At 52.4% G+C, this 57,671-nt stretch carries 48 protein-coding genes and 1 tRNA gene (2 of these 49 cut by a window edge); 25 read left to right on the top strand and 24 right to left on the bottom strand.

Going from position 1 to position 57,671, the window contains the following annotated elements:
* The 3 genes from ppk2 (F3F93_RS08900) to ppk2 (F3F93_RS08890) form a co-directional block, all read right to left on the bottom strand.
* Positions 1-800, bottom strand: the 5' portion of a protein-coding gene (gene ppk2, locus F3F93_RS08900; protein ID WP_176958820.1) for a polyphosphate kinase 2. The gene continues 112 nt to the left of window position 1, outside the view; 800 of the gene's 912 nt are visible here — the first part of the coding sequence; it begins with the start codon at positions 798-800; its stop codon lies off the left edge, out of view.
* 167 nt (positions 801-967) lie between these two features.
* A complete protein-coding gene (ppk2, locus tag F3F93_RS08895) occupies positions 968-1,915 on the bottom strand; it encodes a polyphosphate kinase 2 (RefSeq protein ID WP_176958819.1) in 948 nt (315 codons plus the stop codon).
* A gap of 197 nt (positions 1,916-2,112) precedes the next feature.
* Positions 2,113-3,027 carry a polyphosphate kinase 2 gene (ppk2, locus tag F3F93_RS08890; RefSeq protein WP_241697068.1) on the bottom strand — a complete coding sequence of 305 codons (915 nt, stop codon included), beginning with the start codon at positions 3,025-3,027 and terminating at the stop codon, positions 2,113-2,115.
* Between the two features lie 142 nt (positions 3,028-3,169).
* Here ppk2 (F3F93_RS08890) and F3F93_RS08885 point away from each other — a divergent pair, with 142 nt between their 5' ends.
* The gene (locus F3F93_RS08885) at positions 3,170-4,723 is read left to right on the top strand and encodes a Ppx/GppA phosphatase family protein (protein WP_176958818.1); all 1,554 of its coding nucleotides are present in this window, start codon (positions 3,170-3,172) and stop codon (positions 4,721-4,723) included.
* A 3-nt stretch (positions 4,724-4,726) separates the two neighbouring features.
* On the opposite strand, the gene ppk1 is transcribed toward F3F93_RS08885, so the two are convergent.
* Complete coding sequence (ppk1, locus tag F3F93_RS08880) at positions 4,727-6,814, bottom strand: polyphosphate kinase 1 (protein ID WP_176958817.1); 2,088 nt, start codon at positions 6,812-6,814, stop codon at positions 4,727-4,729.
* Positions 6,815-6,949: 135 nt separating this feature from the next.
* Here ppk1 and F3F93_RS08875 point away from each other — a divergent pair, with 135 nt between their 5' ends.
* From F3F93_RS08875 to F3F93_RS08790, 18 genes are all read left to right on the top strand, one after another.
* Positions 6,950-7,396, top strand: coding sequence for a hypothetical protein (locus F3F93_RS08875; protein WP_176958816.1), 447 nt, complete (start codon positions 6,950-6,952; stop codon positions 7,394-7,396).
* A gap of 384 nt (positions 7,397-7,780) precedes the next feature.
* Entirely contained in the window at positions 7,781-9,193 is a 1,413-nt protein-coding gene (gene xseA, locus F3F93_RS08870; protein WP_347239237.1) for an exodeoxyribonuclease VII large subunit, read from the top strand.
* Positions 9,190-9,996, top strand: a complete 807-nt coding sequence (locus F3F93_RS08865; protein WP_176958815.1) for a M23 family metallopeptidase — start codon at positions 9,190-9,192, stop codon at positions 9,994-9,996. Before xseA ends, F3F93_RS08865 begins: the two co-directional genes overlap by 4 nt.
* Before the next feature lie 73 nt (positions 9,997-10,069).
* Positions 10,070-10,453: a response regulator gene (locus tag F3F93_RS08860; protein ID WP_176958814.1), complete on the top strand. Its 384-nt coding sequence runs from the start codon at positions 10,070-10,072 to the stop codon at positions 10,451-10,453.
* A gap of 17 nt (positions 10,454-10,470) precedes the next feature.
* Complete coding sequence (locus F3F93_RS08855; RefSeq protein ID WP_176958813.1) at positions 10,471-11,046, top strand: SPOR domain-containing protein; 576 nt, start codon at positions 10,471-10,473, stop codon at positions 11,044-11,046.
* Positions 11,043-12,650: a gamma-glutamyltransferase gene (locus tag F3F93_RS08850; protein WP_176958812.1), complete on the top strand. Its 1,608-nt coding sequence runs from the start codon at positions 11,043-11,045 to the stop codon at positions 12,648-12,650. The genes F3F93_RS08855 and F3F93_RS08850 overlap by 4 nt, the downstream gene beginning before the upstream one ends.
* Positions 12,647-13,144: a 2-amino-4-hydroxy-6-hydroxymethyldihydropteridine diphosphokinase gene (folK, locus tag F3F93_RS08845; RefSeq protein WP_176958811.1), complete on the top strand. Its 498-nt coding sequence runs from the start codon at positions 12,647-12,649 to the stop codon at positions 13,142-13,144. The genes F3F93_RS08850 and folK overlap by 4 nt, the downstream gene beginning before the upstream one ends.
* Complete coding sequence (locus F3F93_RS08840) at positions 13,138-13,809, top strand: deoxynucleoside kinase (RefSeq protein ID WP_176958810.1); 672 nt, start codon at positions 13,138-13,140, stop codon at positions 13,807-13,809. Before folK ends, F3F93_RS08840 begins: the two co-directional genes overlap by 7 nt.
* A gap of 302 nt (positions 13,810-14,111) precedes the next feature.
* Positions 14,112-14,900, top strand: coding sequence for a 3-methyl-2-oxobutanoate hydroxymethyltransferase (panB, locus tag F3F93_RS08835; RefSeq protein WP_176958809.1), 789 nt, complete (start codon positions 14,112-14,114; stop codon positions 14,898-14,900).
* Complete coding sequence (gene panC, locus F3F93_RS08830) at positions 14,897-15,757, top strand: pantoate--beta-alanine ligase (protein ID WP_176958808.1); 861 nt, start codon at positions 14,897-14,899, stop codon at positions 15,755-15,757. The genes panB and panC overlap by 4 nt, the downstream gene beginning before the upstream one ends.
* Complete coding sequence (panD, locus tag F3F93_RS08825) at positions 15,754-16,131, top strand: aspartate 1-decarboxylase (protein ID WP_176958807.1); 378 nt, start codon at positions 15,754-15,756, stop codon at positions 16,129-16,131. The genes panC and panD overlap by 4 nt, the downstream gene beginning before the upstream one ends.
* A gap of 13 nt (positions 16,132-16,144) precedes the next feature.
* On the top strand, positions 16,145-17,761 hold the full coding sequence (locus F3F93_RS08820; protein ID WP_176958806.1) for an FAD-dependent oxidoreductase: 1,617 nt from the start codon (positions 16,145-16,147) through the stop codon (positions 17,759-17,761).
* Positions 17,762-17,787: 26 nt separating this feature from the next.
* The gene (locus F3F93_RS08815; RefSeq protein ID WP_176958805.1) at positions 17,788-18,177 is read left to right on the top strand and encodes a 3D domain-containing protein; all 390 of its coding nucleotides are present in this window, start codon (positions 17,788-17,790) and stop codon (positions 18,175-18,177) included.
* Positions 18,178-18,301: 124 nt separating this feature from the next.
* The gene (locus F3F93_RS08810; RefSeq protein ID WP_176958804.1) at positions 18,302-19,318 is read left to right on the top strand and encodes a hypothetical protein; all 1,017 of its coding nucleotides are present in this window, start codon (positions 18,302-18,304) and stop codon (positions 19,316-19,318) included.
* 122 nt (positions 19,319-19,440) lie between these two features.
* Entirely contained in the window at positions 19,441-19,902 is a 462-nt protein-coding gene (locus F3F93_RS08805; RefSeq protein WP_176958803.1) for a helix-hairpin-helix domain-containing protein, read from the top strand.
* 306 nt (positions 19,903-20,208) lie between these two features.
* Complete coding sequence (locus F3F93_RS08800; RefSeq protein WP_176958802.1) at positions 20,209-20,724, top strand: DNA-deoxyinosine glycosylase; 516 nt, start codon at positions 20,209-20,211, stop codon at positions 20,722-20,724.
* Between the two features lie 106 nt (positions 20,725-20,830).
* Positions 20,831-22,723, top strand: a complete 1,893-nt coding sequence (gene htpG / locus F3F93_RS08795; protein ID WP_176958801.1) for a molecular chaperone HtpG — start codon at positions 20,831-20,833, stop codon at positions 22,721-22,723.
* Between the two features lie 163 nt (positions 22,724-22,886).
* Positions 22,887-25,430 (top strand): POTRA domain-containing protein, encoded by a 2,544-nt coding sequence (locus F3F93_RS08790; protein ID WP_176958800.1) that lies wholly within the window; start codon positions 22,887-22,889, stop codon positions 25,428-25,430.
* 26 nt (positions 25,431-25,456) lie between these two features.
* Here the strand turns inward: F3F93_RS08790 and F3F93_RS08785 are convergent, their stop codons facing one another.
* The 9 genes from F3F93_RS08785 to F3F93_RS08745 all read right to left on the bottom strand — a co-directional run bounded on the left by F3F93_RS08785 (position 25,457) and on the right by F3F93_RS08745 (position 33,261).
* A complete protein-coding gene (locus F3F93_RS08785; RefSeq protein WP_176958799.1) occupies positions 25,457-25,912 on the bottom strand; it encodes a cyclic nucleotide-binding domain-containing protein in 456 nt (151 codons plus the stop codon).
* A gap of 14 nt (positions 25,913-25,926) precedes the next feature.
* On the bottom strand, positions 25,927-27,048 hold the full coding sequence (sucB, locus tag F3F93_RS08780; protein ID WP_176958798.1) for a dihydrolipoyllysine-residue succinyltransferase: 1,122 nt from the start codon (positions 27,046-27,048) through the stop codon (positions 25,927-25,929).
* A gap of 42 nt (positions 27,049-27,090) precedes the next feature.
* On the bottom strand, positions 27,091-29,925 hold the full coding sequence (locus tag F3F93_RS08775) for a 2-oxoglutarate dehydrogenase E1 component (protein WP_176958797.1): 2,835 nt from the start codon (positions 29,923-29,925) through the stop codon (positions 27,091-27,093).
* A 68-nt stretch (positions 29,926-29,993) separates the two neighbouring features.
* Positions 29,994-30,764 carry a YdcF family protein gene (locus tag F3F93_RS08770; RefSeq protein ID WP_176958796.1) on the bottom strand — a complete coding sequence of 257 codons (771 nt, stop codon included), beginning with the start codon at positions 30,762-30,764 and terminating at the stop codon, positions 29,994-29,996.
* Positions 30,765-30,810: 46 nt separating this feature from the next.
* Positions 30,811-30,954: a hypothetical protein gene (locus F3F93_RS08765; RefSeq protein WP_176958795.1), complete on the bottom strand. Its 144-nt coding sequence runs from the start codon at positions 30,952-30,954 to the stop codon at positions 30,811-30,813.
* Positions 30,955-31,036: 82 nt separating this feature from the next.
* Positions 31,037-31,444 (bottom strand): CBS domain-containing protein, encoded by a 408-nt coding sequence (locus F3F93_RS08760; RefSeq protein ID WP_176958794.1) that lies wholly within the window; start codon positions 31,442-31,444, stop codon positions 31,037-31,039.
* Entirely contained in the window at positions 31,441-31,791 is a 351-nt protein-coding gene (locus tag F3F93_RS08755) for a P-II family nitrogen regulator (protein WP_176958793.1), read from the bottom strand. The genes F3F93_RS08760 and F3F93_RS08755 overlap by 4 nt, the downstream gene beginning before the upstream one ends.
* Positions 31,781-32,587, bottom strand: a complete 807-nt coding sequence (locus F3F93_RS08750; protein ID WP_176958792.1) for a DUF1538 domain-containing protein — start codon at positions 32,585-32,587, stop codon at positions 31,781-31,783. Before F3F93_RS08750 ends, F3F93_RS08755 begins: the two co-directional genes overlap by 11 nt.
* Entirely contained in the window at positions 32,584-33,261 is a 678-nt protein-coding gene (locus F3F93_RS08745) for a DUF1538 domain-containing protein (protein WP_176958853.1), read from the bottom strand. The genes F3F93_RS08750 and F3F93_RS08745 overlap by 4 nt, the downstream gene beginning before the upstream one ends.
* Before the next feature lie 284 nt (positions 33,262-33,545).
* Between F3F93_RS08745 and argC the strand changes: the two genes are divergently transcribed.
* From argC to F3F93_RS08720, 5 genes are read left to right on the top strand one after another with little or no spacing between them, the layout of a single operon-like run.
* On the top strand, positions 33,546-34,580 hold the full coding sequence (argC, locus tag F3F93_RS08740; RefSeq protein WP_176958791.1) for an N-acetyl-gamma-glutamyl-phosphate reductase: 1,035 nt from the start codon (positions 33,546-33,548) through the stop codon (positions 34,578-34,580).
* Between the two features lie 12 nt (positions 34,581-34,592).
* Positions 34,593-35,327, top strand: a complete 735-nt coding sequence (locus F3F93_RS08735) for a hypothetical protein (RefSeq protein ID WP_176958790.1) — start codon at positions 34,593-34,595, stop codon at positions 35,325-35,327.
* 3 nt (positions 35,328-35,330) lie between these two features.
* A complete protein-coding gene (locus F3F93_RS08730) occupies positions 35,331-35,840 on the top strand; it encodes a gamma carbonic anhydrase family protein (RefSeq protein ID WP_176958789.1) in 510 nt (169 codons plus the stop codon).
* The gene (locus F3F93_RS08725) at positions 35,830-36,780 is read left to right on the top strand and encodes a Ppx/GppA phosphatase family protein (RefSeq protein ID WP_347239236.1); all 951 of its coding nucleotides are present in this window, start codon (positions 35,830-35,832) and stop codon (positions 36,778-36,780) included. The genes F3F93_RS08730 and F3F93_RS08725 overlap by 11 nt, the downstream gene beginning before the upstream one ends.
* 44 nt (positions 36,781-36,824) lie before the next feature.
* Positions 36,825-37,232 carry a hypothetical protein gene (locus F3F93_RS08720; RefSeq protein WP_176958788.1) on the top strand — a complete coding sequence of 136 codons (408 nt, stop codon included), beginning with the start codon at positions 36,825-36,827 and terminating at the stop codon, positions 37,230-37,232.
* 7 nt (positions 37,233-37,239) lie between these two features.
* Here F3F93_RS08720 and msbA read toward each other — a convergent pair whose 3' ends face one another.
* The 11 genes from msbA to F3F93_RS08665 form a co-directional block, all read right to left on the bottom strand.
* Positions 37,240-39,024 (bottom strand): lipid A export permease/ATP-binding protein MsbA, encoded by a 1,785-nt coding sequence (msbA, locus tag F3F93_RS08715; protein ID WP_176958787.1) that lies wholly within the window; start codon positions 39,022-39,024, stop codon positions 37,240-37,242.
* Between the two features lie 2 nt (positions 39,025-39,026).
* Positions 39,027-40,229, bottom strand: a complete 1,203-nt coding sequence (locus F3F93_RS08710) for an N-acetylmuramoyl-L-alanine amidase (RefSeq protein WP_241697066.1) — start codon at positions 40,227-40,229, stop codon at positions 39,027-39,029.
* Between the two features lie 60 nt (positions 40,230-40,289).
* Positions 40,290-41,702, bottom strand: coding sequence for a mannose-1-phosphate guanylyltransferase/mannose-6-phosphate isomerase (locus tag F3F93_RS08705; RefSeq protein ID WP_176958785.1), 1,413 nt, complete (start codon positions 41,700-41,702; stop codon positions 40,290-40,292).
* A gap of 47 nt (positions 41,703-41,749) precedes the next feature.
* Positions 41,750-43,009, bottom strand: coding sequence for an Npt1/Npt2 family nucleotide transporter (locus F3F93_RS08700; protein WP_176958784.1), 1,260 nt, complete (start codon positions 43,007-43,009; stop codon positions 41,750-41,752).
* A 175-nt stretch (positions 43,010-43,184) separates the two neighbouring features.
* Entirely contained in the window at positions 43,185-47,708 is a 4,524-nt protein-coding gene (locus tag F3F93_RS08695) for a CotH kinase family protein (RefSeq protein ID WP_176958783.1), read from the bottom strand.
* Positions 47,709-47,711: 3 nt separating this feature from the next.
* Positions 47,712-48,632, bottom strand: coding sequence for a hypothetical protein (locus F3F93_RS08690; RefSeq protein ID WP_176958782.1), 921 nt, complete (start codon positions 48,630-48,632; stop codon positions 47,712-47,714).
* Between the two features lie 53 nt (positions 48,633-48,685).
* Positions 48,686-49,690 carry a hypothetical protein gene (locus F3F93_RS08685; protein ID WP_176958781.1) on the bottom strand — a complete coding sequence of 335 codons (1,005 nt, stop codon included), beginning with the start codon at positions 49,688-49,690 and terminating at the stop codon, positions 48,686-48,688.
* Positions 49,683-51,182, bottom strand: coding sequence for a hypothetical protein (locus F3F93_RS08680; RefSeq protein WP_176958780.1), 1,500 nt, complete (start codon positions 51,180-51,182; stop codon positions 49,683-49,685). Before F3F93_RS08680 ends, F3F93_RS08685 begins: the two co-directional genes overlap by 8 nt.
* Positions 51,179-53,248, bottom strand: a complete 2,070-nt coding sequence (locus F3F93_RS08675) for a glycosyltransferase family 2 protein (RefSeq protein WP_176958779.1) — start codon at positions 53,246-53,248, stop codon at positions 51,179-51,181. The genes F3F93_RS08680 and F3F93_RS08675 overlap by 4 nt, the downstream gene beginning before the upstream one ends.
* Positions 53,249-53,256: 8 nt before the next feature.
* The gene (locus tag F3F93_RS08670) at positions 53,257-55,668 is read right to left on the bottom strand and encodes a cellulose biosynthesis cyclic di-GMP-binding regulatory protein BcsB (protein WP_241697065.1); all 2,412 of its coding nucleotides are present in this window, start codon (positions 55,666-55,668) and stop codon (positions 53,257-53,259) included.
* A 455-nt stretch (positions 55,669-56,123) separates the two neighbouring features.
* Positions 56,124-56,199: transfer RNA gene (locus F3F93_RS08665), tRNA-Asn, on the bottom strand.
* 324 nt (positions 56,200-56,523) lie between these two features.
* On the opposite strand from F3F93_RS08665, the gene F3F93_RS08660 reads away from it, so the two are divergent.
* Positions 56,524-57,671, top strand: the 5' portion of a protein-coding gene (locus F3F93_RS08660; protein ID WP_176958777.1) for a serine/threonine-protein kinase. It continues 1,252 nt past the right edge of the window; the window shows 1,148 of its 2,400 coding nt (coding positions 1-1,148); the start codon lies at positions 56,524-56,526; the stop codon falls past the right edge of the window.

Genomic DNA, 57,671 nt, shown 5'->3' with positions numbered 1-57,671 from the left:
CCCTCATAATCCACCGCATTGAGGATGGTTTTGATGGCATTAAGTCTGCATTTCTGTTTATCCATCGAACGAATCACCGTCCATGGTGCTGCTGCGGTATGTGTGCGTTTGAGCATCTCATACTTTGTCCTGGTAAAATCATCCCAGCGCTCCTGTGCCTGCATATCCACCTCGGAGAGTTTCCACTGCCGCAGCGGATCTGTGGTGCGCCGTTCAAAACGGGCCTTCTGGGCATCTTTGGTGACGCTGAAATAGAGTTTAACCAGAATAGTTCCCTGACGAATGAGATCCTTCTCAAAGCCAATCACACCCTTCATGAAGTTTTTATACTCTTCATCTGAGCAGAATCCGAAAACAGGCTCAACCATGGCCCGGTTGTACCAGCTGCGATCAAACAGCACGACTTCGCCACCATGTGGAAACTGGGATACATACTTCTGGAAGAACCACTGACTGCGCTGCTCTTCGGTCGGCTTGCCCATGGCGATAATACGGTAATGTTTCTCATTCATGTAGCGGGTAACACGGCGAATGGTACCGCCCTTGGCTGCAGCGTCACGTCCTTCAAAAAGGATAATCATGCGCTGTTTTGTCTTATCCAGATGCTGTTGCAGTTTTATCAGCTCAGCCTGATAGGGCTTGAGTTCTCTCTCCTGCAGATATTTGCTGATGATGCTCTCTACTTTACTGTCGCTTAGTCCGTGCTCCTCTATGAGTTGCTCATAGCAGGGCGGGTTTTCTTGCGGCATGACCTCCGGGCCCTCATCCAGGGTAACCTCAGGGTTTGCCAACAGATTCATCTCTTTCTACTCCTTTTACATTTGAATTCCCCTCTGGCAGGCAGCATCACCAAACGGACAGGGAATTATACACAAAAGCAGCCCCATTAAAATGTGAATAAACTCGATTGTGGCTGTTTCATACAGATGATACGCAGAAAAAAGGGCGGAAAACCGCCCTTTCATCACTATGCTGACTGATCCTCTTCTGACAGATCATCCGCTACTTTTTTTCTACCCTTGTTGCGCAGGCGATCGCGTTGCATCAACTCAATCTCTCGTGCCCCAGAAATCACCACATTATCGTCCGGCACATAATCAAGCTCCATGTTCACTTTGTCATAATCGACAGCGTTAAGAATCACCCTGATGGCATTCAGACGAGCAAGATGTTTATCGGTAGAGCGGATCACAGTCCACGGTGCAGATGCGGTATGGGTGCGGCGCAGCATCTCATACTTCACCTTATCGAAATCGTCCCAGCGCTCCTGCGCCTGCACATCGACTTCAGAGAGTTTCCACTGACGCAGTGGATCATCTTTACGGCGATCAAAACGTTTCTGCTGCACGTCCTTGGTCACACTGAAGTAGATCTTCACCAGAATGGTGCCCTGACGCACCAGATCCTTCTCGAAACCGCCAACACCTTTCATGAAGTTCTTATACTCGGCATCCGTACAGAAGCCGAACACAGGCTCCACCATGGCGCGGTTGTACCAGCTGCGATCAAACATGGCGATCTCACCACCATGCGGAAACTGGGATACATACTTCTGGAAAAACCACTGTGTACGCTGCTCTTCGGTCGGCTTACCCAGTGCAATAATACGATAGTGCTTCTCATTCATGTAACGGGTAACACGGCGGATAGTGCCGCCTTTACCTGCTGCATCCCTGCCCTCAAAGAGAATAATCATGCGCTGATTGGTCTGCTCCAGATGCTTCTGCAGATTGATCAGTTCCGCCTGAAAAGGTTTAAGCTCCTGCTCCTGCAGATATTTGGTGAGAACCTTCTTCACCTTCTCATCTGTCAGCCCATGCTTCTCAACCAACCGGTCATAACATTTAGCCTGCCCGCCTGAGCTCTCGGCTTCATCTGTGTTAGGGGTGAAATCAGTGTTAACCACGGTCGTCATTGTATTCTCCAGAGATTGATTTACTCATACAGAAGCGGTTCCGCAAGAGGGGTAGCATTATACACACCCTGATCAAATCTTGAAGGATCAAATTACAGCAGGGCAGTTTTCACAACTGCTGCCGAATCCTCTCCGCCATAAACAGGCAGGGGTGATAAAGCCCCTGCCCTGCTTAGCGGATACAGACCTTCATACTCTTATTTTAATTTCCCTTTCCTGCGCAACTTCTCTTTCTGCATCAGCTCGATCTCTCTTGCTCCGGAAATCACAATCGTGTCATCCGGTGCATAATCAAGATCGGGATTACTGGCTTCATAGTCAACAGCATTCAGGATCACTTTAATGGCGTTGAGGCGAGCCAGATGCTTATTGGCAGAGCGGATAAGCGTCCACGGAGCCGCTGCAGTATGGGTATGTTTGAGCATTTCGTACTTCACCTTGTCGAAATCGTCCCAGCGCTCCTGCGCCTGCACATCGACCTCAGAGAGCTTCCACTGCCGCAGCGGATCATCCTTACGCCGCTCAAAGCGTTTCTGCTGCATCTCTTTGGTAACGCTGAAGTAGATCTTCACCAGAATAGTACCCTGACGTACAAGATCCTTCTCAAAACCGACCACACCCTTCATGAAGTTGTTATACTCCTCTTCCGTGCAGAAGCCGAACACCGGCTCCACCATCGCACGGTTGTACCAGCTGCGATCAAACATGGCGATCTCACCACCGCGGGGGAACTGCGAGACATACTTCTGGAAAAACCACTGCGTGCGCTGCTCTTCGGTCGGTTTGCCCAGTGCAATGACGCGATAGTGCTTCTCATTCATATAACGAGTCACACTGCGAATGGTCCCGCCCTTACCTGCCGCATCCCTGCCCTCAAAGAGGATAATCATGCGCTGTTTGGTCTGTTCAAGATACTGCTGAAGGTTAATCAACTCAGCCTGATAGGGTTTGAGCTCCTGCTCCTGCAGATAGGCGGTGAGTATTTTCTCAACCTTGCTATCGTCAAAGCCATGCTTCTCGATCAGGGCATCGTAAGCCCTTGGTTGCCCGTCTGAGCGCTGCCGTGACGCTTCTACCTTCTGATCTTCACTATTTGCCAGTGCATCCATCATGCATACTCCCTGAGTATAGTATCGTCCCCAATGCGCAGAAGACGAAATATCCTACACTGCAATTCCGGAATAAACAGAGACTAATTTAAGAGTGTGTTGAAATTAGATAGCGATTTACAAATCGCCACGGCAGCATAAGCAGATGGAACTAACCAGCCTTATTGCCGATGATGCCCTTCCCGACCACAGCGCTCTGGTTGCTGCTATTGATGTCGGCTCCAATGCCATGCGCCTAGGCATCGCCATACATGATGCCAGCGGCACACCAACACTGGTTCAGCGCTACCGGGAACCGGTTCGCCTTGGCCATGATGCCTTTACCAGCGGCACTTTCAGCCCGCAAACCATGGAAGATGCGCTGGAGGCATTCCGGCAATTCCGCCGCATTCTCGATCAGCATCAGATTGATAGGTACCGCGCCACAGCCACCAGTGCCATGCGTGACTCCCGAAATGGCAGGGAGCTGGCCAGACGTATTCTTGATGAGACAGGTATCGACCTGCAGCTGATCAGTGGTGAAGAGGAGGCGAGACTGGTGCACTACTCGATCAGCCGCCGTGTAGATCTGGATGATAAGTTCACTGTTCTGATCGATATGGGTGGCGGCAGCGTAGAGGTCACCATATGTGATGATGGGGAAGTAATCGCTGCCCAGAGCTTTAAGATCGGCACGGTTCGTCTGCTGGAGATGCTCGGTCAGGAGGGTGACTTCAACACCCTGCTATCGGAGTACCTTGACGGTACACGTAAGAAACTGCGTGAGCAGATCGGACGCCACAAGGCAGATCTCTGCGTGGCAACCGGCGGCAATGCCGCCGCCATTGGTGATCTGGCCTTTCAGATCCTAGGTACGGCATCAGCCACCGCCATCAGCCGCAAGCAGTTGAAAAAACTGATTAAAAAACTCTCCGGACTCAGCTTTGAGGAGCGCATTCGCGATCTGGGACTAAGGCCTGATCGGGCTGACGTGATTCTGCCTGCCGCAATGGTATTCCATGAGATTATGAAGCTTTCAAAGGCAAAAGAGATGGTGATGCCCGATGCCAGCCTGATGGATGGTATCGTGCTTGATATGATGGACAGTGAAGAGCTCACCTTCCACTCACAGCGCCGCAATCTGATCGCCTGGGCACGCAGCCTGAAAAGCAAATACCATGTCGATCGCAGGTATGGTAAAGAGGTTGCCGGTCTGGCACTGGTGCTGTTCGACCAGAGTCGTGAACTGCATGCCCTGAATCATCGCGATCGACTGCTGCTTGAGGTCGCGGCCATGGTGCATGAGATCGGCATGTATGTGCGCGTAGGTGGTCACCACCGCCATGCCGCCTATCTGATCTCGGTAGCACCGCTGCTTGGTCTGAACGACAACGAAAAAAGCCTGCTCGCTCAGCTTGTCCGTTATCAGCGCAAAGGCAGCCCCTCTGATTCGCATAAAGAGTTCGCCGAACTAAGCAAAAGCGCACAACTGAAGGTGTGGCAACTCAGCGCCCTGCTGCGCCTGGCCATCGCCCTGAACAAGGAGCGCCGCAACCGCATCAGCCGCCTGAGTTTAAGTGTAACACCGGAGGCCGCCGCCCTGCATATCGAAGGCAGCGGTGACATGCTGCTGGAACGCTGGGCAGCCCTTCAGACCGCAGACTATTTCAAAGAGGCCTTTGGCCTGACCCTGCACATCGACCTCGAACAACAGGAATAGAATCTACTCCTTCAATGTTCCGAGCTTGCGCATCAGCATCAGCTGCGCGTTGCTGGATCGGGTACGGCTCTGCACACGTTGATAGGAGCCATCTGACTTCAGCTGCCATGTGCCGGCATTATCAGCCAGATAGGGGGATAGCCCCTGCGCAATCACCTCTTTTTTCAGGGCCGGATCACGTACAGGGAAACAGGTCTCCACGCGCCTGAGCAGATTGCGGCTCATCCAGTCGGCACTGGCACAGAATACCTCTGAATCACCGCCATTGTGGAAGTAGTAGATACGGGTGTGCTCAAGAAAACGCCCCAATACCGAGCGCACACGAATATTTTCTGAGATGCCGGGAATACCCGGCCGCAGGCAACAGATGCCGCGCACCACCAGATCAATCTTCACACCGGCCTGCGAGGCACGATAGAGCGCCCTGATCACCTCAGGCTCTTCAAGCCCGTTGATCTTGGCGCGAATTCTCGCCTCGCCTCCGGCACGTGCTGTTTCCACCTCGCGGTTGATGCGTTCAAGCACACCCTTATGCAGCGTGAATGGTGCCGACAGCATCGCTTTCAGGCGCGTAGCCTTGCCAAGTCCGGTCAACTGCTGGAACAGCTTATGCACATCTTCGCCCAGTTCAGGATCACAACTAAGCAGCCCGAAGTCGGTATAGAAACGGCTGGTCACGGTGTGATAATTGCCAGTACCCAGATGCACATAACGGCGCAGTTTGCGACCTTCCCGACGCACCACCATCAGCATCTTGCAGTGGGTTTTGTAACCCACTACCCCGTAAACCACCTGCACACCGGCAGCGGAGAGCTTGTTGGCCAGAGCAATATTCTCCTCTTCATTAAAGCGCGCCATCAGCTCGATAACTGCCACCACCTCTTTGTTGGCACGCGCCGCACGCACCAGCGCATCCACCAGCGGTGAATCGGGCACCACCCGGTACATCGTCTGCTTGATCACCAGCACATTCGGATCAGCGGCTGCCTGATTAAGCAGCTCCACCACCGGTGCAAAGCTCTGGAAGGGGTGGTGGAGCAGCAGATCACCCTGCTGGATTATCTCAAACACACCGGACTCTTCATCGCGCAACTGCGCTGGCGTACCCGCCTCAAATACCGGGTATTTCAGATCGGGCCTGTCGACCTCATCATAAATAGCTGCAAGTCGATAGAGGTTAACCAGTCCATCCACGCGGTAGAGATCCTGATGGCCGAGTGAAAACTGCTCTAGCAGAAACTCAACCAGCTCCTGCGGACAGCGCTGTGATACCTCAAGACGTACCTCTTTACTGAAACGGCGCTCCAGTAACTCACCGGCAACCGCCTGTTTCAGATCAACAAGCTCCTCCTCATCGACCAGCAGGCCACTGTTTCGGGTAATGCGGAACTGATGACAGGCTTTGGCCTCCATGCCGGGAAAAAAGTCACCGACATGGGCATGAATGATCGAGGAGAGCAGTACAAAATGATCTCCGGCACCGGCAATCTCCTCTGGCAAGCGGATCACCCGCGGCAGCGAGCGCGGTGCCTGCACAATGGCGTAATGAGCTTCGCGACCAAAGGCATCCTTGCCCTCCAGCGAAACAACGAAATTTAGAATCTTGCTGAGCAGACGCGGGAAGGGGTGAGCCGGATCCAGCCCGATCGGGGTCAACAGAGGCAGCAGTTCACGACGGAAGAAGCGGCGAATCCAGACGGCCTGCGCTTCACTCCAATCCGTTCGACGCAGAATCCGGATATTCTCCTCTTCCAGAGCAGGCAGCAGCGATTCATTAAGCAGCCGGTATTGATCAGCCACCAGTGCATCCACACGGCCACGTACCTGTGAGAGAATCTCACCGGCAGTCAGCCCATCAGCAGCCGTAGCGAGTGAGCCCATGGCAAGGCGATGCTTCTGTGCTGCCACGCGCACCTCGAAAAACTCATCCATATTGGTACTGCTGATGCAGAGAAACTTCAAGCGCTCCAGCAACGGCTGCATGCTGTCAGCTGCCATCTCGAACACACGCCGGTTGAACTGCAAAATACTCATATCACGATTCAGATAGAGGTCGCTATGATCAAGTTCAATAGTTGGCTGTTCGCTCAAAATATCTCCTCACTGTAGATGGTTCATTGCAGTTGTGCAGAGCGTATCATAATAACCATGACACAACCGTGACTAATCATTGCCCTCAAGATGCCATGTTATCCTGTCAGCATCACTGCAGAGGAGTAACAATCTATGCAGCCGCAAAAGCAAGCCGTCATCATTGCACAACCATCTCAAGCCTGCCATCAGATTGGCGAACTTTTACATCAACATGGCTGGCAAATGACTATTCTCCATCCCAATAGCGGCTTTCACAATCTCTGCAAACTGCAACCTGAGATATTTATTGCTGATATTGATGATCCCTGTTGTCGCGGCATCGCACTGCTCGAGTGGTTTAAAAAATCCAACCCGGCGGCCATCACCTATGCACTCTGCAGAGGTGGCAATTCACCGGTGATGCGCTTGGCCAGAACCAGAGGGGTGAGCGGCTTTTTCTATCTGAACAGTTGCGGTCAGGGGCTTGATCACCGGCAAGGTGTAGCCACGTCGTTTCATCACCATAAGATCAGCGATTGCCTTGCGGAGGGTATCGATCATATACACCCACAGACTCATCACGCCACATCGCCCACATAACCATGTCACATCCATGACATGCTCCTGACACAGCCATCACACAATTGAAGATTAATATTGCATCCACCCTGAGTGCCGTCTTCTGGCAAAAGCCATCTATCTGCACTCTCTTATAATCTATAAGGAGGAGAACGATGTTCAATGACGATATTGATCTTTGTAAATTAATGAGAAGTTATGCATTTATGAGCCCTCATATTGCACACTCGGAGCTGGGTTGCTTCATGGACACACCCTATGAAACTGAAAACGATAACGATCGTAGCCTGTCTGAAAATGAAGAGTCTAAATAGCAGCCAGTGGTTTCTGACAGGCTTTAAGCAGATGATATCCTGACCGCAATCATTCTGTTGACCCTGTAGTTAAGCACGACACAATATCCAGGTGTCTACAGCTTCTGATCACAAGGTATTCTCGGTTACCGAACTTACTGCCCGTATCAAACAGATGCTGGAGCAGGGTTTTGCGCATGTGGAGGTGACCGGTGAGGTCTCACGCCTGACCCGCCCCTCTTCCGGCCACCTCTATTTCACCATCAAAGATGCACATGCTGCGATCTCTGCAGTGGTTTGGCGCTCGGCTGCCCTGCGCCTGAAAACCCTTCCCGAAGAGGGTGGTGAATTTACCTTTACCGGCCATCTCTCGCTCTATGAGCCGCGTGGCAGCTACCAGCTGGTGGTAACACGCATTGAAGTTGCCGGTGCTGGCGCACTGGCGGCCGAGTTTGAACGCAGAAAGCAGCTCTTTAGCGAACGCGGCTGGTTTGATCCACAAAGCAAACGTACACCACCTGCTCTACCCCGACATATCGGAATCGTCACATCCCCCACCGCCGCTGCATTTGAGGATGTCAAAAAGGTTCTGGCCACGCGCCCTGCCTGGCTGCAACTGACCCTCTCCCCTGCGCTGGTGCAGGGAAGCAGCGCACCGGCTGCCATTGCGGCTGCCATCAGGCGACTGAGCAGCATGGAATCACCACCGGATCTGATTCTACTGGTACGCGGCGGCGGCAGTATCGAAGATCTCTGGTGTTTTAATGATGAGATCACCGTCAAAGCTGTGGTTGATTGCCCCATTCCGATCATCTCAGGCGTCGGCCATGAGATCGATACCACGCTGGCTGATTTTGCTGCCGATGTTCGTGCCGCCACCCCCTCCAATGCTGCGGAGATCGCCATTCCATCGCGTGATGAGCTGCGCAAACAGCTACCCCGTCTCGCTGCTCTGGCAGGCCTAATGCAACAGCAGTTGAGCAGGCTCTCTGAGCAGTTGCAGACCATGCGCGGCAGGGAGAGATCGGCGTGGCAGCGCCATTTTGATGCGCGCCACCATAGAAGCGAACAGGCGCGCACACGTCTGAAACACGCAGCGCAGATCAATATCAGTCAACTGCGTTCGCCACTACGCACGATAGAGAGACGGCTGGCGCCACTGCAGCCGGGCGCACGACTGCAGCAGCAGCGCGCCGACTGGTCTAAACATGCGACGCTGCTCGGACAGTCACTGCACAACGGCCTGCAAAAACAGCGGCAGCGACTGGAGAGCCAGCAGCGCAATCTTAAAGCTGAGCAGTCCCAAATCGGCCTAAAACGCCACCGCTTTGAACTGCTGGCCGGCAAGCTTAAAGAGCTGGATCCGACGGGCGTACTCAAACGCGGTTACAGCCTCAGTTATGGCAGTAGTGGCAAACTGATCACAGCCGCCAGTGGCCTCACTGCAGGCGATCAGGTTTTCATCCATTTCCATGATGGCAGTGCAGAAACCGAGGTCAAAAGTGTGAAGGAGAACAATGCATGAGATATCTGATCTATAGTCTGCTGCTAATCTGCGGCATGGCTGGCACAACTCAGGCCGCCGCATGGCAGGCCGTGCAGGGTGATGTAGTCACCGTTGAGACCGTATCCGAAAGCAGCAATCTGCGGCTCTGGTGTTTCGGCAAGCGCTGGCCTGCCAAACAACAGGCAGACGGCAGATGGCGCGGCTGGATTGGCGTTGATCTTAATACCAAACCGGGGGAACTGCCCATTGAGTGGTCCGATGGCAAACAGGTGATCGCCAGAGACACGCTCAACGTCAGCAAGGGGGAGTTCCGCATCTCCCATATTCAGGTGAAGAAGAAGATGGCTGAGTTTGATGCACCTACGCTGGCCCGCATCCGCAAAGAGGTAAAAGCGCTGAAAGCCACCTATGTTGAACCTGTGGCAGCAACACCGGATGTGAAGATGTTCGGCAAACCGACTGAGGGGATAGAGTCCACCCCGTTCGGTGCCCAGCGTTATGTTAACGGTGCCGCCCGCTCGCCGCACTCAGGTATCGATATTGCAGCAGCCTCAGGTACAGCGATCAGGACACCGCTGGCGGGTAAAGTGCTGTTCGCCGGAGAGATGTATCTTAATGGCAATACGGTAGCCATCGGCCATGGAAATGGTTTAGTCTCCGTCTTTTCGCATATGCGCAAAATTGATGTCAAAGAAGGGGCATGGGTAGAGACACACCAGCTTGTCGGTGAAGTAGGAGCTACGGGAAGGGCAACCGGCCCTCACCTGCACTGGGGCGTCCGGTTTAACATGGCTCGCGTAAATCCGGAAAGCCTGCTATAATCAGATAGCCGATCCAGAGCCATGGATGGGATTCATACAGCAGCGAAACCTTGCTTCTCACAGGGGAAAAGTGATGGAAATGAAAGCACTCATTATCGATGATGAAGATAGCGTTCAGAGTATTCTGACCGCATTTCTCAACCGCTATGTCAGTGAAAAAGGGATGCAGGGTGCCATCACCAGCATGAGCGATCCCGTTCAGTCTCTTTTTGAGTTGACCACACATGGCGATCGCTACCAGCTGATTTTATTGGATGTCCGCATTCCCAAACTTAGCGGTGATGAAATCTACAGCTCACTTGAACAGGTCAATCCCGACATTCTCAATCGCATTCTGTTTGTCACCGGTTACCCTGAAGATCTCCATGATCGTTTCCCTGATAAACCGTTCAATATTCTGCAGAAACCGTTCCGCTACAATAGCTTTGCTGAAAAGCTGGATGAAGTGCTCGGCTGACTGCAGAGGCTTCTGACATGAGTGGAGAGACAAACTGGCAAGCATCAGTGATGGAGCACCGTGCGGCATGGATTGTAGCTGCCTGCTGCCTGCTGCTTATCCTCACAGCTTCACTAAAACCTGATCTTTTCACACCATCTCCTGAACAGGCCAATGAAACGGTGACCAAGCTAGAGCGCGCCAAATCGCAGGCTAAACATCTGCCAGCTGCCATTATCGAGGAGCCGGAACAGATTGAGCCGGAACCGGTAGTTGAACCGGTCAACCCCGGCACAGTTGTCGCACCGGCCAAGCCGGTCGTTAAACAAGAGGTTGCCAAAAAGCCTGTGCTCAAAGCTACCCCCTCTGCAGATGAGCCCGGCAGTGGTTATTACGTGCAGCTGGGTGCATTCAAGGAGAGGCCACGAGCACAGGGATTGATCGATCAACTCAAGCGTCACGGCTGGAGTGGTGTTCTCTCTCAAAAAAACAATGGGTTCTATGCAGTCTGGGCTGGCCCTGAGCAGCAGCGTACCGAGGCAGACAAACTTCAAATCGCCATTGAAAAGAAGATGAAAACCAAAGGCTTTATCGTTCACCAGAAAGGTAGATGAGCAGAAACAGTCACGGGGTTGTAGCCGCTGGTCATCCTGCCACCGCTGAAGCGGGCGCACTCACCCTTCAAGCCGGTGGCAACGCTGTTGATGCAGCCATTGCCGCCATCACTACATCCTTTATTGCAGAGCCTGTGCTTACTGCTGCCGGTGGTGGCGGTTTTATGCTGGTTGCCGACTCGGCATCTCGTGCCATCCTCTATGACGGTTTTGCCCGCATGCCATTTGGCAAAGCATTGACCGGTATCCAGCCTGAACTGAAAGCGGTACCCATCGATTTCGGCGACACCATACAAACCTTCCATATCGGCCAGGCATCGGTCGGCACCCCCTCCCTGCTGGCGATGCTGTTTCATGCCCACAAGGTGCATGGCAAATTGCCGTTATCCGAGGTGCTTGCACCGGGGCTGGATGCAGCCAGAAGCGGCATTCGCCTTAATCAACTGCAAGCCTCCTTCATCAAACTGCTCACCCCGATTCTCACCGATACCGACGCCTGCAGAGCACTGCACAAACCGATGAGGGGTGGGGAGAGCTCAGAAGCGTTGTGGCGTGAGGGTGAATCCTTCCGCAATCCTGATCTGGCCAATACACTGGAGATGTTAACTATTGAGGGCATCGATGAGATGTACCATGGTGATCTGGCCAGGGAGATTGTTAAAAGCTGCTCCCCCTACGGCCTGCTCGGCATGGAGGATTTGCGGGCTCAGCAGGTATTTGAGCGTAAACCTCTAAATATCGAACTGCTTGGCGGCACGCTGCTGACCAATCCGCCCCCAAGCTCCGGCGGCCTGCTGATCGGCTTTGCTGCCAGCATGCTCGACCACCTCTATCGCAACCATGAGACATCCGGATTGCCGTGGCCGGTTCTCGTGGCTGAAGGGTTGCGGGCAGCAAGCCTGCTGCGACGGGAGGGTTTTGACTCCCGTATCCATGATGCTGAGATCGCGCAGCAGATGTTTGAGCCGGAGCATATTGAAAAAGCAGCAGCCAGAATCAGGGCTCGCTTACTGGGCATCGGTGATGAGCAGGCAAAAGAACCGGATAATCGCCACGGTAGCACCACCCACATCAGTGTGATCGACAAAGATGGGCTGGCGGTCTCGATGACCAGCAGTAATGGTGAGGGGTCAGGTATTGTTGTGCCCGGCACCGGCATTCACCTGAACAACATGCTCGGAGAGGAGGATATCAATCCGCTGGGCTTCCACGCCCTGCCCGGTGGTGCCACACTCTCCTCGATGATGGCGCCTTCAATATTTCTTGAGCACGATAAACCCGCACTGGTTCTCGGCAGCGGAGGCTCCAATCGCCTGCGCGGTGCAATTCTGCAATCACTGCTGCGCCATCGTCTGCTCGGTCAGGATATTGAGTCGGCAGTGCATGCACCACGCCTGCACAATGAAGGTGACCAGCTCGATATTGAGCCTGAATTCCTGAATGACCATGAACGGGAGCTGTTAATGCGTCTGGGCTGGAAACTACGCGACTGGCGGAAACAGAGTGTCTATTTCGGTGGCGTACATGCCATCACCCGCTCGCCCGCTGGTAACCTGCATGGCTGCGGCGATCCCCGCCGCGGCGGCGCCATCGCTTTCGCATGATGACTGTTTATATTGCTCTTGGCGGCAATCTCGATGACGTCAAAGCCGCCTTCATCTCTGCCCGCAGCATGATTGCAGCACTGCCCGACACACGTGTAACTGAATCATCAAAACGCTACCGTACCCCGGCTATCGGGCCTGCCGGACAACCCGACTACCTGAACGCCGTCATTGCCATTGCAACGGAGATGCAGCCGATTGAGCTGCTTGATGCACTACAGGCCATTGAGCTGGAACATGGCAGAGAGCGCAAAGAGCATTGGGGAGCACGCACCCTTGATCTCGATATCGTTGCCATTGAGCAGGAGATCATCAGTTTGGAAAGACTTTCTGTACCGCACCCGTTGATGTTTGAGCGTCAGTTTGTGTTACGCCCTCTTTGCGATCTGGCTCCGGAGTGGCAACATCCACAGCTGAAGCTAAGTGCAGCCGAAGGATTGGAGAAGATCATCGCGGCTGGCGAATCGCCACTACCTGAGGGGGAAGCATGGTAACACTGATGGACAAGCGTTTTGGCAAGAGGCCACTGGATCAGTGTCATATCGCCATTGAGGGGGCGATCGGTGTGGGCAAAACCACACTAACCCGGAAGCTTGCCGACAAGCTCGGTAGCACTACATTTTTTGAGCAGGTCGATGACAACCCGTTTATCGAACTCTTCTATCAGGACCCCTCCCGCCACGCCCTCTCTGTTCAGCTCTCCTTCCTCTTTTCACGCCTGAAGCAGTGGCAATCACTGCATCAGCAGGATCTCTTCACACAGGGCATCGTCAGTGACTTTATCTTCGCCAAAGATCACCTGTTTGCCACCGTCACCCTCTCCGATGAGGAGCTGGCCCTCTATGAGCAGGTCGCCAAACTTGTAGCTGTCGACATCTATAAACCGGATCTGGTGATCTACCTGCAATCCGATCCGCGTGTGATTATGGAGCGCATCCGTGGCCGCAATCGCCCGATGGAGCGCGGCATCAACTCCGATTACCTGCAGAAGGTGATGAGCGCTTACGATCAGTACTTCTTCCACTATCAGGAGACTCCCCTGCTGATCGTGCAGACCGACCGTATGAACTTCGCCGAAAACGATAAAACAATCGATGCCCTGATCGAACGCATCGGCAACATGCAATCCCACAACGAGTTCTGGGCTGATTACAGCTAACATCAAACTTGCCCCCATTCGGGGGAGATACAGACCAGCAGATCAACCCTAAGCTTGCCATAACAAATGGCTGCAACCGCCAATCTCGGACACTCGTCATCCCGGCCGGTTCGAGTTCTGTTAGCGGAGCCATCCAGGACTCGAACTAGAAGGTCTGTCGAATTCAATAATGATCCAAGCGCCATCCTGAAAGCTCCAAAAACTGTCAATTTGCCGCCGTCGGCTCATCCACATAGTATGCGCGCATCCTGAAAGACGGTACCTACCCTTTTACGAGGCGGACCGAAGCAGAAAGGAATGAGATGACAATAACTAAACCGGTCACCGCAGCGACGCTTTTGCGCGCCAAGCAGCGTGACGAAAAAAGTGTATGGCTGACCGCTACTGATGCGACATCAGCCGCCATCGCCGAGATGGCCGGAGCCGAAGTGCTGCTGGTTGGCGACTCCCTTGGCATGGTATCCCTTGGCTACGACTCCACCCTTCCCGTTACCCTTGATCAGATGATTCACCACACCGCCGCTGTTGTGCGCGGCCGCAAGTTTGCATGGGTGGTCTGCGATCTCCCCTTTGGCAGCTATCAGAGATCTGCCGAGCAGGCCTTTGACTCCAGCGTTCGTGTTCTGCAGGAGAGCGGCTGTGATGCGGTGAAAATCGAGGGTGGCGAACATATGGCCGAAACCATCCGTTTTCTGGCTGAGCGCGGTATCGCTGTGGTTGCCCATATCGGACTTACCCCGCAATCGGTGAAGAAGTTCGGCTCCTATGGCAAACGCGGCAAGAGCGAGAGTGAACAGGCGCAGTTGATTGCCGATGCCAGAGCCGTGACTGAAGCCGGTGCTGTGGCACTGGTGCTGGAGAATATCCCTGCTGAGCTGGCAACCGCCATCACCTCGCATGTGGAGATTCCAACGGTTGGCATCGGTGCAAGTGCCGAGTGCGATGCACAGGTGCTGGTCTTCAATGATCTGGTCGGTATCTCCGAATCCAATCCACCGTTTGCTCCGGCCTATGCCGATGTGCGCAAAGTAATGTCTGACGCCATCAGCCGCTGGAGCGCCGATGTTAAAGCCGGTCAGTTTCCGAAATGAGAGTAGCCAACACCACAGCCGAAATACGCCGCCAGCTTAAATCACTGCGCGGCTCTAATTCTATCGCTTTTGTACCGACCATGGGCTGCCTGCATGAAGGTCATATGAGCCTGATCCGCAAGGCCAGGCAGATGGCTGATATCGTGGTTGTCAGCATCTATGTTAATCCGTTGCAGTTCGGACCCAACGAGGATCTGGATCGCTACCCGCGCACCTTTGAAAACGATGCCAGACTGTGTGCCGACGCCGGTGTGGATTTCATCTTTCATCCGAGCACGCTCTATCCCAAGAGCGGCCCGAAAGTCACCCTGAAAGCAACCAAGCTATCGGAGTGCCTCTGCGGCGACTCCCGCCCCGGCCATTTTGATGGTGTGGTCACCGTTGTGAATATCCTCTTCAATATTGTGCAGCCCGATATCGCCATCTTCGGTGAGAAGGACTGGCAGCAACTGGCAATTATCAAACGTATGGTCTCCGATCTGCAGATGGCCATTGAGATCATTGGCTGCCCTACCCTGCGCGAATCCGACGGGCTGGCGCTGAGCAGTCGCAACCGCTACCTCAGCGAGAGTGAACGCGTTATTGCTCTGGCCATCTCTAAATCGCTTATCGCCATGCAAAAGATGGCCGCCAGTGGCGAGTCCGATATCGAAGCGGTGAAAGCTGTCGCGACCAGAATCCTGCATAACGCCGGCATTACACCTGACTACCTTGATATCCGTAGTGCAAGCTCGCTTAAAATAAAACGCAAACTGAACAGACAACCGGCCCGCGCTTTTATTGCCGCCAAAGTTGGCAATACCCGCCTGATCGATAATATGCCGCTTCCCCTGACTGCTGATGGAGTGAACCCATGAAATTAACAATGCTGAAGTCCAAGATTCACCGCGTCACCGTGACGCATGCAGAGCTCGATTATGAAGGCTCCTGCGCCATCGATCTGAATCTGATGGATAAAGCCAACATCTTACCCTTTGAACAGCTGCATATTTATAATGTGAATAATGGTGAGCGTTTCACCACCTACGCCATCACTGCACCTCGCGGTTCCGGCACCATCGGTGTAAACGGCGCTGCAGCTCATAAAGCCAGCCCCGGTGATCTGCTGATCATCTGCACCTATGCTGAACTGGAAGCCAAAGAGGCTGAACATTTCAATCCGGCACTGGTCTATGTGAATGGGGACAACGCCATCACCCACACCAGCCATGGTCACCTGGCAGCAGTCTGAGCAGCCGCTCTAAGTGCTTTATGCCATTTCCAATATTCAGGTCGGACTTGATGAGAGTGATGCGAGCGTAACCCGCCGCATTGCGCAGCAGTTGAATCTGACTGTAGAGGCGATTTTATCATCGACCTGTTCACGCCGTGCCATCGATGCGCGCAAAAAAACGAACATCCATTTTGTCTGCAGTTATGAGATTGAGGTCGATCAAATCATCGATCCGCTACCCAACAACTGCCGCAAACTTGAACACTCCACCCTCTCCCCGCCACGACCCGAAGTTTTCACCAGAAAGGTTACTGCGCAGCATCATGCTGTAATCATCGGAGCTGGCCCGGCCGGTCTCTTTGCTGCCCTGGCACTGGCTGAATCCGGTATCCGCGTCACCCTGCTGGAACGTGGCAAACCGGTGGAGACGCGCATGCGTGATATCGGTCGCCTGCGCTCTCGTGGTGAACTTGATACTGAGAGTAACATCTGCTTCGGTGAAGGCGGCGCAGGCACCTATACCGATGGCAAACTCTATACCCGCATCAAACACCCCTTCCTGCGCTGGGTGTTGGCCGAGTTCGTCCGTTTCGGTGCCAGAGAAGATATTCTTATTGATGCGCATCCGCATCTGGGCACCGACAAACTGGTGCGCATTGTGCGCAATATGCGTCATCATCTGCTTGAGTTGGGGGTGGATTACCGTTTCGAGACGCGTGTCGATGATCTGCTCATTGAAAACGGAAAGGTCTGCGCTGTACGCACAGGTTGTGGCGATGAGATCAACGCGGATCATGTCATTCTTGCTACCGGCCACTCGGCCCGCGACACCTTCAAGCGGCTGCAACAGCTCGGCATCAAAATGGAGGCCAAGGCCTTTGCTGTCGGTGTGCGTGCCGAACATCCACAGGCCCTGATCGATGCCATCCAGTTCGGCAACAGGGCTGGTCATGCCAAACTCTCTGCCGCCGAATATGCACTGACCCATCAGGTGGCCGACAAGCATCTCGGTCAACGTGGCGTTTACTCATTCTGCATGTGCCCCGGTGGACTGATTGTACCCTCACCCACTGAAGCCGGTGCCATGGCAGTCAACGGTATGAGCAATGCCAAACGGGGAGGCAGATGGGCCAACTCAGGCATTGTTGTGCAGGTCACACCGGAGGATATTGTACGTCACGGCATCAAGAGTGACCCGCTGATGGGCATCACCTTCCAGCGTGAACTGGAGGTCGCCACCTTCAAAGCAGCCGGTGATCACTATGCAGCCCCGACCATGCGGCTTACCGATTTCGTGAACCGTAAGGCTACAGGCAACCTCGCCCCTACCCGTTTCAAACCCGAAGCGATCGCCACTGACCTCTGGCAGCTGCTGCCACACTGGATTGCCAATCCTCTGGCGGAAGGGTTGTTGGGTTTTGATCGCAAGATGCGCGGTTTTATTACTGATGAAGCCAACCTTCTGGCCACAGAGAGTCGTACCAGTTCACCGATCCGCATTGAGCGCAACGAATCGATGCAGTCGGTCAATGTGGCCGGGCTCTACCCTGTCGGTGAGGGTGCCGGTTATGCCGGTGGTATTGTCAGTGCTGCTGTTGATGGCATGAAAGCCGCCGCTGCCATTATTGAGCAGCATCACAGCTTATAGCACTGAATCGATCAAACTCGGGCACCATGAGATCATTTAAACGACTTTTTTCAGCCCTGCTGTTTCTAACGCTGGCAAGCTGCAGTGTTGCCCACTCTGGATCACTTTCCGGCCACTCGCTCACGGTCACGGCAACCGCCTACAATTCGGTCAAAGCGCAGACGCAGGGTAACCCCTCCATCGGGGCATGGGGCGATCATCTCAAACCCGGTATGAAGGTGATTGCTGTCTCGCGTGATCTGCTTCGTATGGGTTTAAAGCATAATACGCGCGTAAAGATTGACGGCCTGCCCGGCACCTTTCTGGTCAAAGACAAGATGAACAAACGCTGGAGCCGCAAGATCGATATCTACATGGGACGTGATATCAAAGCCGCCCGCAGTTGGGGCAAGCGCAAAGTGACTATCCGCTGGTAACGCTCACACCCGATTCATGACCCATATTTATGGGACATACAGCTTCAACGCAAACCCATAAAGTTGCTGATACTCAGGCTGAGTTGCAATAAGAGCCTGACGATCAAGGACGTTGGGGATCATCATGAATAAAACGTTTTTTGCATTCACTCTAATGCTTGCGACTGCTTCCATCACTACAGCCCGGGCCGATGAATCCGGCACTGTGACCAAAATGTATATGCCCGATGGTCAACTGCAGAGTCATATGGTTCGTATCTATACCAACAAGAATCTGGGTGATATTCCTGTAACGCAGATCTCCCTGCGACTGTTTGGCACCCACGGCATGCAGGATAACGTGCCCAGCCATGCTCAACCGATTCATCCAATTGCAATGGATAACAACCATAGCTGGGAGATGAAGGTCAGGGAGAGCTCGATCCGGCAACATGGAACTTTGCTACTGTTTGATCTGGCCGACTATCCGATCCCAAATTACATGAGTGCCATCCGTGTGCTCCCTGAATTAAGCTGGTGTGACAGCAAAATAAGACCGGACGGGGAAGACTGCTATGCAATCGGGGAGAGGGAGATCTACCTTGCCAACTCCACCGGTGCATACAGCTGGGCTGCCGGATCCCTCTTATTCCTCATATTACTGATCGGCCTGATGTCGACAAAAACCCACGACAAAGCGATCCACCTGATCTGTGATGCCAGAGGCAAGCTATCGCTATCACGCACACAGATGGCGCTCTGGACACTGGCCATTGGTGGCGTAGTGACCGCCTTCGGACTGGCCCGTTTCGAAGTTCCCGAGATTCCCGGCACCCTGCTGGCGCTGATGGGGGCCTCACTGCTCACCACAGGCATCAGTTACAATCAGTCGGAAGAGAGATACAGCGGTGTAAAGGTAGAGTCGCGCTGGTATGACCTGATCAGCGATGGCACCTCAGGCACCCTGTCGCTGGCACGGGCTCAGATGGTATTCTGGACGGTCATCACACTCGGAATCTTTGTCTCCAAAAGCATTCTTGATGGTGCACTCTGGCAGGTGCCTGTCGAACTGGTCGGTCTGATGGGCATGAGCCAGCTCGCCTATCTGGCACCCAAACTCAAGAGCAATGTAACCCCTGCAGTAGAGAGAGGGAATCAATAGTGAGGGTCTGAACGATCACATTTTCACGTATCACTTGAGTATCCCAGCCTTGAGAAGCATATTGACCGATACAGCAGCGAAAACAGTGCTGATGGCAAGCAAGTCTCGCCTAGGAGAAAGTGATGAAGCATTCGATTACAGACGTATCAGGCATCGGCGAGAGCACTGCCGCACTGCTGGCCGAGCACGGTATTGATTCAATCAAAGCGCTGCGCAAGGGAGGAGTGAAGAAGTTATGCCTTGTGCCAGGATTTGGAGAAGCACGTGCCACCAGGATACTTGCCGCTGCCAGGGTGCTAAAGGATGGTGACAAAGCTGCCGGAAAAGCCGCTAAACAGGAGGCCCGGGCAGCAGAAAAAGCAGCCAAGAAGAGTAAAAAGGCTAATGCCATAGCAGCCAAAGCTGACAAGGCCTTGAAAAAAGCTGCCAAGCATGCTGCAAAAGAGGCTGGCAAGGCGGATAAAGCGGCAAAGAAAGCCACATTAAAGCGTGAGAAGAAAAGTACGAAAGCTGCAGCAAAAGCAGCCAAAAAAGCTTCAAAAAAGACATGCGAATCTGCAAAGAAGAAAGGTAAAAAGAAGTGACGACTTCATTCTTTGGCATGTTTCACAAGCCATTACAGGGTTCGCCAGCTTCTTTAGCTGCCTGACTCATACGCAAAGTCACTATGCGCCGACAAGTAGTCATCAGTATATTATCAAATATTAATAAGTTTTCATTGTCAATTAATTTGATTCTAACTGGAGGGCGCTAATGTTTGACCTGTCCGGGGCGAACACCCTCCCTCCCCTCCCTTAGTTCCTCCGGACAAAGTTCAACAAAGGGCCCCTATACGGGGCCCTTTTTCTTTTCATCTTGTCCTATGATCAATTCGCTGTAACGCTTCAGCAATGTCTGACACCGGATTCCCATGCTCTGCAAGTCCTGACGCCCAAATTCTAATACTTGGATCGATGCCAGGTCGAAAATCACTGCTGTTGAACCAGTATTACGCACATCCACAAAACAGCTTCTGGCCGATCATGGCAGCGCTGTTCGGATTCGATACCGCAGTCACCTATGAAAAGCGGCTTGCTCTGCTCAGAGAGAGCGGCGTAGCGCTTTGGGATGTGGCTTATCAATGTGTGCGACAGGGCAGTCTGGACAGTGCGATTGAAATCGAATCGGTTGTTGCCAATGATTTTGAGCTGTTTTTCAAAACATATCCGCAGATCCGGGCTATCTTCTTTAACGGGCGCAAGGCCGAAGAGCTTTATCGCAGGCTGGTACAGCCCAATCTGTCACCGGAATGCAAACAGATAGGGGCACATCTGTTGCCCTCCACCAGTCCGGCCAATGCAGCTATGAATCGCACACAAAAACTTACAAGCTGGAAAAAAGTCCGCGACACCCTTGAAAACAGCTAAACCCGCCCCTATCTATTCACTTCACACTATTTATGCCTTGCCACTACGTACCTTTGCGTACTCTGCGGTGAAAGGTTCTGATTTTAACAAGACTTAAGGAGAACACATGACTGCAACAAAAGAGACCCGTGCCTTTCAGACGGAAGTAAAACAACTTCTGGATCTGATGATCCATTCGCTCTATTCGAACAAGGAAATTTTCCTGCGCGAGCTGATCTCCAATGCTTCTGATGCTGCTGATAAACTGCGTTTTGAGGCAACCACGGATGATGCCCTGTTTGAAGGCGATTCCGATCTCAATGTTTTCATCGATGTAGATAAAGAGGCGCGCACCATCACCATCCGTGATAACGGTATCGGCATGAGCCGGGATGAGGTGATTGCCAACATCGGTACCATCGCCCGCTCCGGCACGAAAGAGTTCTTCGGCCAGCTATCGGGTGATCAGGAGAAGGATGCACACCTGATCGGCCAGTTCGGTGTCGGCTTCTACTCATCCTTCCTGATTGCTGACAAGGTTACCCTGACTACCCGTCGTGCAGGCCTGGAACATGAACATGGCGTTCGCTGGGAATCAAAGGGTGATGGCGAATATGAGCTGGAGACGGTGCACAAGGAGAGTCGCGGCACCGAGATCACCTTGCACCTGCGTGAAGAGGCGGATGAGTATCTCGATGACTGGCGCCTGAAAACCATCATCCACAAATATGCCGATCATATCCCTTTCCCTATCCGCATGATGGGTGCCCCTGCTGCCGCAGCTGAAGGTAAAGAGGTAAAACCGGCTGAAATTGTAACAGTAAATCAGGCTTCTGCCCTCTGGACACGTCCGAAATCAGAGCTCACTGATGAGGAGTACAACAACTTCTACCAGCACATCGGCCATGACTTTGATGATCCACTGGCCCGCCTGCACCAGAAACTTGAAGGCAAATATGAGTACTCACTGCTGCTCTACCTGCCAAAGCGTGCCCCGTTCGACCTCTGGCAGGTTGAAGCCAAACATGGCGTAAAACTCTATGTTCGCCGTGTCTTCATCATGGAAGCCAATGAAGAGCTTCTGCCGCGTTACCTGCGCTTTGTGCGCGGTGTAATGGATACCAACGATCTGCCGCTGAATGTGTCGCGGGAAATCCTGCAGAAGAGCCCTGCGATGGATGCCATGAAGAAGGGAGCAACCAAACGCGTTCTTGGCCTGCTTGAAGAGCTGGCCAAAGATAAACCGGAAGATTACGCCACCTTCTGGGGCGAGTTCGGCAACTGCCTCAAAGAGGGTGTGATCGAAGATTCGGCCAACAAAGACAAGATCGCTTCTCTGCTGCGTTTTGCCACCACAGAAACAGAAGAGCAGAGCGTATCTCTGACTGAATACATCGCACGTATGAAAGAGGGTCAGGATACCATCTATTACATTACGGCCGAATCACTGGCTGCCGCCAAACACAGCCCTCATCTTGAGGTATTCCGCAAGAAGGGCATCGAAGTGGTGCTGCTGCATGATCGTATCGATGAGTGGCTAACCTCGCATCTGAGTGAGTTCGATGGCAAAAAGCTGCAATCGATTGCCAAAGGTGAGCTCGATCTCTCATCTATCGGTGAAAATGCCGAAGAGGAGAAAAAGGCTCACGAAGAGAAGGCAAAAGCTGCCGAACCTGCCGTTGAGAAGATCAAGGAAGCACTCGGTGACAAGGTAAAAGATGTTCGTACCACTGATCGTCTTACCGAATCACCCGCATGCCTGATCTCCGATACCTTCGATATGAGCAGCAATCTTGAGCGTATCCTTAAGCAGGCTGGTCAGGATGTGCCGGATATCAAACCGATCCTTGAGATCAATCCGGATCATGAATTGATTCAGCGTCTGGCCAAGATGCGCTCCAAAGATAAAATCAGCGATTTCTCCAGTATCCTGTTTGATCAGGCGGTACTGGCAGAAGGTGCTCTGCCGGAAGATCCGGCCGGTTTTGTCCGCAAAATCAACGCACTGCTGACGCAGTAAAACGCATTTATCCCGGCCCCTGTTTGAAGATAAACAGGGGCCGGGCTATTTATAAATCTGTTCAACGCCCCTGAGCGTCCGATCCAAAATCAAATAGTGTTGGCATTCTTTATGCGTAAGCCTCAACATTAACTGCTGGGGATGCTGGAAATATGGATCTAAAATGCTTATAAAAAAGGTGACCGTGACACTTTTCGGGGCTGTTTGCCTCGTTGTTCCCTTTTTCGTTTCTGCCAATGCAACCAGCCCGACATGGCTGGATGAAGGCTGGAGACAGATCGAGCAGAACCAGCATGAAGCGGCAATCGCCATCTGGCAGGAGGGCGTTAACAGACTGCCTGACAAGCAACTACTGGGTTCACTGGGATTCTTTTCAGAATTTGCCAACGCCCTTGAGCGTCTGAAACTGGCGGGTCGTCAGGAACAAGTGTTCATCATTCATGACCCACAGGAGAGCAGAGGTTACCACCTGCTGACGGCGCAGGAGGTGCTCAAGGATATCCACCTCCGACAGATCCAGCTGGCCGCACTAAAACAGCGAACGGGCATGCAGGGCAAACTGCTGGCCAATGAATCACGCAAATTCAAATCACCGCTGTCACCTGAAAAACTGGCAACAATTAAACAGCAGACCCTGGCCGAAGCCGCGAAAATGCGCGCTGCAAAAGCAGATGCAGAAGCCATAGCCAGGGAAGAGGCCAAGAGAGAAAGAAGCATCGCCGCCTTGAAACAACAGGCAGCTGCAGAAGCTACTGCTCTGAAAAAGCAGGCTGAAGCAGAGGCAAAAGCTACCGCAAAACGAGAGAAGGCAGAGGCTGCTGCGAAGATTGCTGCCATGAAGAGTGCTGCGCAGAAAGAGGCTGCGGCACTAAAACAGCAAGCTGAGGCAGAGGCGAAAGCTGCAATCGAAAGAGAGAAGGCAGAGGCTGCTGCGAAGATTGCTGCCATGAAGAGTGCTGCGCAGAAAGAGGCTGCGGCGCTAAAACAGCAAGCTGAAGCAGAGGCAAAAGCTACAATCGAAAGAGAGAAGAGAGAGGCTGCAGCAAAGATTGCTGCCATGAAGAGAGACGCGGAGATAGAGGCTGCAGCACTGAAACAGCAAGCTGAGGCAGAGGCAAAAGCTGCAATCGAAAGAGAGAAGAGAGAGGCTGCAGCAAAGATCGCCGCCATGAAGAGAGACGCGGAGATAGAGGCTGCAGCACTGAAACAGCAAGCTGAGGCAGAGGCAAAAGCTGCAATTGAGAGACAGGAAGCAGAGACAGCGATAAAGATCGCCGCTATGAAGAGAGATGCGGAGATAGAGGCTGCGGCTCTAAAACAGAAGGCTGAAGCACGGGCGCAAGTCATTGCATTAAGAGAAACGTCGATAGCCGAGAAAAAAATCAGTGCCATGAAGCGGCATGCAGAAGCAGAAGCAAAAGTTACAGCCATGCAACATAAAACCAGAGCAAATTCACTGACCATAGCGATGCAAAAAAAGGCCGAAGCTGAAGTGGCTGCATTGAAGCAAAAAGTTGAGCGTGAAGCAAAAGCCGCGACAATAAAGCAGCAGCTTGAGGCTGAAAAGAGAATCATAGCCCTGGAACAGCAGGCTGAGAAAGAGGCTATTGCACTCAAACAAAAAGCTCTAAATGATGCAAAACAGGCAGCGTCAGAACGACAGGCAGAAGCTGAAGCGCGTGCCATAGCCATGCGAGAGCGAGCAGAGGCAGAAGCTAATGCTATAACGTTGAAGATCGAAGCCGAAGCCAGAGCGAGGGCGTCAAAGCAGCGCGCCCGCGCTGAAGCGGAGGCTGCAGCATTAAAGAAAAAAGCCGCAGCTCAAGCCAGTGCTGGCACCATCAATGAAAAAAAGCAGCCTCCTCTGAAACAGATGACTCAGAAAGAGCAAGTTCAACAGGTTTTGACCCCTGCCTCAGTTGCAGCTCAAAAACTGGATGTGACGGTGTATGAGACTGTCAATCCCACTGATACGGCGCTTAAGAGTGCGCTGATTGAAGCAGGAGGGCCCCAGGAGTGGATCAACGATGGGTGGCACTACTTCGAGCAGCAGGATTATGCAACAGCCCTGCTCAAATGGCAGCGTGGCCTCAATGGATTAAACGGTGATCGACTGCTTGCTACACTGGGTGCCTTCTCCCAGCTGGGCAATGCTGTAAATCGTCTGCAAAAAATCGGACCCGACCACAATGCCATCATTATCCGATCGAGCATGAATGGTCGGGATATCTACTATGTACTCTCTGCAACCGAAGTACCTGTCGATATTTTTGATCGTCAGGAGCAGCTCAAAAGTCTGAAAAAAGCGGCAGGCATCTCCGGCTTCCTGCTGGCCTGTGAAAGTAAAAAATTCAGATCAGGCCCCATTTCCGACAACCATTTTGCCAACATCAAGCTCTATCGCAATATTACGCCGACCAAAAAGGTGGTGGCACGGGATATCTGGACGGCCATTGAATCACAATCATTTACCATCAATAGATTCGAGGTTAGCGGCAATAAACTGCTACCTACCGACTTTATTCTGATCAGCCTCAGAGACTACTACGGAGATGAACGCTCCCGTTCCGACATCAATCAGATTAGAAATGATGTCATCAGCCTCTATCAGATGTCCGGCTATTCAAAGGTGAAGGTTAACCTGCCCAAGCAGGTGGATAACGATACCATAGCGATTCAGATTGATGAGAATCGTATACGTCACTAAGAGCTCTGCGCCTCATTAGATCTCCTTTAAACGCTGCCGATCTGGAACAGCTTCTCATCAGAGAGGCGCAGGCGACGGCTGATTTCGCGACCGATATTCATCTGAATAATGGTGAACTGCTCGAGGTTCTCCTGATGCAGCGCGAACAGGGATACCTGACTAATCTCTATCGCCCTGCAGCGCGTTCTGGCTATGACCGATGCACTGCGGGGATAGAGATCCAGTAGCGCCATCTCACCGAAGCAGTCACCCTGCCCCAGCTCTCTGGCTACAAGCTCCTGACCATCTCGCAGTTTCAGGGCTGCAACAACACCTGACTCAACGACAAACATCGAAACTGCAGGGTCACCTTCGTGAAAGAAAAACTCGCCCTTCTCCAGATTGAGAAGAGATGCGCGCTGCATCAGGAACTCCAGCCCCTCCCGACTAACGCCGCCAAAAACCGGCATCGACTGCAAAAGTTCAAACCTGGCCTCATCCATCTGACTGTCAGCGATTACAGATCCAGCGTAAGACTGGCCGGATATTCGAGTGCCTCTTTCACTGCCACCAGAAAACGTACCGCATCAGAGCCGTCAATCAGACGATGATCATAGGAGAGTGCCAGATACATCATCGGCCTGATCACAATGGCATCGTTCTCCACCACAGCCCGTTTCTGAATGGTGTGCATACCGAGAATACCGCTCTGGGGCGGATTCAGAATAGGTGTTGAGAGCATCGAACCATAGATGCCGCCATTGGTGATCGAGAAGGTTCCTCCCTTCAGATCATCCGGGCTCAAACCTCCGCTTCGGGCTTTGCCAGCCAGGGCGAGAATCCCCTTCTCCACCTCAGCCAGACTCAACAGATGGGCATCGCGCAGCACAGGTACAACCAACCCCTTCTCTGTACTGACGGCAATTCCGATATCAACATAGTCGTGATAGACAATATCATCACCTTCGATATAGGCATTGAGTGCCGGATATTTCGAGATGGCATGGCTAACAGCCTGCACAAAGAAGGACATGAAACCGAGTTTCACACCATGTTTGTCCTGAAAGCTCTGGCCATAGCGGCTACGCAGATCCATCACCGCCTGCAAATTGACCTCGTTAAAGGTAGTCAGCATCGCTGCGGTGTTCTGGGCATGTTTCAATCGCTCGGCAATTCTGCGACGCAGACGACTCATCGGCACCCTCTCCTGCTTACGGCCCGAAGAGGAGACAGCAACTCCGCGTGGCGGAGCCTCAGAAACCTTTGCCGCAGGAGGCGGAGCTGCTGGCTCCGGCTCTGCCTGAACCGGAATCTCATCAACCGTATCAACCTTCTCAGGTGCAGCGGTGACAGCCTCTTCCACTGCAGCCGAAACCTTTTTCGCACCGGCAGCAACCTCTGCACTATCATCGATATACGCGATCACTTCACCGGGTTCGACAATATCCTCAACCTGTTTCAATATCCCGGTCAGCACACCGCTATCCAGAGCTGTGATCTCCATGGTGATCTTGTCACTCTCAATCTCAGCCAGCACATCATCAACGGCGACAACATCACCCTCCTGCTTGAGCCAGGCGATCAATGTCGCTTCGGTCTCGGACTCTCCGAGGCTGGGTACTTTGATCTCAACTTGCATGCTTCACTCCCTTGCATCTGTTCATCACAAATCCATTTTCAATCACATCAGCACTCCTTCCGTGCCCTCGGCAAAGGCGGCCTCAAGTAGTGTCTCCAGCTCTTTTTTGTGCCGTTTTATTGACCCAACGGCCGGTGCAGCTGAGGCAGGTCTGCTGACGCAATAGATCTTCTGATCCGGTGAAAGAATCTGTCGAATCGGACTATTCAGGAATGGCCAGGCCCCCTGATTGGCAGGCTCTTCCTGAACCCAGAATATCTCATGCGTTGCGGCATATGGCTCAAGCTCGGAGATAAGCTCTTGTGCCGGGAATGGATAGAGCCGTTCAATACGCAACAACACAACATCATCAATTCCCCGCTCCTGCCGTTCAGCCAGAAGATCATAATAGACCTTACCTGAACAGAGGATCACGCGGCGCATCGGGCCAGCAGGCAGATGCCGCTCCCCCATCACCGGCAGGAACTTGCCATGCGTAAAATGCTCCAGTTTTGAGAAGGAGAGCTTCTGGCGCAACATACTTTTGGGGCCCATCATAATCATCGGTTTGCGTACCCGACTCATCAGCTGACGCCTGAACATATGGAACAGCTGCGCAGGTGTGGTGGGATAGACCACCTGCATATTGTTTTCAGCACAGAGCTGCAGAAAACGCTCCAGACGGGCAGAGGAGTGCTCCGCGCCCTGTCCCTCAAAACCATGCGGCAGCCAGAGCACCAGCCCGGACATGCGGTTCCACTTTGTCTCACCGGCTGCAATAAACTGATCCACTACCACCTGCCCCATGTTGGTAAAGTCGCCGTACTGCGCCTCCCAGATCACCAGAGCCCTTGGCTCAGCCACAGAGTAGCCATACTCATAGCCCATCACAGCCATCTCGGAGAGCATGCTATCAACGACAATAAAGTGTGAGAGTTCGCCATTCTCCACCTGTCTGAGTGGAATCATGCTTTTACCTGTTTTCTGATCATAAACCACGGCATGACGATGGAAGAATGTACTGCGTCCTGAATCCTCACCGGTCAGGCGAACCCAGCCCCCCTCATGCACCAGCGATGCATAAGCCATCGCCTCGCCACAACCCCAATCGACATCTGTTTTGCCATCCATCATCTGAATGCGCCCATCGTAGATTTTCTCGACCCTCGGATGCACCGAGAAACCGGCAGGCAGTCGATGTACCCGTCGAGCCAGATCAGCAAGCAGCTCTGCATCGACGGTTGTATCAGGCTCTTCGGCACTCTCATTAACAAAACCATCCCAGCGTCCCTGCAGACTATTGACCGGGTTTGGTGCCCTGAGGTCATTGGCCCTGCGCACCTTCTCCAGGCAGTCGCGATAGGCCGTGATCATATCGTCACATGCCTGCGCAGTGAGAATGCGATCTTCAATCAGACGGTCACGATAGACCTGCTCCACGGTCGGATGCTCATTGATACGGCGATACATCACCGGCTGTGTCACCTCCGGTGAGTCGGTCTCATTATGACCGTGGCGGCGGTAACAGATCAGATCAATGACGATATCTTCGTGGAAGGTGTTGCGATACTCCACAGCAATCTCAGCCGCCAGACAGCAGGCCTCAGGATCATCGCCGTTCACATGCAGGATCGGAGCCTGCACTATCTTGGCAATATCGGTGCAGTAGGTGGTTGAACGGGCATCAAAAGGGTTGACGGTAAAACCGATCTGATTGTTCACAACAATATGGATGGTGCCACCGATACGGAAACCGCGCAATTTGGAGAGCTGCAGGGATTCAGCCACCACACCCTGTCCGGCAAAGGCAGCATCGCCGTGCATCAATACGCTCATTACTTCAGTTTTCGACTTATCCTTTCGGCGGCACTGGCGTGCCCGCACACTACCCAGCACCACAGGTGTGATAATCTCCAGATGTGATGGATTAAATCCGAGGGAGAGATGCAGCGTGCCCCCGGGGGTGCGCACATCAGAGGAGAACCCCATGTGATACTTCACATCGCCCTGCCCATGAGCGCTCTCCTCAAGCTGAGTACCCTCAAATTCGGAGAAGATATTAGAGAGTGACTTGCCCATGATATTGGCCAGAACATTCAGGCGACCGCGATGGGCCATGCCCATAATAATCTCTTTGGTACCATTGCTTCCGGCCCGCTGAATCAGCGCATCGAGCATCGGAATCAGGCTCTCACCACCTTCAAGGGAGAAGCGCTTCTGACCTGCATAACGGGTATGCAAAAAACGCTCCATCTCCTCGGCATGCATAATTCGGCCAAAGATATGTCTTCGCGTATCGGCATCGTAATCGGCTCGGGAGCGAATGCGTTCAAGGCGCGACTGAATCCAGTGCCGGCGTGCTGAATCGGTGATATGCATAAATTCCGGACCAATATGGCCACAGTAGGTCTGTTTGAGCAGATCAATGATATCACGCAACGGCATCTGCCGATCACCGGTAAGATCTCCGGTTGGAAATTCATGATCCAGATCGGCCTCGGTCAACCCGTAATAGGCCAGTTCAAGTTCAGGACTGTTCGGACGCGGATCCAGACGCAGGGGATCAAGCCGGGCATGCAGATGGCCATGCATACGGTAGGCGTGAATCAGGTAGATTGAGCGTGATGGATACTCAATATCGCCACGCCCGGCAAGTGAAGGGATATCATCAAAATAGCGTTGCGCCGTACGCGGTTGTGGCCGCATCTTATCCAGCATCATCTGATGCGATGTTGTTGCATAGCCCCGCTCTTCCAGTTCAGAAAAGTAAGTCACCCACTGCTGATCCAGCGATTCGGGATCTCGGAGGAACTGCTCATAGAGCTCTTCAAGATAGGAGCCTCCGGCACTGAACAGCTCATCCTGAATACCGGCATCCTTTGTCTTCGATTGACTCACAAAACCTCCAGACATGTTATACCCATTTATAGACCTACAACGCTGTGTTGACCAGAACTGTTTATCTCCTACAGCAGCGACTTTAACCTGTACCAGAGCAGCCCCATATATTCATGCAGACCATCGCAGCTTTCAGAGAAGACATTCCAGCGCGGCAGATAACTGCGCAGATCGTACGCATCTCTCTCAACCTTGTAGTCACAAGGAGCTGCTATCACCTTCAGACCCTGACGCTCAAATGACCAGACAGAGCGTGGCATATGCCATGCGGTGGTGACCAGAACCACCGCAGAAATGCCCTGCGCTGCAACTTTCTCTTTGATTTTTGTGGCATTTTCCCAGGTGTTTCTGGCTGCTGCTTCAACATGGATGGCTGATTCAGCAACACCAAATCTTTTCAGCCAACGATGCATCACCACCCCTTCGGGTTCAGTTGTCTCAGAGAGTACGGCACCACCGGTTGGGTAGATATCCAGACCTCTTTTCAATGCCAGATCAGCCGCATAGAGGGTGCGCATCATGGCAAAGCTGCTAAGGCTATCCCTGCCTCCATACTCCGGAGCCTTCTCATAAAGGCCTCCGCCAAGCAGTACGATGACCAGCTTTTCATCTGTGGGAAGTTGGTCCAACTGAAGCGGTGCATAGGCCTGCTCCAGCGGATTGAGCAGGGCATCGCGAACAGGTTCGGTAGAGAGCAGCCAGAACAGAGTCAGGGCCAGAAAAATAAGCAGCCGCGCCCAAAAACGTCTGTAGAAAACAAGCCCCAGCAGGGCCAGAAGAATCAGTCCACCCGGTGGCAGAAGAAGTTGTGATACTGCTTTACCCAGCAGCAAACTCATGCAGAACCCTGATTTGGATAGTTACTGATTTGGATAGCCTGAACGTTTATTTCGTCTCTTCTTCATCGTTGCCGACAACCCAGTCATAGGCATCGCCGGTGGCAGTTACAGTGCTATTCCAAGCTGACTCCATGGTTGCACATGAACTCAACATAAATAGTGAAACAATCAAAGCAATCATTAAACGCATCGTTACCCCCTCACATTATCCCTGATTTTTAGAGACCATCGTCAGGCCTGCTTGAAGATGGAGCCAGATCGTATCATGAATATCAGAGCAGATTCATCAAGCCTTTCATCACCATATCGGTATGGCTGACAATGCCGATAATGGTTCCCGAACCATCAACTACCGGCGCACGCGAAATACCAAAACGGCCAAACAGGGCACTGGCATAACGAATATCCATATCAGGATGAATCGTGAGGGCAGGTTTGGTCATCACCTCATAGATACTTGTCCGGTCCGGAGATTTGTTTGCCGCCAGCACCTTTTTCGCAATATCTGAGAGCAGCACGATACCGTACTCATCATGCTCATGCCGCTTATCTACAATCAGGCTTTTGGTGTCAACGTAGCGCATCACCTCCAGTGCCTGACGCACTGTTGCCACGCCCTCAACAATGTCGTAGTTCTGTTTCATCACATCACGAACTCTAACAAATGATTTCTCACTCATAGCTGATCCTCCACTTCATCAAGCAGACACATGATCTGCCCCCCCATACCGATAGCATCCTCCACATCCACCTGAAATGCTACGCCCGAACCGGGGTTTTTTTCAAATCCGGCCTCTTCTGCAATGCGTTCGAGAATTTTCCGGCTCAGATGCTCCTCCACAAGAAACAGCAGCATATCCCTCTGTGACTCCAGCGTCAGCCCGAAGAAGGTTTTTTTCGGATTCAACCCCTCTCCACGGGCATCACCAACAACCGTGGCTCCCGTGGCTCCGGCCTCTCTGGCAACACGCATAATCTCATCTGTTTTGTCATCCGCGACGAGTGCAATCAAAAGTTTAAAGCGCATCTTCTCCTCCTGTATTCTTCTTCTTGTTTTCCAACCAGCGACTAATCTGGGCATAACCCATCACACTCATGATTGGAAAAACGCTGGCAAAGGCGATCAGACCGAAGCCATCAATCAAAGGGCTTCGGCCCGGGATTGTTGCCGCCAACCCAAGGCCAAGGGCTGCTAGCAACGGAACTGTTACAGTTGAAGTGGTAACACCACCGGAATCATAGGCCAGTGGAATAATCATTTTAGGTGCCCGCATCGTCTGCAGGATCACCAGCACATAGGCCACCACAATATAGAGCCAGAGATCGGTGCCGGTGACAATACGAAAACAGCCCAGCGAGACACCAATGGCAACACCAAGTGATACAGCAAGCCTTAGCCCCCATGCCGAGATCGCACCACCGGATACCTGCTGGGCTTTCATGCCCACTGCAATCAGGGAGGGTTCAGCAAGCGTGGTTGCCAGCCCAATAGCGAAAGCGAAGGCGTAAACCCAGCCATAATCCTGCCAGCGAATAGTCTCTATCACGGCAACACCATCTTTGTAGAGATCGCCATAAAGAAAAGCAGGATTGGTCAGCTGGGTTGCCATCACCTCACCAAGCGGAAAGATCGCCTCCTCTAACCCCATCAAAAACAGCGCCAGCCCCAGTAGCACATAGACAAAACCACGCAGTACCCGCCAGGCATGGGCGATCTTCTGGCGCAAGACGAACATCTGGAAACCGATCAGCACCAGGGCAATCGGAATCACATCACGTAGCGTGGACTGTAAGGTCTCCTGAAACAGTTCGAGATGGCTCATATCATAATGCCGTAGAGCATGACAAAAATCATCGGTAGCAGTGAGGCAAAGGCGATCAGACCAAAACCATCGAGCATCGGATTGCGGCCTCGAATCGAGGAGGCCAGACCGACACCAAGTGCTGTCACCAGCGGTACGGTAATGGTTGAGGTGGTCACACCACCGGAGTCGTAAGCGATTCCGATAATCTCATCCGGCGCAAAATAGGTCATCGCCACGACAACGAAATAACCGCCAATAATGCAGAAGTGCAGCGGCCAGCCTTTGAGAATACGCAACACCCCCAGCACAATGGCTGTACCCACAGAGAGCGCAACTGTCATCCTCAATCCATCGGCATAGCTCTCCACCGCCTCCTGAGTAGATTCTATGACACCACCCTGAGCTGCAATCTCAGCCGCTTTGCCGGCTACCGCGATCAGCGCCGGTTCAGCGACAGTGGTGCCGAAACCAAGCAGGAAGGCAAACAACAGCAACCAGAAGACATTACCCTTTTTGGCAAAGGCAAAGGCCATCGATTCACCGAGCGGAAAGAGGCCAATTTCAAGACCGCGCACAAACAGTGCCAAACCCAGCAGTACCATCAACATGCCAATCAACATCTCTTCCATATTGGGAATCGGCTGTTTGAGCACCAGCTCCTGAAAGAAGAGGATGACCAGGATAATAGGCATCAAATCCCGGGCGGCCTCAAACAGTGGCCGAAACGGCTGAGCCAGATAACGGAGATTCACACTGTCACCTGCTCTGTCGGCTGAATCATGCGCTCCCCTTTATGGTTTAATTGATGCCTATCCCATGATATCGCAAGCCTGTTTCAGGTGCAATCAAGAGAGAGGGAAACCTGCTGATTTCGCTCTCATAATCCAGCACGAATTTATATTTACCGCTTAAAGGAAACTGCTGGCGGAGTAAAATCATTTGAAGGCGTGCAACCATTGCGTAGCATGCCTGCACTATGAAGATATCTGTCGCCATTCTCGGAGCAACCGGTTACACCGGTGCTGAACTTATTCGGCTTATTGATGCCCACCCCCATTTTGAAGTCACCCATCTCGGCGCTCACTCACAGGCCGGCAAGCTGGCCGGTGAGGTGTTGCCCGGTGTAGGGGCTGATATTGCAGCCATGACATTGCAGGCTGCCGATGCAGAACTGCCCGATGGTGTGGAACTGGTCTTTACCGCCCTGCCGCATGGCGCGGCTGCAGCCAGTGTGTTCACTGCGCTTGAGGCCGGGAAAAAGGTGGTCGATCTGTCGGCTGACTTCCGGCATAAAACCCATGATATCTACAGAGCGGCATACGGGGCTGATCATCCCCACCCTGAGCTCTTTGATGAAGCGGTTTACGGACTGACAGAACACGCCCGTGATCAGGTGGCGTCTGCCAGACTGGTTGCCAACCCCGGTTGCTACCCCACCTCTGTACTGTTGCCTCTGATTCCACTGCTCAAAGCAGCTGTGATCGATACGACCTCATCGATCATTATCGATTCCAAATCGGGCACATCCGGTGCCGGCCGCAGTGCCAAAACCGATCTGCTCTACTGTGAAATCAATGAGTCGGTTAAAGCCTATGGCCTGCCCAGGCACAGGCATGCCTGGGAGATGGAAGAGTGGGCACTAGGTTTTGCAGGCAGTGAAACAAAGATTCGGTTTGTTCCGCATATCCTGCCGATGAACAGAGGCATGCTCAGCACCCTGCATCTCTCCGGCAGCAACACTGCAAGCTGGTTTGAACTTCTACAGCAGGCCTATGCTGGTGAACCATTTATTAAACTGCTTCCGCAGGGAACGCTGCCCTCCACGGCAGGCATCAGTGGCAGCAACAGGTGTGACATCGGTATCGCCCTGCTTAGTGACACAGAGGCGGTGATTGTCAGCTGTATCGACAATCTGCTTAAAGGTGCTGCGGGTCAGGCGATCCAGAATGCCAATCTGATGTTCGGTTTTAACGAGACAGCGGGTCTGGCCACCCACGCACTCTGGCCCTGATCATTGGCTTTGATGAAATCGCTGTATGAGGCATTCACTGCCCCTGTTCATTTCAAGCTGACGCAATCCAATGGCAAGCGCACCTTAAGCTTCCGCCTCTATCCAATAGTTCTGCTGCTGGCGGCAGCCCTACTGTTTATCATCATCTCTGTGGGCACCATTACCATGCTGGCTCTGGATAAACAGCTGCTTGTTTCCCAGCAGCATCAGATCAGTGAACTGCAGCATCAACAGAGCCTGCTTAGCCAGCAGAACTCTAAAGTTGAAGCGCAACTCTCTCTGCGCGATGCCCAGATTGAGGCCATGAAGCAGCAGCAGAAGCAGCTTGAGCATAAAAACATAAACATGCAGAAACGACTGGATATGTTTGATGATGTCCTTGCTGCCCGTAAAAAGAAGGGGCTGCACATGCTCAAACCTGCAGCCTACTGGAAACAGAGTGACCAGATCAGCTACAGCCTGATACTGGTTAAAGGTCAAAACTTCCCGCGCTGGCAGAAGGGCGAACTCAGCTTTTCCGTGATGAATCCGGAGGGTGAAGAGTTACCACTTCGCAACCTGAAAGGCAGAGAGAAATACAAATTTGATATGACAACCCAGCAGTTTGTCTCCGGGTCTCTGGTCTGGGCAGAGTCATGGCAACCAGAGAATCTGATCATCACCATCGTGGATTTGACCAACCGCAACACAGACCGCTTCAGCATCCCGATCTCAAGCCAAGCCAGGATTCAGCCGGCTCAGGAGTGATAAATGATTAAACCCTATCTGCACTGGAACCCTGAGATTGATGCATCGGCATTTATCGCCGAATCAGCCGATGTGATTGGCCGCGTGAAAATCGGTGCCGACTCCAGCATCTGGTATCAGGCCGTGCTGCGCGGTGATGTGCACGATATCGAGATTGGTGAGCGCTCCAATATCCAGGATCACTCGATTCTGCATACCAGTGGTGGTGTCTCACCCTGCATCGTGGGTAACGATGTCACTGTCGGCCACCGTGTGATTCTGCACGGCTGTGAGATTCAGGATCGATGCCTGATCGGCATGGGTTCGATCATTATGGATCAGGCCGTTCTGGAAGAGGGCTGTTTTCTCGCCGCAGGCTCCTTGGTCACCGAACGCAAAATACTGCGTGGCGGTTATCTCTATGCCGGCAGCCCGGCCAAAGAGCGCAGGAAGCTGACGCCGGAGGAGAAGGAGTTCCTTAACCGCTCAGCCAGAAACTATGTTGAAGTCTCGAAGAATCACGGTGGCAGCTGAAATGAACTACGCCTCCATTGATATCGGTTCCAACACCTTTCGCCTGCTCATTGCCGAACCATCAGATGGCCCTCTGCCCTGGCAACGGATCGATTATGCTCACCGCATCACCCGCCTTGGTGAAGGGCTGCATCACACAGGGCGCCTCTCAGAGGCGGGCATGGATCGCGCTCTGGCAAACTTCAGTGAGTTTGCCGGACTGTTGAGCAAGCATAACATTCCAGCCGAGCGCACCTTTGCCGCTGCAACCGCCGCCATGCGTGAAGCTGAAAACGGGCAAGCGTTCGCTGAACGTGTAAAAGCTGAAACCGGCATCGACATCCGGATCATCAGCGGAGTCGATGAAGCTCGCATGTCACTCAATGGTGCCTGTTCGGTTCTCAATAATGCGACGCAAGAGGATATGATGCTCTTTGATATCGGTGGCGGCAGCACCGAATTCATCCGCGCCCGCAATCAAAACCGCATTGATGATATCAGCCGCAAACTCGGTGTGGTACGACTGGTTGAAGCACATCTGCACTCCGATCCGCCATCAGAGCATGATTATGAGGCCCTTAAAGCCACCGCCAACGACCATCTGCAGCGTGTTGAAGCCCACTGGCCAGATCATCGCGCTCCAAAGCATCTGGTCGGCACAGCGGGCACAGTGACCACGCTGGCCGCAGCTGCACTTGATCTCTTCCCCTATGATGCAGAGACGATCAACAACTACCGCATGAGCAGAGCCGCTTTTATCACCCTTCGTGATCGTCTGTTGGCCATGACTCACGAACAGCGCCAGCAGATTCGCACCATCGAACCGGGCCGGGCCGACCTGATCATTGCCGGTCTGGCTATTGTCGATGCCGTCATGCAACGCTGGAGCTATGAAGAACTGATCACCGTCGATGCAGGCCTTCTCGAAGGTCTCTGGCTACATATCGCCAGCAAGATTTAATATTTTGGTCTAACCAAGTTCAGTATTTTAAAGGAAGTTTTCAAATGACAGATTCAAGAGCGCTTGCGACATCCAGTGAAGGCTGGGTGATTGAAATGATGGATGCGTATGAGGATGCCAAAGCGGCGATCCCGTTTGCTGAGGCTGCAGGCAAAACGATGACTGAAGCTGACCTGTTTCATATGGCGCCACTGGTCTGTGTGAAGTTTCGCGGCCTGATCGGCTCGGAAGAGAGCCTGAGCAATGCGCGCAATGCCGCTATCGGCAGCTATATCGCCAATCAGGAGGCGGGCAACCGCAACCTCAACGATCCGATCATGGCTTTTGCCTTCTGCTACATCCTTGCCCACTACGGCCTCGGACTACTGAACGATGAGAAGTGTCAGGAGACACTGCAGTTTGTTGAAAGCAATCTGGCAAAAATAAAATCAGCGCTGATAACAGCGCAATAAACCCTGGTTAGATCAACATCTCAGGGGCATTGCCCTGCGCGATCTCGCTGGATTCACTCTCACTGAACTGCAACTGATAGAGCTCGGCATAGATACCACCCTCTTCAAGCAGCACATCATGTTTACCGCTCTGAACCACCCGCCCCTGATCCAGCACAACGATGCAATCGGCATCGCGAATGGTGCTCAGGCGATGGGCAATGACGATCACCGTACGGTTCTGCATCAGCAGATCAATCGCCTGCTGTACCAACCGTTCAGACTCTGTATCCAGTGCGCTGGTCGCTTCATCAAGAATCAGAATCGGCGAGTCTTTAAGCAGTGCACGGGCAAGAGAGAGACGTTGGCGCTGACCACCGGAGAGGATTGCACCACGCTCACCTACCAGTGTGTGATAACCATCGGGAAGACACTCGATAAACTCATGCGCATTGGCTGCTCGCGCCACCTCTTCCACACGTTTGAGATCAACATTTTCAAGACCGTAAGCGATATTATTCAAAATGGTATCGTTAAAGAGAATGATCTCCTGTGTCACCAGCGCGATCTGATTACGCAGTGACTGCTGAGTGAGATCACGAACATCCAAACCATCAATCAGAATGCGTCCTTCTGTGCTGTCGATAAACCGGGGCACAAGATTGGCCAGTGATGTTTTACCTGATCCACTGCGCCCGACCAGTGCCACCACCTGACCGGCAGCAACGGTGAAATCAACCTGCTGCAACACCTTCTGCTCACAACCGGGGTACTGCAGCCCGACATTTTCAAAAACAATCGTGTCGGCAAAGGGTGCCAACTCAACAGCACCAGGCTTATCCTGAACGAGAATCGGCTCATCCATCACTTCAAAGATGCGTTCAGCCGAAGCCAGCCCCTGCTGAATCTCATTATTGGCGCGGGAGAGACGTTTAACCGGCTCGTAAAGCATCAGCAGTGCAGCCAGGAAGGATACCAGTGTACCCGGTGTGGTCTCACCAGAAGCGACGCGAATACCGCCGTAGAAGAGCACACCGGCAATACCGAAACCGGCCAGCAACTCCATGATTGGAAACGACAGGGCATGCACCCGGAACACCTTGAGCTGATGGGCCAGGAAATCACCGGTAAATTTACGGAACCTGCTCTGCTCATAGGCCTCCATACCGAAGGCTTTCACCACCCGTATGCCACCAACAGTCTCTTCCAGAAGCGTGGTCAACTCTCCCATGGAGGCCTGACCATCCAGCGTTGCATGACGCATCTTGCGACCAAAGCGGGCAATCGGGTAGATCACGGCAGGAAATACCAGCATAGCGATCAGGGCAAGCATCCAGTCCTGAATAAACACCACGCCAAGCAGGAATACGATAGAGATCGCATCGCGCATCAGTGCTGTGACAGCGGTACTTACTGCTGCCTGAACCAGGGTGACATCATAGGAAAGGCGTGCCAGCAATTCGCCGGTTTTGCGGTGTGAGAAGAATGCCAGTGATTGTGATGTCAGCCGTTCATAGAGCATGTTGCGCAGATCAAAGATCACCCGCTGACCAATATAACCCATCATGTAGGCCTGCCCGAAATAGGCGATGCCCTTGAGCAGGTAGAGGCCGATAATGACCAGAGGAATAAGGTAGATCAGCTCCTGATTTTTGCCACTGAGCGCCTCATCCAGTACAGGTTTAAGCATCCATGCTACTGCCGCCGTACAGGCCGCCAGTACAACCATGCAGATCACAGCGATACCCAGACGTCCTTTATAGGGGAGCAAAAACGCCAGCAGGCGACGGTAGAGAGCGGTAGAGTTATTCATAATCAGAGTGTCGGACTGTTTGCTGCAAACTGTTTCTGATCAGCCACGGATTCTGATCTTGCCTGACTACTGGACTGTTTGATGCGCCCCATCTTCTCAAAGAAGCTCATACTGGCTCCAAACAGGGCGGAGGCGAGGCGCCTCTGATGATCCCTGCTTTTCAGTTTTTTCTCCCTGGCCGGATTGGAGATATAGTCCAACTCAACCAGAACGCTGGGAATCTCCATCGCTCCTAACACCACAAAACGGGCCCGCTTCGGGGTGGAGTACTTAATCGGACCGGCGTCCTTCAACTTACCAATAATCGATTCGGCCAAGATCTGGGAGCTGTTGAGGCTGTCGCGACGGAACATATCACCGAGGATCATATTCACCATCGGATCATCCACCTCATCGATCTCAACACCACCAATCTCATCAGCCGCATTCTCCTTGGCAGCCAGCGCACGAGCAGCTTTATCCTGCGTCGCTCCGCGTTCAGAGAGGGTATAAACACTTGCACCTTCAACATTGCGCTGACGCACCGCATCGGCGTGAATACTGATCATCAGATCAGCCTTGGATCTGCGCGCCAGAATCACCCGTTTCTTCAGCGGCACAAAATAGTCACCTTTACGAATCAGTACCGCTTTCATGCCCGGTGTTGCATCAATAATTTTGGCCAGCTCTTTGGCAACAGCCAGCGTCACCTCTTTCTCATAGAGCTTGCGCGGCCCCACTGCGCCGGGATCCTCGCCGCCATGACCTGCATCGATAGCGACAACAAGTCCCTTTTTCGACTTCGACTCGCCTGCCGTGACCGCCTCTTTTTTAGCCTGATCCGGTCGCGTCAGATCAACGACCAGCCGGTAGGGTTTGCCCTGCATCGGTTTAAGCAGAAAAGAGCGCGGCTGCACCTTCTCCTTCACATCCATAACAATGCGCAGCGTTGCCGGTGTCGGTTTACCATGACGCATACTCTGTACAACCGGATCGGGCAGATTGAGATTCTTTAAATCAGAGGTGATCTTTGCATGCTCAATATCAATGACAATACGTTCAGGATTATGCAGACGGAATACTTTGTATTCGACCTTCTGATTGAGATCAAAGACCACGCGTGAGTGATCAGGAGCAGTCCACAAGCGCACATCACGTACCTCACCCTCAGCTGCAAACACAACGGCGGGTAAAAGCAGTAGCACAACAAGTTTGATTATGAGCATGATCGATTTCATCGTAAGCCAATACTTCCTGTAAAGGCAGCGATCAGCAACGCTTCATATTCACTGACGACCGTAGTTGTCCTCAAATCGTTGAATATCATCCTCACCAAGGTAATCACCCACCTGCACCTCAATCAGCTGCAGTGGCATCTTGCCAAGATTCTGAAGGCGATGCACTTCTCCAATCGGTATATAGGCACTGCCATTTTTGGCTACCGTTCTGACCATCTCACCGCAGGTTACCGTTGCTGTACCGGCTACAACAACCCAGTGCTCGGAACGATGCTGATGCGACTGCAGACTCAGACTGGCCCCCGGCAACACAACAATGCGCTTGATCTGGTAGCCCTCTGCACGCCCCTCCAGAACAGTATAGCTGCCCCAAGGTCTGCGTACGGTCACATGTTCAAGGTGATAACTCTCTTTTCCTGTTTTCAGGGTATCGACGATCTCCCGCACACGCTGACTATCACCCACCTTGCAGAGCAGAATCGCATCGGGCGTCTCCACGGCAATAATATCTTTCAAACCTACCGCTGCGATCAGACTCTTTTCACTGCGCAGGAGTGTATTGTGGCAATCAATAGCCATAACATTGCCAACAATATCATTACCATTTTCATCATGGTCGGCCATCTCATGAACTGCATCCCAACTGCCAACATCCGACCAGCCGATATCTGCCGAAACCAGTGATACACGCTGGGAGTTTTCCATGACACCATAATCAATCGAGATATCCGGCATCTGGGCAAAACATTCACGCACCACATTCTGCCACGATTCATCACCATTCCAGCGCTCACGCATCGCATTCAGAAGCTCAGCCAGTTCAGGGATATAGCGCTCTACCTCTTCAAGAATCACTGAGGACTTCCAGACAAACATCCCTGAGTTCCAGTAATAGTTACCGTCATCAAGCATGCGCTGGGCATTCTCAAGGTTCGGTTTCTCAACAAAACGCAGAACGTTGCGAACTCCATTCTCTCCGGGAGCATCGGCCTGAATATAACCAAAGCCGGTTTCAGGATCTGTCGGCACGATACCGAAGGTGACCAGTCGACCCTCTTCAGCCACTTTCACAGCCTGCTGCAGACACGCCTGAAATGCCTCTTTCTTGGCTACGATATGGTCAGCAGGAAGAACCACCATAATCGGATCCTCACCGCTCATGTCCTGCATCAGGGCGGCAGCAATAGCAATCGCAGGTGCCGTATTACGGCCGCAAGGTTCGAGAATCTTGTTCAACCCATCCAACTCGGAGAACGCTTCACCGGTTGCATGTGACTCCCCGGTCACCACCCATACATCCTCTTTTTTGACCATCGGTGCGAGGCGGCCAATGGTCGCACTCAGCATACTGTCAACACCATTAAGGTTGAGAAACTGCTTGGGCAACTGCTGTCTGGAAAGCGGCCATAAGCGGCTTCCCGAACCGCCAGCCAGAACTATCGCTTTAATTGTTGAGCTCATATGATCCCCACCATAATAAAATCAGATTCCGTGTAACTTTTAACTTCCTACTTCACTTCTTCAGAGCGCTTACTCCACTCCTTAAAACGTTTGCTCACATTATAGGTAACAAACAGCCATAACAGGCAGAGTACGATATTGGTCCCGACAAGAACCATCGTTGGCAGCGCCAGCACCGAAACAATAAGAAAAATAAGACCACCCTGAATCAGGTCACCAAAACGGGTGAAAAAGGTATTTACAGCCAGCATCCCTTCATAACGTGTGAAGCGATCCAGCGGCAGAAAGAGGATCTGCTTGGTCGTATTGGCCACTGAGTAGTCGATACTGTTATCAGCCATCTTAACAATGGCAAACCAGGCCAGAACAGGAAAGGCAAGCACAGAGATATACATCGATAGATTGATCACTGCCAGACTGATCAACGCACCACCCACACCGATAGCCTGATAGAGAGGGCGCACCACAAACGCCTGCAATACCAGTGTGGCGATATTTACATAGAGATAGAAGGTCGAGTAGAACTCACCGATCTCCTTACCACTTTTCTCAGCCGTAACAAAATCGGCCAGCACAAACTCGCCCGTGGAATTAATCAGATTCAGCAGCACAACCGATGCGGCAATCCAGCGCAGGTAGGGGACATCCAGAACACGCTTGAGGCCACCCAACAGATGTTTGAGTGACTCATCATCAACTTTTTCATCAACATCCTTGCGCATCTCAACGTTGGCACCGGGGATAATCACAGCCACCACCAGCATGCCAATAGCCATCAACATCAGTCCGTATGCACCAAGCTCAAGGTAGAGTCCCTTGGCCACCATCGAACCGATCATCGCACCGAGTGAGCCGCCAATCGCAATATAGGAGGTGAGTCGCTTGCCCTTCTCCACGCAGTGGTAATCGCTGACCATAGTCCAGAACTGTGATATCTGAACCACTGAGAAGATGCCCAGCCAGATAAAGAACGGCACTCCGATATCCATACCTGAAGAGCCAAGCAGATAGAACAGGCCGATATTGGCAGCCAGAAAAATAGTAACAATATGGAACAGTCTGTCGCCATGCAGATGTTTGATAATGTGACCATAGATCGGCACCATCACCAGCAACAACGCCGCCTGCGTAGCCAGCGCATAACTCCTGATCTCTGCACTACCGCCATCAAGAATCAGCTCTTCCCGCACCGGTTTCATGAGATAGTAGGCCAATAGAATCAGAAACAGGCGGATGGCAAAACGCATGGTGGCAACACCCTCAGGGCTGCGGAAGTCGTCCCATACTTTAGCGATCAGATTTTTCATGTCTCACCATTCAATCAAGCTCCATCTTCACAAGCAGAAGATTCAGTTTGCTCCAGCCACGCCGGAGTTCAGACTTATCCGGAGGCTATCGTAAAACCGCCATGACTTCATCAGACGGCAACTGTTAACCGATAAGTATCGCGCTTAAGCCTACCGATCTGACACCTGTAAGCGGTTAAAACGGGCTACAGGCCACAAACCTCTGTGGTTTTCCGGAAGCAAAGCGCACACCTTTTGCAGTAAGCGTGTTGGCATACTCATTCACTTCAGTCTTCATCGGTTTCCAGCGGTCTCCGTTATACATCCAGAGCTCCAGCTGATTCTCATGCAGCGTCTCAGGAACCTCAGTCCGCCTTGAGTTCTCCTGCGTATATTCGACCTGCAGGTCGCCATTCACCGCTTTTCCTTTCGTGGAGAGCACCCATGAGCGCTGTACACAGCGTTTTGCCTGCTGTCCGGTTGGCAGTGATTTCGGCCGCTGTCCACCTTCCACTTCAAGTGTGAATTTCGTTGCGCTTTCAACAGGCCGGTCGAGCAACAGATAACCGGCAAGCAGCCCCCAGCTCTGATCGGTCATGCGCAGAGAATCGCCGCCTTTTTTGATCTCACCATCGCCAATCAGATGTGTCGGCAGTGGCGGATCAAATACGACTGGTGCATTCGGATCTGCCGGCACCCATTTATACTCGCCGAACAGCTTCACATTCAGGAAATTGGCATGTGAGGTGACATAATACATCAGCGTTTCATAAATCTTTTTGAAATCCTCTTCGCCATAGGAGAGCATGTTATCCTTGAACAACTCTTTACCCATCACCGAAGCCAGATTGCCGATACGCGCATGCATAACCGTAGGTGAGAACCAGCCATAAGTTGACTCGGTACCATTGGGTTCCAGTCCCAGAAGATGCCGGATTCTCTTCTCAATACGACTACGCAACTGCGGATTCTGCAACGCTTTATCTTTGATCGGATTACTCGCACCAACATCAGGTGGATACCAGTACTGGAAGTTATCATTAAAGATCGTGTAGGGACTCTCAACAAAGGCATCATAGGTGCGGCCGAAGGTCAGGTTGTAATCCCATGGTACAACCGTCCACTTATCCTTCTTCGGATCCCTGTATAACCAGTAGTTTTTATTGTAGGTGTCACCATTGGTTACAAGTGAGTTGGTAACGATCCAGTTGATAACAGTCTCATCGTCAAAGTGTTTTGCCAACACCTTATGCATCTCTTCATTGGAGGCATTTTTGACAGCTTTTGCCATCTTGCTCAGTGAACTGTAATCGGCATCCGGTGGTGTAATCTTGTTGAAGCAGAGGGCCAGTTGCTCCTCATCGGTGGTATGCAGATCACCACAGTGAAATGCATCTTCGGGCTGGAAGAACTCGCCATTTACATCCATATCGTTGCCGGCAAGGAAATTCTCGCCCATCCACTCAACCGAGAGATAGATGCCAACCTTTTCACCATTGTTAAAATTGACGCGGGTAAAGTGAACCTCAGGCACCTTCATACCCAGTGCCGCCAGCATCTTCCAGGTCATCCACTCACGCATCATCGCCTTATCAGTGGCCATCGATCGCAAGGCAATCCTGCGCCGTCCATAGGAGCGGCCGCCATCCTTATCCAGTTTGATGAGCAGCGATTTCTTTTCAAACACTCGCGTCGAACTTCCCAACACACTGATACGACCAATCATCGTTCTGTTCAGCGTCAATCCTTTGGTTTTCAGTTCAATATCAAAGGAGGATTTATCATACACATCTTTGCGGAAGACCGCTTCGAGATCATCCCTGTCGATATTGATATAAAACTCCTCAACAGGCACCCTGTAGAGAGCCTGCTCAAGGGCTGCGTAGGAGAAGTTAAATGCCTCGCCATGGGAGACTCTTTTCAGCGTAGTTTTCAGATTACGCTTGCTGATAAAATGCTCTCCATCGCGCATAATCATTGCTGTTGCAGAGATCTCCTTCAATACATCCGCTTTGATCCAGCCGACATGATTATTGGCAGCCTGCGGATTGACTCGCGCCCAGTTACTCCTGCGCTCAAGCACTACAACAGGTTCACTTTTTCCGATCCAGCCATTGACCTCGGCACTGTCTTTTGCATCAACACGCAGGGTGGAGGTTTTGATCACCTCATAGAGGCCTCCCTCCTGTGGCAACTCTGCTGATGCCAGCAGTGCCGGAGCTGCTGCGGTGTGGGTCACGACTTCAGCCGGAATCAACAGTGCATTGGCTATCCAGCCAACCTTATTGCTCAGGGTCAGGCGAACCCTCGACCAGTCACCCTTGCGATCAATCTCACTGGCTGTCTCATTACGCGCTCCCCAGGCCACAGCATCAAACTGATTACCGGGGCCGGCTTTGAGCTTACTGGTCTCCTTGAAAAAATAGAGAGGCCTGTTATCGGTAACCAGTTGCACAGGTGCAGGCTTAACAACCGGCTCAGATTCACGCATGTCCGTTTTCAACGCTATGACCGCAGGCTCCGGAGCGGCTTCAGACACAGCACCTTCTTTCACTGCAGGCGTAGCATCAGAAACAGCCACAACAGCTGAAGAACCCTCTGCAACAGCTGCAAGCAGGGAGCTCTCCACCCAGCCCACCTTGTTACTCAGGGTCATGCGAACCCGGCTCCATGAACCTTGACGATCAATCTCAGTCGCTGTCTCACTGGCTGCGCCATTGGCAACCACATCAAACTGATTGCCGGGACCAGCCCTTAGTCCTGTGTTTGCAGTAAACAGGTAGCGTTTCTCTTCTGCCGGAGAGGTCGCCACCACGGCTGGCCGCATCGGTATTACCGGTGCAGTTGTTTCTACAGCAGCCATTGCAGGCTGCTCCTGCACCTGTGCAGCACGCTCAACAACCACTGGTGCTGCTGCTTTTACCATTGCAACAGAGCTCTTATAGACCCAACCGATCAGCTTACTCTCCTGCATCTGAACACGATACCAGTTACCCTGCTGCGCCAACCCAACGGCATAGGCACCGGTAGTTGCCCAGGAGACCACATCAAACCCTGCATCCGGACCGGCACGCAGATTCGCATTCTTTTCAAAACGATAGAGAGCCCTGCCTCTGTCCTGATCAGTAGCCAAAGAAACTGGCATGGCATCAACCGTCTCTTCTACCAACGGCTGCTGCTCAACAACTGGTGTTAGTGGTGATGGAGCAAGCGCCCCAGTAGCAGTTACCGGTGAGCCAGCGGCCCTCTCTTGCACAGTATAAGCAGGCTGATCAGCTACAGCCCCCTGAGTTAAAGCTTCCGCCTCAATCCAGCCGATGCGCCCGCTCTGTTTCATCTGCACCTTCAACCACTGTCCCTGCTGCTCAAGCGCAATGATATCAGCACCGGCACCAACCCAGCCGAGAACTTCAAACAGTGCTCCCGGCCCTGAACGAATGGTTGTTGTCTGAATAATCTGCTGTGTTTCGCCCGATTGGATTGCAACGGGGGCAACAGCCACCTCAGACTCGTCCATCGTCAGTAAAGGTGTAGCCTCAATCTGAACATCAACTGCCTGCTCTGCCGCCGCCTTCTCTGCCGCCGCCTTCTCTGCCGCCGCCTTCTCTGCCGCCGCCTTCTCTGCCGCTGCCTTCTCTGCTGCTGCCTTCTCTGCTGCTGCCTTCTCTGCTGCTGCCTGCTCTGCCGCTGCCTTCTCTGCCGCAGCCTTCTCTGCCGCAGCCTTCTCTGCCGCAGCCTTCTCTGCCGCAGCCTTCTCTGCCGCAGCCTTCTCTGCCGCCGCCTTCTCTGCCGCCGCCTTCTCTGCCGCCGCCTTCTCTGCCGCCACCTTCTCTGCCGGAACTGGCGCAAGTGCCGTTTCAGCCGCAAGCAGATCTACAATGGCAACGTCACCCACCTGTTTTATCTCAGCAGGGGCTGCAGATGTTACCTCGGAATCGGTTGCTGTAGTCTCTTCAGACGAGAGCTGCCAAACCACAGGCTCTTCACTTTTCATCACTGGCTGTTCAGACAGCATAACCGGCTTGATATCAACTTCGGGTGCAGCACCATAACCGTTAAGCACAAAAGCTTCGGCCACTTCACCCTGCTTGATAACAGCACGATGCGCTGCCGGTTTGACTGTTTTATCAGCGACCGGTGTCTGCGCAGCTTTGACCGGCTGCACCCTGGTTTCAACTACAGGCTTGGGCTCTGCTGACGGTTGAACCGCTACTACCGCTGTTTCTGTTTTTTCAGGAGCAGCACCGTAACCATTAAGCACAAAAGCTTCGGCCACTTCACCCTGCTTGATAACAGCACGATGCGCTGCCGGCTTCACTGGTGCGGATACGATAACGCTGTTTTCATCTGAAAGGGGTTGCACTTCGCTCACGGACAAAGCTTCACGTTGAACTGCCTCTGAGACGGCTTGTGCATCGGGTAACTGATCTGTTTTCACTGCCTTGGCAGGAGTCTGAGGCGTCAGTGCTGCACTGTATAACCAGCCTGTAGTTCCATTCTGCAGGCGTACCTGCAACCAGCTACTATTTCTACTCAGCTCAACTGCCTCATCACCCTTGTGTGCCATCGCGGCAGCCGCATAAGAGCTGCCCGGCCCCTGACGAAGGTTTGAGTCATCAACTAAACGGTACAGGTCCCCCTCTGCTGCAAACGCAACAGCACTGGCTGCCGTCACACATGACAGCGCCAGCAGGCGAACGAAGGTTACCGTTTTAATCATTGTTTAGTCTCTCCACCGGTAGTTTGCACCGGCTGCAATAGAGGTGGATTTTGCTGCATTACGACCAAAGAAGGCGTGGCCAAGGCTGATACTTCCTGACCAGCCCGTACCAATAAAGGCGTGGCTGTATTTTATCTTGAACGAGGTCTGATCAGAGCTGGTCATGGCCGTTGGTGCCTGATTAATAAAGACCTGCTGCTGAACGCCACCATTCTGAAAGCCGATGGAGTTATCAATGCGGAACTCTAAATAATCACCCGTCTGCTCAAAGTCACTGGCTGTGAAGGCATACTGAACTGCCGCAAATGTAGAGAGTGAATTACCTTTGGAGGAGAAGAAGTAGGTGAATTTAGTGCCCGCCTTCCAACCCCACTTCTTATGACTGTATCCCCACTTATTAGGATATCTGTCAGATGCATCTGATGAGAAAATCAAACCGAGACCAGCACCAAGAGCTCCCCGGCCAAGTGCAGAGGGGCTGTTGTTGTCGTAACCGGTTGGAATAATCAGAAAAGTTTCCCATGCCGCATTATTAATATAGTTCCCACCAAAGCGGGTACGGATACCCAGTTCGACATCACCTAAACCCCATGCTCTGCCGGAGGCGTACTGGGTGTTTATCGTAAAACCGGCAGGCGCTCCTGGAATAGCAGTACGAACAGTACCCACACCACACTTGCGGTAAGCCAAGTTCACACTGCTGTAGACGGTATGGAAATAGGACCAGCCATACTCATATCCGAGAGAGAGATCGACATTGCGTCTCTGACAGATTGAGGTCAGCACATTCCTGTTACTATCCCACTGCTTGTTACTACCGGAAAATGAGAGGTTTGCAGAGATAGAGTTCTCATCCTCCTCGAGGATACCAACACCGGCATATGAAGTCGTAGTAGTCAGCCCCATAGCAAACAGCATTGCCATAACAGATAGAATCAGTCTCTTTCTAATATTTAAAAAACCCATCATTCAACCCCTCACCAGTAACGTCCGATCACATCTTCTGCAGGTTTATTCTGCGGTGTGTAATCGGTGTCGCGCTGACCACCTGCACGGGCATTGCTGTACCACGCCCAGATATAAATGCCATCAACCCACGGTTGATCCAGTGCCCTTAACCAGATATCGAGCACCTCACTCTGAAGTGCCAAATCCACGCTTCTATGCTTTAATCCCTGCCACTCCCAGGGCTTTAATGAGGCCCCTTTAGCAGACGGGATACCCACCTCCATCACCCACAGTGGCCGCTTGATCGCCGCTGCTGCAACACGCAACTCCTCAACGGCAATATCCACGCGAGCCTGCAGCGATGCCCTGTCACTACTTGCTCCCAGTGACGGGTAAAAAGTCAGTGAAACGGCATCAAGAAGATCCCAGTTCGGAAATGCTCTCACCCCCTCCACATTATGCGCTGCGTAGGTCAACTGACCGCGAAAGACTCGACGCACCTGACGAATAAGCCGGGGCCAGTTGACATGTGCGGATGCCCTGGACAACTCAGTGCCGATAACGAATGTATCCACTCCCTGCTGCTGGGCAAAAATTGCGTACTCCATGATCTCTCTGGAGTAGTTGGCAAACCAGAGATCCCAATCATAAGCAGTGCGATGATTGATCTCACCTGCCCATGAATTATGTACCAGCATCTGCGGTTTCAACGCCACATGCAACTTGTCTGCCTTTGCATAGGAGATTGCTTTTTTTAGCTGATGCATGGTCACGGCATTGGAGCGCCTCACCTGATGTGAGCTTGGCTCCTGCTGCTCCATAAAAGCGATAAACACCACCGCATTGGCACCAAGAGAAGTAAGCCTGCTGATCGATTTTCTCGCCGCGGGCTGATCCCACGGCAAGCTCTCATGCTGCAGTGCATTAAAGCCGCGCTTCATACTCTTGTTCTGGACAAGCGCCTCACTGGCGCAACCGGCAAGCAGTGCCACTGCCACGGCCAGCAGACTCCATTTCACAACACTATTACCCATGCTTACGGTACACCCGCCAACCCATATAGTCGTAAACCAGATCAAATCCCTTCATGCCGTAAGCGTAGAGATTAGGGTGCCTGATATTCAGCCAGTCTCTGCGCCCGATAAGCGTGTCCGGTTCCGGCACAGCAATCTGTTCAACATCGGGGATTCTTGAACGCATGGCAGCTTTAAAGTCATGCGAAAAAGAGAGCACCAGCCCTTTGGCATCGCCTCTGGCAGCAATCACCCTGAAAGCACTGCGCTCATACATCATGGTCTGCTGACGATGCTCTTTCAACCACAGGCCCAGCTGCAGATCACCATCACTCTGTGCACTGTGCAGCTGCTCCCCTTTCAAGGCCTGCACCCACTGCGCCATCTGCGGACTGGCCGTTTCAATAAACAGCCACCAGCCACCAACCACACTGACCATCATGAAGATAACAAGGAACACAAACTCTCGTTTGGTCTGCATCTTCACATAGGTAAGCTCCGCCATCAGACCTGCACTCACCAGCGTCAGAATCTCAAACGGATGGGTCAGATAGTACTGACTGGTCGCAATAGCAATGGCGATCAGAGGATGCAGCAGCAGCACAAAAGAGGCACGGAAACGATAACTGTTGTTAATGGTATCGAGCAGCAGATAGACCGATACAGGGAAGGCAATCAGCAGATATCCGGTGGCAGCCAGAAGCGGCATGAAAAACTCCCCGCCATAATCGAGAAGCCAGGGATAATCGAACACATGCAGCATACCACCGAGGAAGTCTGAGTCGGCATCGGTAATGAAGTTGATAAACGAACCTTCAAAGATCCAGTTCAGATAGGCCCAGCTGAACAGTGCAAAAGCAAAGGGGGTACCGACGATGAGATAGAGACTCATCGGTGATACCATGATGGTTCGAATCGGTGCAATCACCACCAGCAGCGGAATCAGTGCAACAAAGATGAAGATCGCCGAGCCATCGATAAAGAAATAGAAAACGAACACCACGGCAAGCGAGATATAGGAGTGCAGGTCATGTTCTGAAATAATGTGCTGAGCTGCACGGTAAAGCAGATAGAAGGCGAGCATACTCAGTGCGATATGGCTGCCTGTAGTTGCACTCCAGAGAAATGCAGGATGCAGCACCACCAGCAGTCCGAGAATAACCAGCCTGTGCTCACTGAGCTCCACCTCTTTCAGGTTTTTCGCCCACAGATGCAGCAGGAATACAGCAACGATTACCGAAAGCAGATAGGGCGCCGCGCCGGTGGCAAGGCCGGGTATATAGTAGAACGGAATCAGCAGATAGAGCGGCAGATGCGGCATCAGGAAAGAGAGATTCTCCACCAGAATCTCTTCGGCATCGAGCGCACTGACCACACGAGTCCAGCGAATGGTAGCTGAATCGAGCATAAAACCGTTGGAGAGAATCCAGATCGTCATGAACACCAGAATGGCGGTCATTAACGCCAGAAACAGCTGCCCTTCCAGGCCGGTACGGCGGGTCATACCCCTCATTTGGCACCACCGGCTGCAGGGGCAGGTTTCACATCTGACTTCTCATGCCCCACCTCAAAGGTGGTCAGACCATGATGGGTCTTCTCCCAGTAGAAGGGGTTATGGATCAACTGCCAGAGCCCCTTGTATCCGGCCCATGATTGCAGAATCCAGTAGAAAGGAACGGTAAGAGCCCATGGAATCAGATCGAAATATCTGCGTTTAAAGCCACTGAGCATAAACAGGTAGATCAGGAAACCATTGGCGATAAGCAGATTAAACAGATTGATGTAGAGCACCATGGAGGGGAAATAGGGGTCAAACACCATCGTCTGCGTGATCAGCCAGAGGATATACATGAGGAACAGGATCGGGGTCACCAGCGCACTCACAATCGTTCCGCCGATAAAGAACTGGAACCCCCAGAAGCCGATATGACCCAACTCGCCATAGAGTTTTAGCGGCGCGCGCATATGCACCAGATAACTCTGCATATAACCCTTCAACCAGCGCGAACGCTGGCGAATCCAGTTAGGAATGGAGTTGTTGGCCTCTTCATAGGTGGTCGAATTCACAACACCCACACGATAGAAACGCTGGGTCAGACGCACGCCAAGATCGCAATCCTCGGTTACGTTATAGGGATCCCAGCCCTGCATTTCACGCAGAACATTCATCTTGAAGTGGTTGGAGGTGCCACCAAGCGGAATTGGAATGCGCAGTGCATCAAGAGCAGGCAGATAGAAATCAAACCAGAGGGAGTACTCCATGGTGAACATACGGGTCAGCCAGTTCTCTGCCACATTAAAGTAGTTGAGCCTGGCCTGAATCACCGCCGTATTCTCGGGAGCTTTCTGGAAGGCGATCACAACCTTTTTCAGCTGATCAGGCTCCGGTGCATCCTCACCATCGTAAATTGTGGCAAGCTCACCTCGGCAGAAGTGCAGGGCATAGTTACACGCTTTGGGTTTGGTTCTCGGGAATGACTCCGGCACACGGATAATCTCAAAGATTCCCTCAAGACCGAGCTCTTTTGCCGTCTCAATAGTCTCATCATCATCCTGCTCAAGAATCAGTTTAATATCGAGCTTGGAGAGCGGGTAATCGAGGGAGCGAAGTGCCTGTGCGATATTCGGCAGTGTTGCCGACTCATGGTACATTGGCAGCAGAATGGAGTAGACCGGCAGCGTCCGCTCATCAATCGCATTCACCTCTTCATCGGTTACCAGATTATCAAAGTACTTATCGCCACCCACCCAGGTCAACACCATACGTAGCGCAAAGTTGAGCAGCAGGAAGATCGAAATCGCCAGATTCAGGGCAATGATGGAGTTGATCGGCCAGAGTGCCAGTGCAGCCACACTCAGGGTCATCCAGATAAAGACAAAGATCAGCTGTCTGGGCGTAAACACCTCACTGGCTGAGAACTGCGGCATAATATTGGCAAGCTCATGTACAGCTTTTTCCGTATAGAACTGATTACCGATCTCCTGCAGCGTCCAGATAATGTCAAATTTTGAAGTGATAACAAAATCAAACGGCTCGCCAACCACACGGTCGACGATCTGTAACAGCTCAGGGGTGACATCAACCACGGCCACCTTCAGTAATCCATTCTCTCTGCGCCACGGCACAAACAGGTTCTCTGAATAGGTGGAGAGGTTGTCACGATCAAGAATGCTCGTGTCCAGCCTCTCTTTAAGCATATCGATATTCGGTTTATCGAAGTGATCGGCCAGAACCTGACTCAGAAAGAAGGGTTTCACCAACCCCTTGGCCAGAATAATGTCACCAAAGCGAGTACCCCACTGCTTCTGGGTTTCAAGAATATCCTGTAGCTGGTACTCAGTGATCAGCTCCCTCTCAACCAGCAGATCACCAATCCGTCCGCGACGGAAGTGATCTGTCAGGGCATCGTAAAATGCGACAGTTGTGATGGCACGGCGGGAAAGCAGGATATCTCCAAGCCGTCCTCCCTCCGCCTGCTGCTGATCAAGCGCCTCCTGCAACTGGTCACTGCTGATGAGCCCGCGGCTCACCAGCAGTTCACCAATGCGGAGTTTAGCGCCCGCTTCCGGCTGGCTCATACCTCAAATCACCTTTTCTCATCAAGATGATCCAGGGAATCGGTTGGATGGATGGTATGATCTTCATGCAGGTGCGCTGCATGCCCACCCTGCATTCTGGCTTCCTCTTCCTGATAGAGCGCATCATCCTCTTCACGCGCCATCTTGTTGGCTCTGGACATACGGTAGAGGTATACCACAACCATCGTCAGCAGGAACCACAACAGCACCATCAACCAGAAACGGTATTTACCGAGCACATCGAACCAGTTCTCAACATCAGGGTAGTAGACCTGAGCCAGTGATGGCTCACTGCTATCCATGGTTTTGATGACACCGTTGGCATCGATAAAGGCGACGTCATCCTCTGCCAGCTCAATCCTCTCAATCATCGGAGGCCCTTCAACAGAGTCAGATGGATTGATCCAGAGTCCATAAGAGTCGAACGACTTGGCAATCTCAGCCACTGTAATATTGGGTAGTCTGTTGACATCGAAATAGGACTCACCGCCAGGAGAGACAATTTTCACACGCCCCTGATCAAAACGCACAGGTGCTTCGATCTCTTCGCTGAGCGGGAAGTTACCAACCGCCACGAATGGCCCTTCAGGTTTAAGCATGGATCCCTTCTCGACAAAATGAACACGCGTGTGGTCGATCATCAGCGGGAAATCAGCTGCCAAACGCGCCATCAACTGCAGCACATGCTCAGGTTTCTCGAGATAATCGAAGGAGAGATAGGTGTCGAAACCGTGCAGGAAGTAACGCGAGAGATCAGAGAATTTCTTCGGAGCTGCACTCTCTTCACGCTTCACAACCAGCGCACTGTCAGGCGTAACCTGAACATAGTCGTGCGGCATAACAGCACGGCAATCACCAATCTCAATATCATGCTGAACCACCACACGAATATCGTTGTACTGCTTCTGATACTCAGTTGGCAGGTTAATGGTAAACTGCTGTTTCAGGCCTGTATTCTCAAGACGGGCAGATTTCACCAGTACATCATTAAGGAATACATAAAGCTCATAGGTAGGGTCTTTCTCCCAGCGAACGGGCGCCACCACATTCAACAGCATAAAGTCCGGACGCGTCCCCAGAGGAACCACAAACGGGCTTATAATAGTCTGCCAGCTTACCTCGCGGGTCAGAGCCTTGGCTTCCAGATTCATACCCAGCTTATCCAGTGGCAACGAGTAGTAACCGGCATCCCCCTCTGTACCCAGCATTTCACTGTAGGCCAGAAGATTATCAGGCTTGAAGACGCGGTAGTGATCGCCTGCAGCGGTCAGTTTCCAGGCATCATTAAGCAGATACATCGGCTGAATATCATAAGGATCAGTCACCACGAGTACGGAACGGTTCGGCAGACGCATCAGGGCCAGATTACTGACATGATCCAGAGACTCTCCGGCCTCAGCCATCGGCTTACCATCATCCTGAAGCAGCAGCTTCTGGCGAATCAGCGACTCGATCTCCGACTTCGGAGCAATAACAATATTACCAACCTCTGGCAGACGAACGATCTTCACACGCTTCTCGTTATCAACCAGCATCGCCATCAGCGCCAGCGCTGAAGCAAACTGACTCTTGCCCAGGGCGCCACTGGAGAGACTGATGGTCACATCCTGCGGCAGCAGGCGCCAGGCATCACGGATGGACTTCTCCACCGGCTGATAGGAGATATTCAGTGTTGATTCCGGCAGCACATGCAGGAAGACATCGTTCAGACGGTCATCAAAGCAGCGGTCATCGGAGACAGGCAGCGAAGTGACAATGGTGACCTTAACCAGTTTGCCGCGAAATGCAGATGAGGGCAGCAGCACATCCATCTCATGCAGACCTTCACCGGAAGGAATATTGATCTGTTTATAGGGCATGTCATTAATAGATACTCGAATGTTGGCCAGCTTATGCAACGTAGGAGTGGCCCGGAAAAGCATCTTGAAAGATCCATACGCGATCTGCGAGTCCATAGGCGCATCGAAGAAGACGGTCTTGGAGTGGATATAGGCCCCTTCAAACATGATGCCCTTACGATAACCCAGCTCTTTAAGCGCAACAGTGCGGGTAACTACCGGCAGATCAGGAACCTTGATCGGCGTCTCGGCAATCTTCTTCACAACAACTGTTTTACCTTTCTTGATTACCCGGCTCTTCTCAACAGGTCGGGGCTTCATCACCGCCTTACGTACGGCGCTGGAGTCAACCCAGCCCTGTGCGCCACTCTGTTTCACCGAGACGAAAACCCAGCCACCCTGGCGCTCCATCTCCACCATCTGATCACCACTGGCAAGGCGCGAAACCCTGGCCGCAGAGGATGCAGGACCGGCGTAAAGCATCGCTCCGCCGGATGCAACCTCCAGACGGTCACCAATTGCCGCCCCTGCAGATGCAGGGACTAAAGCACCCAGCAGCAACAATAGTGAGCTAAATATCAATATATTATTCAGTTTTTTTGTGAGCCAAAAGTAAGCTTTCATAGTTCCCGTCCCATACTGCTTAAAAAAATAGATCTGCCCTGCTTCCCGTCATTACAGAAATCTAACGAACGTACAGTAGCCGCTTACCCCTCCATTATCAAGGAGGCAAATACGGGGAAAAACCCTTTTATACTACTGTTATTGAAGCGTAAATTTTACCAGCCTGCCGGCAGCAGGCCACGGCCTGACCAGCCACAACAAACTCCCCAATATATTCGCGGCAACAGTATAAGGGAGCGCGCGCAGATCGCGTGAACTATTTCACAACCATGCTTAAAACAAACCGGCCACCCGGGAGATTCGACATACAGGCATAAACTGCCCGAAAAAAGAGACAACATTGAAACACATTCGCCTGCACACCATCTCTGCCCAAAACGAAAAAAGGCCGGCAATGTGCCGGCCTTTGTATGTGGCTCCCCGAGCAGGACTCGAACCTGCGACATATGGATTAACAGTCCACCGTTCTACCAACTGAACTATCGGGGAAAATCGAGGCCGAACCGTAGTGAGCGACCCCTGCCCTGTCAACTGCCTAATCAGTGAAAATTTCAGGGGCAATAGTGCAGGGAATATTACCCTCGCTATTGCATCGCTTTGCCATTATCGCCAATATGCCTGATCGCTAGGGAGATACTGATTAACCGGCTCATGCCAAACAATCAATGCGCAGGATAACAGATACGGTTTTATTCTTGCATATAAAGCAGTTACTTGCGTGGCAGACATGCTTGTGCATCCATCAACTGCAGGAAAGTTCTGAGCAGATCAGAGCATCTCAGGCGAGCAACATCTCATTAAGGGGAACTGTTTTTGAACTATGGCACTATCTGGAAATCGGACTGGTCTGTTGGTGTCCTGGTTTCGTTACTTGTTCTGGTCGGATACAGCAGCCAACTCTCCCCTTTGCAGAGCGTTGATAACGCCCTCTATGATTTTACCGCCAGCACAAACAGTCTGCCGGCAGATGATCGCATTGTACTTGTTAACGTTGATTCAAAAGGCAATGACCAGACTCCCCAGAGCAGCATTGCCGCAACCATAGAGAAGCTCTCCAATGCCGGTGCCAAACTGATTGCGCTGGACATGCTCTACAGTGAGGCCGAATTGAAACCTGCCACGCTGAATGAGACCACACAGCATGACATGCTGGCAGAAAAGGTGCATCAGGCCGGCAATGTGCTGCTACCGCTCTTTTTCGAATTCGCCAGTGAAGAGAACCGCAGCAACATCCTCGCCCCTAACTATATCCGCCGTTCGGCTATCAGGCAGATCAACTTCAGCAATAGCAGCGCTTCACCAATGCATGCTTTTATGCTTCGCCACCCCTACAACACGCTCTCAGAGGGCGCTGCAGGCTTTGGCCACTTCAATTTCCCGCTCAATCAGGATGAGACACTTCGCTCACTGCCTTTGGCCGTCACCTTTTCAGGCCTGTATTATCCATCCATGGTGCTTACGCTTGCTGCCGGAACGATGAACATCCCCTTAAGTGACGTACGCCTGAATCTCGGCACCGATATAGAGCTCGGTGCAATCAATGTGGCGACCGATCAGCAACTGCGTATTTTCCCTGCCTTTCATGCAGACAGCAGCGGCAACAGCTTCACAAGATACAACTTATCCCAGCTTCTTGCCGACGAAATCCCCGCCAACCTTTTCAAAGGTAAAATCGTACTCATTGGCAGTTCAGCCAACGGCGTAGATACACCACTGAAAGCCAACATGTCTCGCAGTGAGTTTGCTGCCCATAGCCTGCAGAGCATCCTCAAGGAGGAGTCTGTGATTCGCCCTGACTGGGCGCTCTATGCCGAGTTGGCACTACTGCTGCTGGCCGGGCTCTACCTGACGCTCGTGCTACCACGCCTCACACCACTTGTCGGCGTCATTGCCACGGTTGCCATAAGCCTCATCCTGCTGATAACAGGCTATATCTTCATATCTGCATTCAGTCTCTGGAT

It is taken from the genome of Mariprofundus sp. KV (genome assembly GCF_013387475.1).
Classification (GTDB): Bacteria; Pseudomonadota; Zetaproteobacteria; order Mariprofundales; family Mariprofundaceae; genus Mariprofundus.
The sequence above is the reverse complement of the archived record's forward strand: the minus strand, read 5'-3'. Positions and strand labels throughout refer to the sequence as shown.

Excerpts from the sequence above, each read along its gene's own strand:
- F3F93_RS08850 (WP_176958812.1), top strand. The coding sequence starts at position 11,043 with ATGAGCAGAAACAGTCACGGGGTTGTAGCCGCTGGTCATCCTGCCACC.
- F3F93_RS08860 (WP_176958814.1), top strand. The coding sequence starts at position 10,070 with ATGGAAATGAAAGCACTCATTATCGATGATGAAGATAGCGTTCAGAGT.
- F3F93_RS08730 (WP_176958789.1), top strand. The coding sequence starts at position 35,331 with ATGATTAAACCCTATCTGCACTGGAACCCTGAGATTGATGCATCGGCA.
- panB (WP_176958809.1), top strand. The coding sequence starts at position 14,112 with ATGACAATAACTAAACCGGTCACCGCAGCGACGCTTTTGCGCGCCAAG.
- F3F93_RS08855 (WP_176958813.1), top strand. The coding sequence starts at position 10,471 with ATGAGTGGAGAGACAAACTGGCAAGCATCAGTGATGGAGCACCGTGCG.
- F3F93_RS08745 (WP_176958853.1), bottom strand. The coding sequence starts at position 33,261 with ATGCCTATTATCCTGGTCATCCTCTTCTTTCAGGAGCTGGTGCTCAAA.
- F3F93_RS08805 (WP_176958803.1), top strand. The coding sequence starts at position 19,441 with ATGAAGCATTCGATTACAGACGTATCAGGCATCGGCGAGAGCACTGCC.
- F3F93_RS08755 (WP_176958793.1), bottom strand. The coding sequence starts at position 31,791 with ATGCGCTTTAAACTTTTGATTGCACTCGTCGCGGATGACAAAACAGAT.
- F3F93_RS08865 (WP_176958815.1), top strand. The coding sequence starts at position 9,190 with ATGAGATATCTGATCTATAGTCTGCTGCTAATCTGCGGCATGGCTGGC.
- F3F93_RS08680 (WP_176958780.1), bottom strand. The coding sequence starts at position 51,182 with ATGAGGGGTATGACCCGCCGTACCGGCCTGGAAGGGCAGCTGTTTCTG.
- F3F93_RS08765 (WP_176958795.1), bottom strand. The coding sequence starts at position 30,954 with ATGCGTTTAATGATTGCTTTGATTGTTTCACTATTTATGTTGAGTTCA.
- F3F93_RS08690 (WP_176958782.1), bottom strand. The coding sequence starts at position 48,632 with ATGGCAATGCTGTTTGCTATGGGGCTGACTACTACGACTTCATATGCC.
- sucB (WP_176958798.1), bottom strand. The coding sequence starts at position 27,048 with ATGCAAGTTGAGATCAAAGTACCCAGCCTCGGAGAGTCCGAGACCGAA.
- F3F93_RS08750 (WP_176958792.1), bottom strand. The coding sequence starts at position 32,587 with ATGAGCCATCTCGAACTGTTTCAGGAGACCTTACAGTCCACGCTACGT.
- F3F93_RS08760 (WP_176958794.1), bottom strand. The coding sequence starts at position 31,444 with ATGAGTGAGAAATCATTTGTTAGAGTTCGTGATGTGATGAAACAGAAC.
- F3F93_RS08815 (WP_176958805.1), top strand. The coding sequence starts at position 17,788 with ATGAGATCATTTAAACGACTTTTTTCAGCCCTGCTGTTTCTAACGCTG.
- argC (WP_176958791.1), top strand. The coding sequence starts at position 33,546 with ATGAAGATATCTGTCGCCATTCTCGGAGCAACCGGTTACACCGGTGCT.
- F3F93_RS08685 (WP_176958781.1), bottom strand. The coding sequence starts at position 49,690 with ATGGGTAATAGTGTTGTGAAATGGAGTCTGCTGGCCGTGGCAGTGGCA.
- F3F93_RS08710 (WP_241697066.1), bottom strand. The coding sequence starts at position 40,229 with ATGCTCATAATCAAACTTGTTGTGCTACTGCTTTTACCCGCCGTTGTG.
- F3F93_RS08720 (WP_176958788.1), top strand. The coding sequence starts at position 36,825 with ATGACAGATTCAAGAGCGCTTGCGACATCCAGTGAAGGCTGGGTGATT.
- F3F93_RS08675 (WP_176958779.1), bottom strand. The coding sequence starts at position 53,248 with ATGAGCCAGCCGGAAGCGGGCGCTAAACTCCGCATTGGTGAACTGCTG.
- F3F93_RS08840 (WP_176958810.1), top strand. The coding sequence starts at position 13,138 with ATGGTAACACTGATGGACAAGCGTTTTGGCAAGAGGCCACTGGATCAG.
- ppk2 (WP_176958819.1), bottom strand. The coding sequence starts at position 1,915 with ATGACGACCGTGGTTAACACTGATTTCACCCCTAACACAGATGAAGCC.
- F3F93_RS08800 (WP_176958802.1), top strand. The coding sequence starts at position 20,209 with ATGTCTGACACCGGATTCCCATGCTCTGCAAGTCCTGACGCCCAAATT.
- F3F93_RS08735 (WP_176958790.1), top strand. The coding sequence starts at position 34,593 with ATGAAATCGCTGTATGAGGCATTCACTGCCCCTGTTCATTTCAAGCTG.
- folK (WP_176958811.1), top strand. The coding sequence starts at position 12,647 with ATGATGACTGTTTATATTGCTCTTGGCGGCAATCTCGATGACGTCAAA.
- F3F93_RS08770 (WP_176958796.1), bottom strand. The coding sequence starts at position 30,764 with ATGAGTTTGCTGCTGGGTAAAGCAGTATCACAACTTCTTCTGCCACCG.
- panD (WP_176958807.1), top strand. The coding sequence starts at position 15,754 with ATGAAATTAACAATGCTGAAGTCCAAGATTCACCGCGTCACCGTGACG.
- msbA (WP_176958787.1), bottom strand. The coding sequence starts at position 39,024 with ATGAATAACTCTACCGCTCTCTACCGTCGCCTGCTGGCGTTTTTGCTC.
- panC (WP_176958808.1), top strand. The coding sequence starts at position 14,897 with ATGAGAGTAGCCAACACCACAGCCGAAATACGCCGCCAGCTTAAATCA.
- F3F93_RS08810 (WP_176958804.1), top strand. The coding sequence starts at position 18,302 with ATGAATAAAACGTTTTTTGCATTCACTCTAATGCTTGCGACTGCTTCC.
- F3F93_RS08875 (WP_176958816.1), top strand. The coding sequence starts at position 6,950 with ATGCAGCCGCAAAAGCAAGCCGTCATCATTGCACAACCATCTCAAGCC.
- ppk2 (WP_241697068.1), bottom strand. The coding sequence starts at position 3,027 with ATGATGGATGCACTGGCAAATAGTGAAGATCAGAAGGTAGAAGCGTCA.
- htpG (WP_176958801.1), top strand. The coding sequence starts at position 20,831 with ATGACTGCAACAAAAGAGACCCGTGCCTTTCAGACGGAAGTAAAACAA.
- F3F93_RS08790 (WP_176958800.1), top strand. The coding sequence starts at position 22,887 with ATGCTTATAAAAAAGGTGACCGTGACACTTTTCGGGGCTGTTTGCCTC.
- F3F93_RS08705 (WP_176958785.1), bottom strand. The coding sequence starts at position 41,702 with ATGAGCTCAACAATTAAAGCGATAGTTCTGGCTGGCGGTTCGGGAAGC.
- F3F93_RS08700 (WP_176958784.1), bottom strand. The coding sequence starts at position 43,009 with ATGAAAAATCTGATCGCTAAAGTATGGGACGACTTCCGCAGCCCTGAG.
- F3F93_RS08785 (WP_176958799.1), bottom strand. The coding sequence starts at position 25,912 with ATGGATGAGGCCAGGTTTGAACTTTTGCAGTCGATGCCGGTTTTTGGC.
- F3F93_RS08695 (WP_176958783.1), bottom strand. The coding sequence starts at position 47,708 with ATGATTAAAACGGTAACCTTCGTTCGCCTGCTGGCGCTGTCATGTGTG.
- F3F93_RS08885 (WP_176958818.1), top strand. The coding sequence starts at position 3,170 with ATGGAACTAACCAGCCTTATTGCCGATGATGCCCTTCCCGACCACAGC.